Origin of the sequence: Clostridioides sp. ES-S-0049-02 (genome assembly GCF_020658465.1) — a bacterium.
Lineage (GTDB): Bacteria > Bacillota > Clostridia > Peptostreptococcales > Peptostreptococcaceae > Clostridioides.
In genome coordinates, this window is sequence record NZ_JACVWG010000006.1 from 1 (window position 1) to 57,671 (window position 57,671).

The 57,671-nt window shown below is 28.1% G+C and carries 58 protein-coding genes (1 of these 58 running past the window's edge); 49 read left to right on the plus strand and 9 right to left on the minus strand.

Features of this window, described 5'->3' with window-relative positions; genetic code table 11:
• Nucleotides 1-175 precede the first annotated feature (175 nt).
• On the minus strand, nucleotides 176-520 hold the full coding sequence (locus IC213_RS13445) for a hypothetical protein (RefSeq protein WP_227863165.1): 345 nt from the start codon (nucleotides 518-520) through the stop codon (nucleotides 176-178).
• A gap of 512 nt (nucleotides 521-1,032) precedes the next feature.
• Here IC213_RS13445 and IC213_RS13450 point away from each other — a divergent pair.
• The 13 genes from IC213_RS13450 (at nucleotide 1,033) to IC213_RS13505 (ending at nucleotide 12,050) form a co-directional block, all read left to right on the plus strand.
• On the plus strand, nucleotides 1,033-2,043 hold the full coding sequence (locus IC213_RS13450; protein WP_227433369.1) for a DUF4116 domain-containing protein: 1,011 nt from the start codon (nucleotides 1,033-1,035) through the stop codon (nucleotides 2,041-2,043).
• A gap of 114 nt (nucleotides 2,044-2,157) precedes the next feature.
• Nucleotides 2,158-2,646 carry a flavodoxin family protein gene (locus tag IC213_RS13455; RefSeq protein ID WP_227433368.1) on the plus strand — a complete coding sequence of 163 codons (489 nt, stop codon included), beginning with the start codon at nucleotides 2,158-2,160 and terminating at the stop codon, nucleotides 2,644-2,646.
• Between the two features lie 189 nt (nucleotides 2,647-2,835).
• On the plus strand, nucleotides 2,836-4,764 hold the full coding sequence (locus IC213_RS13460; protein WP_227863166.1) for an EAL domain-containing protein: 1,929 nt from the start codon (nucleotides 2,836-2,838) through the stop codon (nucleotides 4,762-4,764).
• A 205-nt stretch (nucleotides 4,765-4,969) separates the two neighbouring features.
• Nucleotides 4,970-5,380, plus strand: coding sequence for a universal stress protein (locus IC213_RS13465; RefSeq protein WP_227433366.1), 411 nt, complete (start codon nucleotides 4,970-4,972; stop codon nucleotides 5,378-5,380).
• Between the two features lie 21 nt (nucleotides 5,381-5,401).
• Nucleotides 5,402-5,704 carry a PTS sugar transporter subunit IIBC gene (locus IC213_RS13470; RefSeq protein ID WP_227433365.1) on the plus strand — a complete coding sequence of 101 codons (303 nt, stop codon included), beginning with the start codon at nucleotides 5,402-5,404 and terminating at the stop codon, nucleotides 5,702-5,704.
• A gap of 183 nt (nucleotides 5,705-5,887) precedes the next feature.
• Nucleotides 5,888-6,052 carry a [Fe-Fe] hydrogenase large subunit C-terminal domain-containing protein gene (locus tag IC213_RS13475; protein WP_413926625.1) on the plus strand — a complete coding sequence of 55 codons (165 nt, stop codon included), beginning with the start codon at nucleotides 5,888-5,890 and terminating at the stop codon, nucleotides 6,050-6,052.
• A complete protein-coding gene (locus IC213_RS21350; protein WP_413926630.1) occupies nucleotides 6,007-6,147 on the plus strand; it encodes a [Fe-Fe] hydrogenase large subunit C-terminal domain-containing protein in 141 nt (46 codons plus the stop codon). Before IC213_RS13475 ends, IC213_RS21350 begins: the two co-directional genes overlap by 46 nt.
• A gap of 106 nt (nucleotides 6,148-6,253) precedes the next feature.
• Entirely contained in the window at nucleotides 6,254-6,790 is a 537-nt protein-coding gene (rbr, locus tag IC213_RS13480) for a rubrerythrin (RefSeq protein ID WP_227433364.1), read from the plus strand.
• Between the two features lie 31 nt (nucleotides 6,791-6,821).
• Complete coding sequence (locus IC213_RS13485; protein ID WP_227433363.1) at nucleotides 6,822-7,211, plus strand: Fur family transcriptional regulator; 390 nt, start codon at nucleotides 6,822-6,824, stop codon at nucleotides 7,209-7,211.
• A gap of 37 nt (nucleotides 7,212-7,248) precedes the next feature.
• Nucleotides 7,249-7,635: a desulfoferrodoxin family protein gene (locus IC213_RS13490; RefSeq protein ID WP_227433362.1), complete on the plus strand. Its 387-nt coding sequence runs from the start codon at nucleotides 7,249-7,251 to the stop codon at nucleotides 7,633-7,635.
• 133 nt (nucleotides 7,636-7,768) lie between these two features.
• Entirely contained in the window at nucleotides 7,769-9,220 is a 1,452-nt protein-coding gene (locus IC213_RS13495; RefSeq protein WP_227433361.1) for a glutamate synthase-related protein, read from the plus strand.
• Nucleotides 9,221-9,397: 177 nt separating this feature from the next.
• The gene (locus IC213_RS13500; RefSeq protein WP_227824745.1) at nucleotides 9,398-10,213 is read left to right on the plus strand and encodes an MBL fold metallo-hydrolase; all 816 of its coding nucleotides are present in this window, start codon (nucleotides 9,398-9,400) and stop codon (nucleotides 10,211-10,213) included.
• Between the two features lie 646 nt (nucleotides 10,214-10,859).
• Nucleotides 10,860-12,050 (plus strand): hypothetical protein, encoded by a 1,191-nt coding sequence (locus IC213_RS13505; protein ID WP_227863167.1) that lies wholly within the window; start codon nucleotides 10,860-10,862, stop codon nucleotides 12,048-12,050.
• Nucleotides 12,051-12,342: 292 nt separating this feature from the next.
• Here the strand turns inward: IC213_RS13505 and IC213_RS13510 are convergent, their stop codons facing one another.
• Entirely contained in the window at nucleotides 12,343-13,470 is a 1,128-nt protein-coding gene (locus tag IC213_RS13510) for a DEAD/DEAH box helicase (protein ID WP_227863168.1), read from the minus strand.
• A 445-nt stretch (nucleotides 13,471-13,915) separates the two neighbouring features.
• On the opposite strand from IC213_RS13510, the gene nifV reads away from it, so the two are divergent.
• From nifV to treR, 9 genes are all read left to right on the plus strand, one after another.
• Nucleotides 13,916-15,109 carry a homocitrate synthase gene (gene nifV, locus IC213_RS13515; RefSeq protein WP_227433357.1) on the plus strand — a complete coding sequence of 398 codons (1,194 nt, stop codon included), beginning with the start codon at nucleotides 13,916-13,918 and terminating at the stop codon, nucleotides 15,107-15,109.
• Between the two features lie 24 nt (nucleotides 15,110-15,133).
• Nucleotides 15,134-17,059, plus strand: coding sequence for an aconitate hydratase (locus tag IC213_RS13520; protein ID WP_227855408.1), 1,926 nt, complete (start codon nucleotides 15,134-15,136; stop codon nucleotides 17,057-17,059).
• 20 nt (nucleotides 17,060-17,079) lie between these two features.
• Nucleotides 17,080-18,072 carry an isocitrate/isopropylmalate dehydrogenase family protein gene (locus tag IC213_RS13525; protein ID WP_227482972.1) on the plus strand — a complete coding sequence of 331 codons (993 nt, stop codon included), beginning with the start codon at nucleotides 17,080-17,082 and terminating at the stop codon, nucleotides 18,070-18,072.
• A 242-nt stretch (nucleotides 18,073-18,314) separates the two neighbouring features.
• Nucleotides 18,315-18,764, plus strand: a complete 450-nt coding sequence (locus tag IC213_RS13530; RefSeq protein WP_227482971.1) for a MarR family winged helix-turn-helix transcriptional regulator — start codon at nucleotides 18,315-18,317, stop codon at nucleotides 18,762-18,764.
• Between the two features lie 33 nt (nucleotides 18,765-18,797).
• Nucleotides 18,798-19,292, plus strand: a complete 495-nt coding sequence (locus IC213_RS13535) for a GNAT family N-acetyltransferase (RefSeq protein WP_227482970.1) — start codon at nucleotides 18,798-18,800, stop codon at nucleotides 19,290-19,292.
• A gap of 97 nt (nucleotides 19,293-19,389) precedes the next feature.
• A complete protein-coding gene (locus IC213_RS13540; RefSeq protein ID WP_227863169.1) occupies nucleotides 19,390-19,860 on the plus strand; it encodes a nitroreductase family protein in 471 nt (156 codons plus the stop codon).
• A 240-nt stretch (nucleotides 19,861-20,100) separates the two neighbouring features.
• Entirely contained in the window at nucleotides 20,101-20,412 is a 312-nt protein-coding gene (locus IC213_RS13545) for a helix-turn-helix domain-containing protein (protein WP_227433351.1), read from the plus strand.
• 28 nt (nucleotides 20,413-20,440) lie between these two features.
• Nucleotides 20,441-21,136, plus strand: a complete 696-nt coding sequence (locus IC213_RS13550; RefSeq protein ID WP_227433658.1) for a CPBP family intramembrane glutamic endopeptidase — start codon at nucleotides 20,441-20,443, stop codon at nucleotides 21,134-21,136.
• Between the two features lie 314 nt (nucleotides 21,137-21,450).
• Complete coding sequence (gene treR, locus IC213_RS13555; RefSeq protein WP_413927240.1) at nucleotides 21,451-22,173, plus strand: trehalose operon repressor; 723 nt, start codon at nucleotides 21,451-21,453, stop codon at nucleotides 22,171-22,173.
• A gap of 112 nt (nucleotides 22,174-22,285) precedes the next feature.
• Here the strand turns inward: treR and treB are convergent, their stop codons facing one another.
• A complete protein-coding gene (gene treB / locus IC213_RS13560) occupies nucleotides 22,286-23,725 on the minus strand; it encodes a PTS trehalose transporter subunit IIBC (RefSeq protein WP_227863170.1) in 1,440 nt (479 codons plus the stop codon).
• A 281-nt stretch (nucleotides 23,726-24,006) separates the two neighbouring features.
• Here treB and treC point away from each other — a divergent pair, with 281 nt between their 5' ends.
• The 10 genes from treC (at nucleotide 24,007) to IC213_RS13610 (ending at nucleotide 35,482) form a co-directional block, all read left to right on the plus strand.
• A complete protein-coding gene (gene treC / locus IC213_RS13565; protein WP_227863171.1) occupies nucleotides 24,007-25,665 on the plus strand; it encodes an alpha,alpha-phosphotrehalase in 1,659 nt (552 codons plus the stop codon).
• 18 nt (nucleotides 25,666-25,683) lie between these two features.
• Nucleotides 25,684-27,048 carry a sulfatase gene (locus IC213_RS13570; RefSeq protein WP_227863172.1) on the plus strand — a complete coding sequence of 455 codons (1,365 nt, stop codon included), beginning with the start codon at nucleotides 25,684-25,686 and terminating at the stop codon, nucleotides 27,046-27,048.
• Nucleotides 27,049-27,095: 47 nt separating this feature from the next.
• Entirely contained in the window at nucleotides 27,096-28,217 is a 1,122-nt protein-coding gene (locus IC213_RS13575; protein ID WP_227863173.1) for a radical SAM/SPASM domain-containing protein, read from the plus strand.
• Between the two features lie 92 nt (nucleotides 28,218-28,309).
• Entirely contained in the window at nucleotides 28,310-29,092 is a 783-nt protein-coding gene (locus tag IC213_RS13580; RefSeq protein WP_227433345.1) for a sulfite exporter TauE/SafE family protein, read from the plus strand.
• A 60-nt stretch (nucleotides 29,093-29,152) separates the two neighbouring features.
• A complete protein-coding gene (locus tag IC213_RS13585) occupies nucleotides 29,153-29,665 on the plus strand; it encodes a PTS glucose transporter subunit IIA (RefSeq protein ID WP_227433344.1) in 513 nt (170 codons plus the stop codon).
• A 354-nt stretch (nucleotides 29,666-30,019) separates the two neighbouring features.
• A complete protein-coding gene (locus IC213_RS13590) occupies nucleotides 30,020-30,904 on the plus strand; it encodes a fumarylacetoacetate hydrolase family protein (protein WP_227433343.1) in 885 nt (294 codons plus the stop codon).
• A 98-nt stretch (nucleotides 30,905-31,002) separates the two neighbouring features.
• Entirely contained in the window at nucleotides 31,003-32,178 is a 1,176-nt protein-coding gene (locus IC213_RS13595; RefSeq protein ID WP_227433342.1) for a phosphoribosylaminoimidazolecarboxamide formyltransferase, read from the plus strand.
• A gap of 128 nt (nucleotides 32,179-32,306) precedes the next feature.
• Nucleotides 32,307-33,161, plus strand: a complete 855-nt coding sequence (locus IC213_RS13600) for a hypothetical protein (protein WP_227433341.1) — start codon at nucleotides 32,307-32,309, stop codon at nucleotides 33,159-33,161.
• A gap of 44 nt (nucleotides 33,162-33,205) precedes the next feature.
• Nucleotides 33,206-34,441: a glycosyltransferase family 4 protein gene (locus IC213_RS13605; protein WP_227824754.1), complete on the plus strand. Its 1,236-nt coding sequence runs from the start codon at nucleotides 33,206-33,208 to the stop codon at nucleotides 34,439-34,441.
• Between the two features lie 102 nt (nucleotides 34,442-34,543).
• Nucleotides 34,544-35,482 (plus strand): cell wall-binding repeat-containing protein, encoded by a 939-nt coding sequence (locus IC213_RS13610; protein ID WP_227433339.1) that lies wholly within the window; start codon nucleotides 34,544-34,546, stop codon nucleotides 35,480-35,482.
• A gap of 334 nt (nucleotides 35,483-35,816) precedes the next feature.
• Here IC213_RS13610 and IC213_RS13615 read toward each other — a convergent pair whose 3' ends face one another.
• Nucleotides 35,817-36,170 (minus strand): GIY-YIG nuclease family protein, encoded by a 354-nt coding sequence (locus IC213_RS13615; protein WP_227482965.1) that lies wholly within the window; start codon nucleotides 36,168-36,170, stop codon nucleotides 35,817-35,819.
• Between the two features lie 280 nt (nucleotides 36,171-36,450).
• On the opposite strand from IC213_RS13615, the gene IC213_RS13620 reads away from it, so the two are divergent.
• The 5 genes from IC213_RS13620 (at nucleotide 36,451) to IC213_RS13640 (ending at nucleotide 41,297) form a co-directional block, all read left to right on the plus strand.
• The gene (locus tag IC213_RS13620) at nucleotides 36,451-37,362 is read left to right on the plus strand and encodes a recombination protein NinG (protein ID WP_227863174.1); all 912 of its coding nucleotides are present in this window, start codon (nucleotides 36,451-36,453) and stop codon (nucleotides 37,360-37,362) included.
• A 252-nt stretch (nucleotides 37,363-37,614) separates the two neighbouring features.
• Complete coding sequence (locus IC213_RS13625) at nucleotides 37,615-38,049, plus strand: DUF6323 family protein (protein WP_227433336.1); 435 nt, start codon at nucleotides 37,615-37,617, stop codon at nucleotides 38,047-38,049.
• 23 nt (nucleotides 38,050-38,072) lie between these two features.
• Nucleotides 38,073-39,587 carry a DUF6179 domain-containing protein gene (locus tag IC213_RS13630; protein ID WP_227863175.1) on the plus strand — a complete coding sequence of 505 codons (1,515 nt, stop codon included), beginning with the start codon at nucleotides 38,073-38,075 and terminating at the stop codon, nucleotides 39,585-39,587.
• Nucleotides 39,588-39,669: 82 nt separating this feature from the next.
• A complete protein-coding gene (locus tag IC213_RS13635; protein ID WP_227433334.1) occupies nucleotides 39,670-41,037 on the plus strand; it encodes a M20 family metallopeptidase in 1,368 nt (455 codons plus the stop codon).
• A gap of 35 nt (nucleotides 41,038-41,072) precedes the next feature.
• Nucleotides 41,073-41,297 (plus strand): NifU family protein, encoded by a 225-nt coding sequence (locus IC213_RS13640; protein ID WP_227433333.1) that lies wholly within the window; start codon nucleotides 41,073-41,075, stop codon nucleotides 41,295-41,297.
• A 121-nt stretch (nucleotides 41,298-41,418) separates the two neighbouring features.
• Here the strand turns inward: IC213_RS13640 and IC213_RS13645 are convergent, their stop codons facing one another.
• Both IC213_RS13645 and IC213_RS13650 read right to left on the minus strand, forming a co-directional pair.
• The gene (locus IC213_RS13645; RefSeq protein WP_227433332.1) at nucleotides 41,419-41,817 is read right to left on the minus strand and encodes an HsmA family protein; all 399 of its coding nucleotides are present in this window, start codon (nucleotides 41,815-41,817) and stop codon (nucleotides 41,419-41,421) included.
• A 2-nt stretch (nucleotides 41,818-41,819) separates the two neighbouring features.
• The gene (locus tag IC213_RS13650; RefSeq protein WP_255605859.1) at nucleotides 41,820-42,254 is read right to left on the minus strand and encodes a MarR family winged helix-turn-helix transcriptional regulator; all 435 of its coding nucleotides are present in this window, start codon (nucleotides 42,252-42,254) and stop codon (nucleotides 41,820-41,822) included.
• 329 nt (nucleotides 42,255-42,583) lie between these two features.
• On the opposite strand from IC213_RS13650, the gene IC213_RS13655 reads away from it, so the two are divergent.
• The 8 genes from IC213_RS13655 (at nucleotide 42,584) to IC213_RS13690 (ending at nucleotide 51,164) form a co-directional block, all read left to right on the plus strand.
• Nucleotides 42,584-43,570, plus strand: a complete 987-nt coding sequence (locus tag IC213_RS13655) for an ABC transporter permease (protein ID WP_227433331.1) — start codon at nucleotides 42,584-42,586, stop codon at nucleotides 43,568-43,570.
• Nucleotides 43,554-44,465: an ABC transporter permease gene (locus IC213_RS13660; protein ID WP_227433330.1), complete on the plus strand. Its 912-nt coding sequence runs from the start codon at nucleotides 43,554-43,556 to the stop codon at nucleotides 44,463-44,465. Before IC213_RS13655 ends, IC213_RS13660 begins: the two co-directional genes overlap by 17 nt.
• A 115-nt stretch (nucleotides 44,466-44,580) precedes the next feature.
• A complete protein-coding gene (locus IC213_RS13665) occupies nucleotides 44,581-46,149 on the plus strand; it encodes an ABC transporter substrate-binding protein (protein ID WP_227863176.1) in 1,569 nt (522 codons plus the stop codon).
• A 73-nt stretch (nucleotides 46,150-46,222) separates the two neighbouring features.
• Entirely contained in the window at nucleotides 46,223-47,248 is a 1,026-nt protein-coding gene (locus tag IC213_RS13670; protein ID WP_227863177.1) for an ABC transporter ATP-binding protein, read from the plus strand.
• Complete coding sequence (locus tag IC213_RS13675) at nucleotides 47,241-48,185, plus strand: ABC transporter ATP-binding protein (RefSeq protein ID WP_227433327.1); 945 nt, start codon at nucleotides 47,241-47,243, stop codon at nucleotides 48,183-48,185. The genes IC213_RS13670 and IC213_RS13675 overlap by 8 nt, the downstream gene beginning before the upstream one ends.
• A gap of 313 nt (nucleotides 48,186-48,498) precedes the next feature.
• Entirely contained in the window at nucleotides 48,499-49,353 is an 855-nt protein-coding gene (locus IC213_RS13680) for a protein-ADP-ribose hydrolase (protein ID WP_227433326.1), read from the plus strand.
• A gap of 189 nt (nucleotides 49,354-49,542) precedes the next feature.
• Nucleotides 49,543-50,514, plus strand: a complete 972-nt coding sequence (locus IC213_RS13685) for an alpha/beta hydrolase (RefSeq protein ID WP_227433325.1) — start codon at nucleotides 49,543-49,545, stop codon at nucleotides 50,512-50,514.
• 200 nt (nucleotides 50,515-50,714) lie between these two features.
• On the plus strand, nucleotides 50,715-51,164 hold the full coding sequence (locus tag IC213_RS13690) for a hypothetical protein (RefSeq protein WP_227433324.1): 450 nt from the start codon (nucleotides 50,715-50,717) through the stop codon (nucleotides 51,162-51,164).
• A 171-nt stretch (nucleotides 51,165-51,335) separates the two neighbouring features.
• Here IC213_RS13690 and IC213_RS13695 read toward each other — a convergent pair whose 3' ends face one another.
• Nucleotides 51,336-52,265: a helix-turn-helix transcriptional regulator gene (locus tag IC213_RS13695; protein WP_227482962.1), complete on the minus strand. Its 930-nt coding sequence runs from the start codon at nucleotides 52,263-52,265 to the stop codon at nucleotides 51,336-51,338.
• A gap of 192 nt (nucleotides 52,266-52,457) precedes the next feature.
• Between IC213_RS13695 and modA the strand changes: the two genes are divergently transcribed.
• The 4 genes from modA (at nucleotide 52,458) to IC213_RS13715 (ending at nucleotide 55,742) form a co-directional block, all read left to right on the plus strand.
• A complete protein-coding gene (gene modA, locus IC213_RS13700; protein WP_227824759.1) occupies nucleotides 52,458-53,270 on the plus strand; it encodes a molybdate ABC transporter substrate-binding protein in 813 nt (270 codons plus the stop codon).
• Nucleotides 53,271-53,418: 148 nt separating this feature from the next.
• A complete protein-coding gene (gene modB / locus IC213_RS13705; protein WP_227433321.1) occupies nucleotides 53,419-54,102 on the plus strand; it encodes a molybdate ABC transporter permease subunit in 684 nt (227 codons plus the stop codon).
• Nucleotides 54,103-55,179 carry a sulfate/molybdate ABC transporter ATP-binding protein gene (locus tag IC213_RS13710; protein ID WP_227433320.1) on the plus strand — a complete coding sequence of 359 codons (1,077 nt, stop codon included), beginning with the start codon at nucleotides 54,103-54,105 and terminating at the stop codon, nucleotides 55,177-55,179. It abuts the gene before it with no gap.
• Between the two features lie 5 nt (nucleotides 55,180-55,184).
• On the plus strand, nucleotides 55,185-55,742 hold the full coding sequence (locus IC213_RS13715) for a sugar O-acetyltransferase (protein ID WP_227863178.1): 558 nt from the start codon (nucleotides 55,185-55,187) through the stop codon (nucleotides 55,740-55,742).
• 213 nt (nucleotides 55,743-55,955) lie between these two features.
• Here the strand turns inward: IC213_RS13715 and IC213_RS13720 are convergent, their stop codons facing one another.
• Together IC213_RS13720 and IC213_RS13725 are read right to left on the minus strand one after the other, a co-directional pair.
• Entirely contained in the window at nucleotides 55,956-56,972 is a 1,017-nt protein-coding gene (locus IC213_RS13720) for an ABC transporter substrate-binding protein (RefSeq protein WP_227863179.1), read from the minus strand.
• Nucleotides 56,973-57,004: 32 nt separating this feature from the next.
• Nucleotides 57,005-57,671 carry the 3' portion of a CD0873 family tyrosine ABC transporter substrate-binding lipoprotein gene (locus IC213_RS13725; RefSeq protein WP_227863180.1) on the minus strand. 356 nt of this gene lie beyond the right edge of the window, so only the last 667 of its 1,023 coding nucleotides appear in the window; its start codon lies beyond the right edge, outside the window — the gene reads right to left on this strand; the stop codon is at nucleotides 57,005-57,007.

The following is a 57,671-nucleotide window of genomic DNA, read 5'->3' on the forward strand; positions in this document are numbered from 1 at the left end:
CCCAGTATATATTTTTTACAATTTATTAGAATAAAATTCATATATTGGGAAATATTAATAGTAAATAAATAATTGTTGCTATAAAGTAGAAATTATCTTTAAAAGCACAAATTAATTTACAGTCTCACTTTATTTAATATTTATAAAAAATGTTTTAAAATATTTATCTTATTATTTAATCATAATTTTCAACTTCTTTATCAAGTTCTTTTCCACAAGAATCACATTTATATATAGCATTATATCCGTAATCATATTCATCAACTATTTTCTTTTGTCTAAATACACCACCACAATCACATAAAAAACCGTTTTTTATAAGAGTAACAATAAATTGTGATTTTATAAATTTTATATCATTACATTTATCATTAGTGTAAAAATTATAAATATAAGAGTTGTCACATTCATCTCTCAATTCAAATTTTTCAATATATTTGTTGTTTTTTAACTCCTCAAATTCTTCTTTAGTTAAGTATGACTTTTGTTGCAATTCGTGTAAGCGCTTAATTTGGTCCATAATTTATATCCTCCTAATAATTTTAGTATTTTAAGCTTAGATAAGGACTCTAAGTTTTATTAAATTTATCTCAAGGAATTATTTAAATTATATTTAGTTTTATTTAATTACAACATAAATAAATTAGCTATAAATAAAAACTAATTTTAAAAATAATTTCCTATGAAAATCTAAATTACTAACCCCTTACTAACCCGAAAAACTAAAAAAGAAAATAAAAAATATATCCAATCTAAATGATATATAAATAAAGATGATATATAAATAAAGGTATTTTATATAAATTTAACTTTAAATATCTCAACTGTAATATATAAAAATATATTATAGTTAAAATATACCACATATTTTGGGTATTGTATACTGGAATTAAAGCAATTAATTTATTTTTTAACACACAAATGATTTTATAAAAAAAAACAAGACTGAAAAATTCTTATATTATTTGATAAAATAAAAATGATAGTAAATTTATTGAATTTTATAAAATTTATAAGGAGTGAACTTAAAATATGCAAGAGAATAAAAATGATATATTTGAATCAATAGATAATGATGACTTTGACAATAAAACAGAAGATGAGTATTTAGAAATAGTAAAGCAAAATGGATTAAATTTAATATACATAAAAAATCAAACAGAAAAGATATGTCTGGAGGCTGTTAAACAAAATTGTAATGCAATAAAGTGTGTTGATAATCAAACAGAAAAAATATGTATAGAAGCAGTCAAGCAAGATTGGAGAATGTTAGAATTTGTTGAAGATCCAACAGAAGAAATATGTATGTTAGCACTTAGTCAAGATGGAACAGCATTAAAATATATAGAAAATCAGACAGAAGAATTATGTTTAAGAGCTGTTGAAAAAAATGGTACAGCTTTAGCATTTGTAAAAGAGCAAACAGAAGAAATATGTATAGAAGCAGTTAGAAATAGTGAATTTGGATTAGCAAGGGTAAAAAATCAAACAGATAAAATATGTATGGAAGCAGTTAAACAATGTAGTTATAACCTAAAATGGGTGGAAAATCAGACAGAAGAAATATGTATGGAAGCAGTAAGACAAAATGGGCTTGATTTGAAGTTTGTAAAAAATCAGACAGAAACAATATGTCTAAGAGCTGTAAGACAAAACGGTATGGCTTTAGAATTTGTAAAGGAACAGACTGTTGGAATATGCTTGAAAGCAGTTAGACAATATGGAATGGCTCTAAAATTTGTGAAAGAACAAACAGAAGAAATTTGCACAGAGGCTGTTAAACAAGATAAAAGAGCTCTTAGTTTTGTCAAAGGAGATAAAGAAAAATATAAAGTTTTATGCGATGGCAATGAGCCATTTGCAAAAAGATACGTTAGAAATGTAATAGAAAAAGAAAATAGAGCTTTGATTAAAAAAGGAGAAGAAAATGCAAAAATCAAAATTGCAGGAAAACTTCATGATAGAGGCATGTCTTTTGAAGATATATCAGATATAGTTGAGATTGAAATAAATAAGTTAAAGGTGAGTTTGGGGATTTTTTAATATAAAATAGTTAATTAAATAATAATTGGATAGTTCTTTGTAGGATAGTAAAATAAGTGCTATAATTTGACATATAATAAATTATTTTTATTACACATTAAGGAGGGATTGAAATTGAAAATTACAATATTGTATCAAACAAGAAGTGGAAACACAGAAAGGGTAGCTAAGTTAATAGAAGATGGTGCTAAAAAGGTAGACGGAATAGAAGTTAGACTTATGAGATTAGATAGTATTGATACAGAGTATTTAAATGAAAGTAAAGCAGTAATATTTGGAACACCAACATATTTAGCTAATACAACTTGGGAAGTAAAAAAATGGTTTGATGAGGATTCAAAAAAGATAAATCTAGCTGGCAAGTTGGGAGCAGTTTTTGCTACATGTGACTATGTCTGTGGAGGTCCTGATGTAGCAATTCTTACTATAGTAGGGCATTTAATGGTTAAGGGAATGCTTGTGTACTCTGGAGGTGGCTCTTTAGGAAAACCATTTATACATTTAGGACATGTACATTCAATTGAAGGACCAGAAATACAAGACGAAAAAGCTGTAATATTTGGAGAAAGAATTGCTACAAAAGCAAAAGAATTATTTGCTTAATTTCTATATACATAACAATGCTTGAAATAAGTTTAATGTTTTAATGGGGATTTAAGGTAAAAATTGTATACAAATAAAAATTTTCCATAAAATTACTCAATATGCTATCAATATGAATTATAATATGATTGTAAACATATTATATTAAATAAAATAGATAAAATTAAACGATAATAGTGAGGTAAGTTTATGGTATGGCATATAGAATATGAAATTTTTTCTGCAATTATAGTTATTTTTTTGATGGTATACTTTTTTAAAAGTAAATTTATACCTACTTTACAAAATAAAATATATTGTGCACTTTTAATTTGTTCATTTTTATTCATAATTTCAAATGTTTTAGGCTCACTTTGTCTAAATAATATAGACAAACTTCCAATTTTTTTAACTGCTTCATTGAATCAAATATATTTATTTTTATTGCCAATACCAGCGGCTCTTGTATTATTTTATGTCATGGCTATTATTTATCAAGATATTAGATATATGAAAAAAAAGCTTTTATTTTTATCTATACCACTTATAATTTGTATGATTCTATCTATAACTAATCCTTTTACACACATTTTATTTGGACTGTCAAAAGAAACAGGTTATGTACGTGGTTATGGATATGCTGCAACTTTTTTATCATTTTTCTTTTATGCAATATATTCGGCATTTTTATCTTTTAAATACAAAAAAGCAATGCATGAATCTAAAATATGGGCTATTAGAGGTTTTCTCATAGTTTCAATTATAGCAATTATTTTGCAGGCAATTTTTTTACAGTATCTTCTTACAGGAACAGCATGTGCATGTAGTTTGCTCTTGACATATCTCTCCATGCAGAATAGAGGTCTTATCATTGATGACCTTACTGGTGTACTTAATAGACAATCCTTTATTCAAGAACTAGATTTAAATATAAATACTGAACAATCAGGATTTATCATTACAATTGCTCTTGATGATTTCAAATTTATGAATGAAACCTTTGGAACTAAAAATGGAGATATTGCATTAAAAGAGGTTGGTAAATATTTGATTCATATTCATGATGTAAATCATGTGTATAGAATAGGAGGAGATATATTTTCTATTGTTGTTAATAGCCAGTTAGGTATATCTCAAGAGAAAATTACTAAACAGATAGAAGAAAGATTTAAAAAAGCATGGCTAATAGAAGAGATAAGTTTTAACTTATCAACTAGTATTGCAGTTGTTTCTTTTCCAGAAAATGCTGAAACGACAGAAGATGTTATAGTTGCAATTGATTTCTCTATACATGAAGCAAAACGCTCTGAATCAAGACAAGTTATTTATGCAGATGCATCTATAAGTGAAAAGATAAAGAAAAAACATATAATAAAAAATTGTTTGAAAGAAGCTCTAGAAAATGATGGCTTTGATGTATATTATCAGCCTATATTTTCTACTAGTAAAGATAGATTTGCTTTAGCAGAGGCTTTGATTAGGCTAGAACATAAAGAGTTAGGGTTTATACCACCAGATGAATTTATACCAATTGCAGAGCAGACAGGTCTTATTAATTCAATTGGGTTAGTGGTTTTTGAGAAGGTATGTAAATTTATAGCTAGTGATGATTTTGAAGATTTAAAGTTAGATACCATAGCTGTCAATCTTTCTGTAGTACAATGCATGCAAAAGAATTTGGCTGATGATTTGTTTGATATTATGAAAAAATACAAAGTGTCACCAAATAAATTTAAACTTGAAATTACAGAAACTGTGGCATCAGGTTCATTTAATATAATTAGAGAGACAATGGAAAAATTAATTACTTTAGGGGTTAAATTTGCACTTGACGATTTTGGGATAGGTTATTCTGGAGTTACTAATATGCTTTCCTTACCATTTTCAGTAATTAAGTTAGATAAGAGTCTGATTTGGTCTATGAATGAAGATAGTAAGCATAAACTCACAGTTGAAACTATTATATCTCTTATAAATAAATTAAATATGAAAGCTGTAGCAGAAGGTGTTGAAACCATTGAATACGCTAAAGATTTAAAGTCTATGAATTGTGAATATTTACAAGGGTATTATTTTTCTAAACCTGTTCCAGAGGAAATTTTAAGGGATTTGTTGAGAGAAAATGCTTTTACAGTTTAATACCCTTTATTTTTTTAATTACAATTTTGTTCATTGACACTATTAGCTAAATATTATAAAATTAACACAATAATAAATATTAAAATTATTATATATATTATTAATATTTATTATTAATTCCTAGAGTAAAGATTTATTATATATTTTTATAGCTTAAAATATATATTTTACTTAATTATTCTAACGTAAGAAAGGAAGATGTGACATGAATAAAAAGAAAATATTAGTACCAATTGATGGAACAGAAAGAAGTATGCATTCTTTGGAATTTATACAAGGAATATTCAAAAAAGATGAAGTCGAAGTGGAAATAATGAATGTAAAAGAACTAGTATTTATTGATGGCATATCCCTAGCTGAAGAGATAAAGAATTCTGAGAACTTAGGAAGACGAATCCTGGACAGAGCAGCAGAGATAATGGGAGAGTATGATGTTAAAGTTCATTTTACTTTTGGTTATCCAGGAGATGAAATAATTAGAAAAGCAAAAGAAGATAATGTAGATATTATAGTTATGACAAAATCTACTAAAAAAGGTCTAACAAGAATGATAGGTTCAGTAACAGCAAGTGTAGTTAAACAAGCAAAGTGTATAGTAATGATTGTACCGGAGTAGAATTAGTGAGGTATCTGAAATATGAATAAAAAAATAGCAGCAGTTTGTGAAAGTGAAAAAAGTTCAAATTCTCTTAAAGAAGCTGCAAATATTTTAGGGTTTGACTTAGTTTATGAAATTCAAAACGATGGAAGTATAAAAAATGAACTTTCTATGTATGATATAGAAGATGCATCTATAGTGTTATTTGTTACAAGTGATTCTATAGAGGGTATAGAAAAGATTGATAGATTTATAGATAGGGAGTTTTATGAGGTCGAACCAAAATATATAATAAGTGATGCAAAATCTATAGTAAATGAAATTTTAATAGATTTAAATTAATCTTAAAAATATAGGAAAAGCTTCAAGTAAATAGTATTTACTTGAAGCTTTTTTAATATTGAGGATTAAATTATATTTGTTATTAGACAATATTTAGATGAAACACTCATTTACTGAAGTTAGAATTCCTATTGAAAAGGACAATCCTGCAATACTTAGGGATGAATATATGTTGAAGAAAAGATGGTTTCTGCTTTAAGAAAATTAGGGGCAGATTATGTATTTGATACTACATTTTCAGCTGATTTAACCATTATGGAAGAAGCATCTGAATTAATAGAGCTTATAACAAAGAATGATAAATCACTAAATTTACAAGTTGCTGTCCAGTTTGGGTTAAGTTTGTAGAAACATTTTATCCAGAACTGATACCAAATTTATATACAGAATATAATTCTAAAAATTATATGTTAAATAATATATTAGAAAATGAGAATATTTAAATAAAAAAAATAATATTATATATAGTTGACAAAATGTGGAAATTAATATACTATATAAATATAGAAATAGTAATCATTACTATTATTAAAAAGGGAGGAATTAATTATGAACTTAAAAGGAACTAAAACAGAAAAGAATTTAATGGCAGGATTTGCAGGGGAATCAGAAGCAAGAAATAAATATACATACTATGCATCAAAAGCTAAAAAAGAAGGTTACAATCAAATAGCTGCTATATTTGAGGAAACTGCTAACAATGAAAAAGAACATGCAAAACTATGGTTTAAACTTTTACATGATGGAATGCCTTCAACAGAAGAAAATTTAAAAGATGCAGCAGCAGGTGAAAATTATGAGTGGACTGACATGTATGCAACATTTGCTAAAGAAGCTAGAGAAGAAGGATTTGACAAAATAGCTTATTTATTTGAAGCTGTTGGAAGAATAGAAAAAGAACATGAAGAAAGATACTTAAAACTTTTAGAAAACCTAAATGAAGGAAAAATATTTAAAAGAGAAGAAGAAGTTGTTTGGCAATGTCAAAACTGTGGTCATGTGTATGTAGGTACTGAAGCACCAGAAAAATGCCCTGTATGTGACCATCCAAAAGCTTATTTCAATATAAAAGCTGAAAACTATTAAAAATTATTATAATTAAAAAGGAATGTTAACTATGAAATTTTCTAAACAAAGAGAACTAATTTTAAATGAAATATTAAATAATCCAGTTCATCCTACTGCTGATTGTTTGTATGAAAGTCTAAAAAAAGATAATCCGAGTTTAAGCTTAGGGACTGTGTATAGAAATTTAGCTCAGCTAACAGAACATGGTTTTATAAAAAAAGTTAGTATTCCAGGAAATCCAGATAGATTTGATGGTAGAATAGAAAATCACTATCATATTATATGTGAAGTATGTGGAGAGGTGTACGATTTAGAATCTGAAATTCTTAGCAATTTAAAAGAATCAATATCAGAAGAAACAGACATAAAAATAACATCTTATAACATAAGTTTTAAAGGGATTTGTAATAATTGTAGAAAGTGTAGTCAAGTAGGTTAACTTTTCAAATTCTAAAAATAATTAATGAGGTGAGTTTATGTGTAGTGAAAAAAGATTTTTTATATGTGAGACTTGTGGTAATCTTATAGGGATGATACACAGTGCAGGTGTTCCTGTTTTCTGTTGTGGAAAGCCTATGAAAGAGCTTGTTCCTAATACAACAGATGCAGCAGTTGAAAAACATGTGCCTGTGATTGAAGTAGATGGAAATAATGTTACTGTTAAAGTGAGTAGTGTTGCTCATCCAATGACTAAAGAACATCATATAGCATGGGTGTATCTTATGACTGAACAAGGTGGTCAACGTAAATGTCTAGCAGTAGATGGAGAACCTGTAGTTAAATTTGCTTTGAATGATGACGATAAAGTAATATCTGCATATGCTTATTGTAATTTACATGGATTATGGAAAGCTGAATTGTAATATTTAAATAAACTGAATTAAAAAGGAGGCTAAAAAATAGAAATTTATTTCTATAAAAATAGCCTCCTATAAATTTATATAATCTCAAATCTTAATTTATTTTGAGATTAATAGCGTATAAGGAGAAAATAATATGTCAATTTATAAATGTAGTGTTTGTGGATATATTTATGATGAATCTAAAAATGATAAAACATGGGATGAGTTAAGTGAAGACTGGACATGTCCTGTATGTACAAAGGGTCGTAGTTATTTTGGAAAAATAAGTACAGTGTATTTTGAAGGTGAAGAAAAGAAAGAAAATAAAATAGAAGCATCTGTTCAAGAAAAATCTGATGTGAGTAGTGAAAAAACAGGCGATTTAAATTATTTAAATACATATTTAAGAAGAGATGATGAAGTTGAACAACATATGGATATAATTCATGAAATGGCTGTTACAGGAAAGTCTATAATAGAGCCTATGAAAACTAAACTACCAGTAATTTCTTGGGATGATATTTTAATTATGGGAGCTCAATTAAATCCATTACCGCTAAATGAACATGATGAAGTAAATACAACAACGATAATAGGAAAAAAAGCAAAAAAGCCTATGGTAATAGAAAATCCAGTTTATATTTCTCACATGTCATTTGGTGCTTTGTCTAAAGAGTTAAAAATAGCTTTAGCAAAAGGTGCAGCTAAAAATAAAACAGCTATGTGTAGTGGTGAAGGTGGTATATTACCAGAAGAAAAGGAAGCTTCATATAAGTATATTTTTGAATATGTACCAAATAAATATAGTGTAACTGAAGAAAATCTTAAAAATTCTGATGCTATAGAGATAAAAATTGGTCAGGGAACAAAGCCTGGAATGGGAGGTCATCTTCCTGGTGAAAAAGTAACTGAAGAAATTGCAAAAGTTAGAAATAAACCTGTGGGGCAAGATGTTATAAGTCCATCTTGTTTTGAAGAAATACAATCAAAAGAAGACTTAAAGAAACTTGTAGATGAACTTAGAGAAGTTTCAGAAGGACGTCCAATTGGTATTAAAATTTCAGCAGGGCACATTGAGAGAGATATGGAATTTATAGCTTATGCTAAACCTGATTTTATGACTATTGATGGACGTGGTGGAGCTACTGGAGCAAGTCCAAAGTTACTTAAGGATGCAACTTCAGTTCCAACAATATTTGCTCTTTATCGTGCTAGAAAATACATAGATACACATGGATTAGATATAGATTTAGTTATAACAGGTGGGCTTCGTATATCTACTGACTTTGCTAAGGCTATAGCTATGGGAGCTGATGCAATTGCTATTGCTAGTTCTGCACTTATGGCAGCAGCGTGTCAACAATATCGTATATGTGGTTCTGGTAAGTGTCCTGTAGGAGTAGCTACTCAAGATGAGGAGTTAAGAAAAAGATTACATATAGAAAATAGTGCAAATAGAGTGGCAAATTTCTTAAATGTTAGTCTAGAAGAACTTAAGACTTTTGCTAGAATTTCTGGTCATAAAGATATACATGATTTGAGCGTTGATGATTTATATACAGTTAACTCTGAAATATCAAATTATACGAATATACAACATGTATAAATTTTATAAAGAAAACTATTTAAAAATATGAGTTTATAAAAGAAAATAGATTTTATAAAAAGAGAATTTTATATTATAGAATTCTCTTTTTTAATGTGAAAATTGGAGAGATTAAATTGTAAAATACCTTGTAATATCGTACTATTAAACTAAACAACAATTTAAGGAGTGATTAGTATGGAAAAAATGCAGATACAAGTTCTCGTTGATAATAATACATATATTGATAGATACTTTGTTGGAGAACCAGCAGTTAGTTACTATATTGAAATTGATGGAAATAGAATTTTATTTGATGCAGGATATTCAGAAATATTTATATCAAATGCTGAAAAAATGGATATAGATTTAGGTGACTTGACTCATATTATTTTTTCTCATGGACATAATGACCATACAAGGGGTATTCAATTTTTAGAAAATAAATATGATTTATCTAAAGTTAAACTTATAGCACACCCTAATTGTTTTGAACCTAAAAAATGTGGGGAGGATAATATAGGAGCACCATTTTCTATTGAGAAAGTTAGAAATACTTTTATGTATGAACCAACTAACAAACCTTTTAAGATAAGTGAAAATTGTATATTCTTAGGAGAGATTCCATCTGTAAATAATTTTGAAAAAAGAGCTAAAATAGGAAAATATAAATCAGAAGATTTATGGGAGGATGATTATGTTTTAGATGATTCAGCTATAGCATGTAAGACCGATAAAGGTGTTTTTATTGTTACAGGATGTTCTCATAGTGGAATTTGTAATATAGTGGAGTATGCCAAAAAATTATGTGGTGATGATAGAATTGCTGGAATCTTGGGTGGTTTTCATCTTTTTGAATTGGATGATAGACTAGATAGTACTATTCAATATTTAAAAAAAGAAGAAATAAAAATGTTGTATCCTTGTCACTGTGTTTCTTTTAAGGTAAAAGCCAAGATGAATGAAATGTTAAATGTAAATGAAGTTGGAGTAGGATTAACCATAAATATATAGTATATTAATAATGAGTTTGGAAAAATAAATTTTATTTAAAAAAATTAAGGGAATTAACAACAACTACAGGTGTATAAATTAAAAGCAAAAAGATACTTTCTAAAAGAAAGTATCTTTTTTATATTATGTATTTATTTTAAGATAAATAGAAATGTATAGTATTAATTTGTTGAAAGAAGAGTTATTTTTAATTATTTAGTATTTTCATTAGTAGATAATTATATCATGTATTAATAATAATGATATAAGAGAAATCAATTAAATTAGTTTATCTAAATACAATATTATTTTAAATATAAATTTATTTATATATATAAATCTTAATGATTTCAATAAGAACGCAAATACAGTAATAAATAATTATGACCATTATAGGTATGTTAAGTATTTTCTAATTGTAGAAATTGATTTGTAAAAAATTTAACACTATAAAAACGATTTCATATAAAATAACAGGATATAAAAATATTATTAATTCATAATAATAAAATAAATATATAAAATTTACCTAATTAGAAATAAAAAAACTAAAATTGTAAATTTTTAGAAAAATTATGGTTGAATTAACTTGACAAAAATGTTATTCTTTTGTCAAATGTATGTTAAATTATAAATTTTTACTATTATTTCTAGAGAGGATGATTTTATGCAAAAAAATGTAAAAAAAGCAAAAGCAACAGGCTCTATTCTAGCTATATTTGGAGTTGCAAGTGTTCTTTTTAGTTCGCATGCAGGTGGAGGGTTTGCTACAGGTAATCAAGAAACACAGTATTATGTGCAATATGGATGGATTGCACCACTCATGGCAATTTTAGCAATGATTATACTTACTGCCACTATGAGAGAAGTTATTATAATGTATAATAATAATAATTGTAAGAATTATAAGGACTTATTTTGTGAACTTTGGAATCCATATCCAAAGCTTGAAATAATATGGGAGATATATTATTATTTAATGGTTTTAATAGCTGTAAGTGCTGTTATAGCAGGTGCAGCAGCAGTTTTCCAAAGTATAGGAATTAATTATTTTATAGCTGTCTTTATTATCGGAATTGTACTTCTTGTTTTTACTATATTTGGAGCTATGCTTGTATCTAAAGCAGCAACAGCAATGACAATAGCTATATTAGTATGTACTCTTACTATTTTCATAGTGGGTATAAAAGCTAAGGTACCAGAAATATCTGAAATATTTTCAAACAAAACGAGCTTCACACCTGGATACTTTAAGCCAATACTTAATACTCTTATTTATGCAGGATTCCAATCAGTTGTTATACCTACACTTGCAAGCTGTTCAAGACCACTTCTTAAAAATTCCAAAGAAGCTACTAAAGCAATGCTAGTTTCATTTGTTATGAATGCAGTTGCGTTGGGGCTTGCTGTAACTATGTTAATGGGATGGTATAGAGAATTTACTGCTGCTGGGCAAACAACTCTTCCTACTCTTTATGTTGCAGGTCAATCTGGAAATAACACTATATACATAATTTATAATGTAGCACTATTCCTTTGCTTGATGTCTACAGGAGTAACTACAATATTTGGTCTTGTAAATAGATTTGAAGACCATAAAGCACTTTCTTTCCTTTCTTCAAAAATGAAAAGAAGAGTATTTACAGCATGTGCAATAATGATAGTATCAATGCTTATATCTTTGACAGGGTTAAGTAACATAGTTAAGTATGGATATGGGTATTGTGGCTATCTTGGTCTATTCACTATAGTTATACCTTTTCTAACATTAGGTCAATATAAGAATAAGAAATTTGCAAAAGAACATCCAGAGGCTAAGTGGCCAGCTGATTTAGATGAGAATGTTGAGAATTTATAGTATAAATTAGTAGTTTAAGTATAAAAAGATGGTCTAGAAAAGATTCATTAATGATGATTTAAGTGAAAAATTAATATAATATTAATAGCAGAAAAAATTTAAAATGATGTTAACAATATTATTAAAATGAAATGATATGAAAATAAAGTAAAATATAAAAATGTATGTGAATTTATCTAGGATAAGTACGCATACATTTTTATTTATGACTTTATTCAATTTTTATTTATACTGTCTTTATTTATACAATAAATATTGAAAATATGTTTTATTATTTGATAGTTGCCTTATATTATAATTCTATAATTCTTCTATTAATTTTAGATTCTATAGCTGTTTCAATTTCACTTAACATTCTCTCATTTTTAGGGTCAATAAAAGCACAAGTATAACCCTGTTCTCCAGCTCTACCAGTTCTACCAATACGATGAATATAGTCTTCAGGCGTTTCTGGTAAATCGTAATTATATATGTGACTTACTCCAGATATATCAAGACCTCGAGAAGCTACATCTGTGGCTATTAAATATTGTATTTCTAAATTTCTAAATGATTTCATTATTCTTTCTCGCTTTGATTGTGCAATATCACTATGCAACTTTTGACAATTATATCCTCGTATAGCAAGAGCCTCTTCAAGGTTGTCAACTCTTCTTTTAGTTCTACAGAATATTATAGCCATAAAAGGATTGTCTTCATTTAAAACACTGCATAAAGCATCTAATTTCTTTCTATCTGTAGTTTCTACTACTTCCTGCTTTATATTAGTAAGAGTAATTTCTTCTTTTTCAATAGAAACAACAACAGGATTTTTTGTATATCTATAAGCTAATTTTTTAACTTGAGAATCCATAGTTGCAGAAAAGCATAATGTCTGTTTTTTATTTGAAGTTTCTTTTAAAATAGCTTCAACTTCATTTTTAAATCCCATAAGCAACATTTGGTCTGCTTCATCTAAAACAAAAGTTTTTAATTTGCTAAGGTCAATTGTTTTTCTATTTAAGTGGTCTAGAAGTCTACCTGGTGTAGCTATAATCATATGAATATTTCCTTTTAGTTTTTTTATCTGAGAACCAATGTCTTTTCCACCATAAGCTGCTAGAATATTTATATCCTTAGATTCTTTAAGTTTTATAGCTTCTTCTGTTATTTGAATAGCAAGTTCTCTAGTTGGAGACAGTACAAGTACTTGTATATCATCTACATCTAATGATATATTCTCAAATATCGGAAGCAGGAAAGCCAGTGTTTTACCTGTCCCAGTTTGCGCTTCGGCTATGACATCTTTTCCTGATTTTATTAAGGGGATACTTTCTTTTTGTATAGGTGTAGGTGTTGTTATTCCTGATGTTTTTATAATATTTATAGTATTTTCGCTAATTCCTAAGCTCTTAAAATCCATTATTATCTTACCTTTCATGAAAAATTTTCTATTTTATTAATCAATTAATAATATCATATTTGTAAGTATTTTTAGTAATTTTTTCGATTATTATTTATATAGTTTAAAAATATAGTGTATAACTCTTAAAATATAGTGTAGATTAAATTAGATTTTAGCTAGAATTTTAGAGGTTTATTTTAAAAGGTTTTTTGAAAATAAATCTATTTATAAATTAAATTAAAATGCAAGAAAAACATAATAACTTTCATTTTTAAGAAGTTTTCACAAAAAGGAAAAAATATAGTGCAATAATTAATATAAAGTAATATAATAGATTACAAGATATGAAAAGCTAAAAAAATAAATTGCAAATGAAATTAAAATGAATAAAAAATAAAAAAATAATCAAAAGTTAGAGACATCACTGAAAGATAAGACCTAATATTATTAAAACTAAATGTATACTAAGGGGGGCATTAATATGTGCATTATATCAAAAGATAGAGCAAAGGAAATCAAAATAGTAGATACTACTTTAAGAGATGGGGAACAAACAGCTGGGGTTGTATTTGCGAATAGAGAAAAAATAATGATTGCTGAAATGTTAAGTGATTTAGGTGTTGACCAAATTGAAGTTGGTATACCTACTATGGGTGGAGACGAAAAAAATGTAATAAAGCACATATGTAATAGAAATTTAAAAGCAGATATAATGGCTTGGAATAGAGCAGTGATAAAAGATGTTGAAGAATCTATTTCTTGTGGTGTTGATGCAGTAGCCATATCAATATCAGTATCTGATATTCATATAGAAAATAAACTTAGAACTTCTAGAGGTTGGGTTTTAGAGAATATGGCTAAGACAGTTGAATTTGCAAAGAAAAACGGATTATATGTTTCAGTAAATGGAGAAGATGCTTCAAGAGCGGATATCGACTTCTTAACTGAGTTTATAAATGTTGGAAAGCAAGCAGGAGCAGATAGATTTAGATATTGTGATACAGTAGGAGTTATGAATCCTTTTTCTATAAAAAATGCAATAGAAACTCTTTACGAAAGAACTAATTTTGACATAGAAATGCATACACATAATGATTTTGGTATGGCAACTGCAAATGCACTTGCAGGATTAGCAGCAGGAGCAAATTATGTTGGAGTTACAGTTAATGGCTTAGGCGAAAGAGCTGGAAATGCAGCATTAGAAGAAGTTTTAATGGCACTTAAATGCATCTATAAATGTGATTTAAATAACGTAGATACTAGAAAATTTAGAGGAATATGTGAATATGTGTCACAAGCATCAGGAAGAATACTTCCTACATGGAAACCAGTAGTTGGAGATAATATGTTTATACATGAATCTGGTATACATGCTGATGGAGCATTAAAAGACCCACATAACTATGAACCATTTGACCCAAGTGAAGTAAATCTTGAAAGAAAAATAGTAATAGGAAAGCATTCAGGAAGAGCAGCAGTAATAAATAAATTGAGTGAATATGAAATGTATATTTCTCCAGAAAACGCTACCAAATTATTAAATGCAATAAGAGCTACATCTATAAGATTGAAAAGAAGTTTGATGGATAAAGAGATTCTTCAATTATATTGTGATATACTAGCACATGAAAAAGGTACAACAGAAGAAGAAGCAGTTAGAGGTTCATATATTTAAGATATAATTGTTTAGGAGGAAAGTATGGGAGATAATATAGTTTATAAAATAATCAAAAAACATATAGTGGATGGAGAGGCTGTTGCTGGCAATTCAATTGGGATAAAAATAGACCAGACTTTAACACAAGATTCCACTGGAACAATGACATATCTTCAATTAGAAGCTATGGGCATAGATAAAGTAAAAACAAAAAGAAGTGTTGCATTTGTAGACCATAATATGTTACAACAAGGATTTGAAAATGCAGATGACCATAAATATATACAAACAGTAGCTGACAAATACGGTGTTTATTTTTCTAAACCAGGAAATGGTATCTGCCATCAAGTATTTTTAGAAAGATTTTCAACACCAGGAGATACACTTTTGGGTTCTGATAGTCACACGCCTACTGCTGGTGGTGTTGGCATGATGGCTATTGGTGCTGGGGGATTGGATGTTGCTCTAGCTATGGCAGGAGGAGCATACTATATAAAAGCACCAATCGTCTGTAAGGTAAACTTAGTTGGAAAATTAAATAATATGGTATCTTCAAAAGATATAATATTAGAAGTGTTGAGAAAACAAACTGTAAAAGGTGGCGTAGGTAAAGTCTACGAATATGGAGGAGAAGGAGTTAAAAATCTATCTGTTCCACAAAGAGCCACAATAACAAACATGGGAGCTGAACTTGGAGCAACTACTTCAATATTCCCAAGTGATGAAAAAACACTAGAGTTTTTTAAGAGTCAAGGAAGAGAAGATGCATGGATGGAACTAAAACCTGATTCAGATGCAGTTTATGATGAAGAGATTACTATAAACTTAGATGAATTAAAACCATTAGCTGCAAAGCCTCATAGTCCAGATAATGTAGATGAAGTTGAAAATATAGGAAAGATAAAAATAGACCAAGTTGCGATAGGAAGCTGTACAAATTCTTCCTATGAAGACTTAATGAAAGTAGCTCAAATCTTAAAAGGAAACAAAGTTCATAAGAATGTAAGTTTGGTAATAGCACCAGGCTCAAGACAGGTTATGGAAATGATAGCTAGAAATGGAGCTTTAGGAGATATAATAAGTGCTGGAGCTAGAATATTAGAAAACTCTTGTGGGCCATGTATAGGTATGGGGCAATCTCCAGGAACTGATTCTGTATCCTTAAGAACTTTCAATAGAAACTTCTATGGAAGAAGTGGAACTCTATCAGCACAAGTATATTTAGTGAGCCCAGAAGTAGCAGCAGTAAGTGCTATAAAAGGAGAACTTACAGACCCAAGAGAATTTGATGTTAAATTTGAAAACTTAGATGTAAGTGAATTTTTAATAGATGATAGTATGATAATAAAGCCTTCTGATGTAGGAAGTGATGTAGAAGTAGTTAGAGGTCCTAATATAAAACCTTTCCCTCTTAACACAGAACTAAGTGAGTCTATAAGTGGAAATGTAATATTAAAGACAGAAGATAATATAACTACTGACCATATAATGCCATCAAATGCCAAGTTACTTCCTTTTAGAAGTAACATACCATATCTTGCAAACTATTGTTTTAATACTGTGGATACAGAGTTTCCTCAAAGAGCAAAAGATAATAATGGTGGATTTATAATTGGTGGAGACAACTATGGACAAGGTTCAAGCAGAGAACACGCTGCTTTAGCACCATTATATCTTGGTGTTAAAGGAGTAATAGTAAAAAGTTTTGCAAGAATACACAAAGCCAATTTAATAAACAGTGGAATAATTCCAATGGAGTTTTGTGATGAAAAAGATTATGAAAATTTATCTCTTTTAGATAATCTGGAAATACCAAATATTTTAGATAATTTAGATAGCGGTGTTTTAGAGGTTAAGAATATAAGTAAAGGAACTTCTTTCAAAGTTAAAGTAGAATTATCAGCAAAAGAAGTTGATGTATTAAAAGCAGGTGGAAAATTAAATTACACTAAGAATCAAGCTAATTAATATGAAAAGAGGGAATATTGATGTATAAAGTGACACTTATACCAGGAGATGGAATAGGACCAGAAGTTGCGAAAGCTATGAAAAAGGTTGTAGAAGCTACTGGAGTAGAGATAGAATGGGAAGAAGTTAATGCAGGAGAAGCAGTTATTGAGGAATATGGAACTCCACTTCCTCAATATATTATAGATAGTATAAAAAAGAACAAAATAGCTATAAAAGGTCCAATCACTACTCCTGTGGGGAAAGGGTTTAGAAGTGTAAATGTAACTTTGAGACAAGCATTAGATTTATATGTTAATTTAAGACCAATTAAGAGTTTTAAAGGTATAAAGTCAAGATATGAAGATGTTGATTTAGTTGTAGTAAGGGAAAATACAGAAGACTTATATGCTGGTATAGAGCATAAGATAGGTGATTATGCAGCTGAAAGTATAAAGATAATAACAAGAGGAGCAAGTGAGAGAATTGTTGACTTTGCATGTAACTATGTTAAAGATAACAAGAGAAAAAAAGTCACTGCTATACATAAAGCGAATATAATGAAAATGTCTGATGGTTTGTTTTTAGATGTATTTAGAGAAGTAGCATCAAAACATGGTGTTGAGTATGATGATTTAATTGTAGATGCAGCAGCTATGAACTTAGTTTTAAATCCAGAAAATTATGATGTAATGGTAATGCCAAATCTTTATGGAGATATACTATCTGATTTAGGAGCTGGTCTTGTTGGAGGCTTGGGTATAATTCCAAGTGCAAACATTGGTAAAGATTGTGCTATATTTGAAGCTGTTCATGGAAGTGCTCCACAAATAGCTGGGCAAAATAAGGCTAATCCAACAGCGCTTATTCAATCATCAGTAATGATGCTTAGATATTTAGGAGAATATGAAAATGCACAAAAGATAGAAACAGCTCTAGAAAAAGTATTTCTTGATGGAAGCAAATTAACTGTAGATTTAGGTGGTTCAGCTTCAACTACCGAATTTGCAGATGAGGTATGTAAGTATATTTAGTTGTTGTTTATAATAATATGATGTAAGTTTTAAAAAGAGCTGTTAATTGTATATGGGACAATTAACAGCTCTTAATTTAGTTTTGTAATGATATATTTGTAAACATCCAGTCAAAAACAAAAATAAATGTAAAAAAGTTGTTTTTTTAGTTGAGTATTCAACCAATATATGGTAATATACAAATATAGTTGAAAGTTCAACTAAAAATATTTTGAATTTAGAGATATTGATTGGAGGTGCATTTGATTAAAACTTTAGACAGTAATATATTAAGAGAAGTTGGTACTTTATCTAGAGCAGTAAATTCAATAAATGATATGAAGTACAAAGAATTAAAGTTACAAAAAGGGCAATTTACTTTTTTAACACGAATTTGTGAAAATCCTGGAATAAACCTTGTAGAATTATCAAATGTGTTAAAAGTAGATAAGGCCACTACAACTAAAGCTATACAGAAGTTAATAAAAGCTGGATATGTAGATAAAAAGCAAGATGAGTTTGACAAAAGAGGATACAATTTAACTCCTACCAATAAATCTTTAGAAGTATATGAGCTAATAATTGAAGAAGAAAATAGAAGTATAGAAATATGTTTTAATAATCTTACAGATGAAGAGAAGCAAACAGCAAATAATATACTAGAGAAAATGAGAAAAAATATAGAAGAAGAATGGTTTAGAGTAAAAAGATAATAAATTAATGGATGAATATAAGGAGATATTTTTATGATTAGAAAAGCAAATATAAGTGACTTAGATAGTATTATGGGAATTATAAAATCAACAGTAGAAGAAATGAAAGGCTATAATAATACACAGTGGGATGAAAATTATCCATCAGATAAAGACTTTATTTCTGACATTGAGAAACAAGATTTATATGTAGAAGAAGTAGATGGAAAAATAGCAGGATTTATATGTATTAATTATGATGAACCTAAAGAATATATAGATTTAAATTGGTCATCTAATGATAAGGCTATGGTAGTACATAGAATGGCAGTAAATCCAAGTTTTAGAAAGATGGGAATTGCATCTAGACTAGTTAATTTTGCTGAAGAATTAGCTAAAGAAAACGATGTATCATATTTAAAGAGTGATACATATTCAATAAACTCAAAGATGAATTCATTGCTTATAAAATGTGGCTTTATTAAAATTGGTGAAATGAGTTTCCTAGGAAAAGAGAAATCTTTCTATTGTTATGATAAAATATTATAAAAAGTATTTATCATACAAAGGCTAAAGGATACATTTTTAGTACTAGTAGGGGAATAATGTAAGCCAAATGTATGCTATTATGAAAGGGTTGATTTAGATGATTGAATTTCTAAAAAAAAGAAGAAGTATTAGAAAGTATAAAAATGTTGAAGTAGAAAAAGAGAAGTTAGATAAGATATTAAAAGCGGCTCTTTTAGCACCATCATCAAAGGGACTTAGAACATGGGAATTTATCGTGGTAGACGATAAAGAAACATTGACTAATTTATCTCAGTGTAGGACTAAAGGTGGTGGGTTTTTCCTAAAAAATGCACCTTTAGCTATTGTAGTTATTGGAGATAAAGAAAAAAATGATGTTTGGATAGAAGATGCAAGTATTGCTGCTTCATATATACAGCTTCAATCTCATGAGCTTGGATTAGGTTCTTGTTGGATACAGGTAAGAAATAGGATGCATGATGATAGTATAGATGCTGATAAATATATTAGAGATGAACTGAACATACCTGATAAGTACAGTGTAGAATGTATAATTTCTATAGGCTACCCTGATGAAGAAAAAAAATAATACTGTGACTCTGATTTGGATTATGAAAAAGTCCATTTTAATAAATTTTAATGTATAATATATTATATTAAGACAGTATGTTTTTTTGATATTGTTAATATATATTTAAAATTGTAAAAATATATCTGAATTTTACTAACTTATATAAGGGTTATGTACAAGGATTTTAAAGATAAGTATAGAAATTAATGTTTATAATCGATACATAACTATAGTAACAAAATTTAAGGAGGTTCAAATATGGGTATATTTAAAACAAAAATTGATGAGGATTGGAAAGTAAATTACATCAAAGAATTTAATGAAATGAGAGACTCTTATGAGAGTAAGCTTCAAAAAAAACAATTTGAAGTAGATAGTTTGAAATCAGAATTAGATAGACTTAGAAGTTATAAAAATAGTCTTAAGCCAAAGGAAAAGCAAATTACTGATGATGATATAAATAATATAAAAAACTTGAGAAGAGATGGTTTAAGCTATAAAGAAATTTCAAGTGAAACAAGTTGGAGTAAAGCAACTGTGAGTAGAGTACTAAATGGACTTTACGATTAGTATACACATGGGGTGATTTAAATTGGGGATGAAGTATAGTTATAAAAAATGTATAATAGATTCTATTTCATTGATGTTCATAGTTCAGATAGTAAGAATGATTTTAAATTATATACTTCTAAGTCAATTTGAATTTACTCTTGAAAATTTTAATATTGTAAATTTAATTTCTTTTACACTAGTTGGATTATCATTAATTTTATTTTTGAAAAATAGTTCTTTGTATAATAAAATGAGAAATAGAAAGATTACAGAAGCTTTCAAGGAAAATAAAGATAGTGTACTTATAAAAAGGTGTAAGTTGATACTTTTTATAGTAGTCTTATCTCTAGCTGTAATCTCAATTTATTATAATAGAAGCTATATGTTTTTTAATGTAACTATGATGACTTTATCTGTATTAATAATTCCAGTATTTGAAGAATTATTTTTTAGAGAGTACATCTGGAATTATTTAAACAATTTTATAAAATCAAAGAGTAAAGTTGTATGTATAACATCTATCTTATCTGGTATTTATAATATAGGATATATAGATGTTATACGTAATTACATAATGTTATATAATAACTCTTACTATACATTTGAAGTTGTTATTTCAAAAATTATTATAGGTACTGTTTTTGGTATTATACTTGGTATTGTTAAGTCAAGATTTAAAGATGTAAGCTTTTGTATAATATTGAGAAGTCTGTTTACTATACTTACTAGACAGATAATATGATTATATATACTTAAATAATTGTAATAAGTGCATGAAGAGAATAAATGATAGCTACATATATAAAATAAACTCTAGTATCTGGAGTTTATTTTTTTGTATGAAGTTATTTTAATAAATTTATATAAGAACTGGATAAATTGCTACAATACAAATTGAATGTAAATATATTTTCTATCACAAGTAAGAAATAAATTGTATTACTTATACAATTTATTTTTTTAAATATTAAGAAGACTATTTGACAGGTTAGCCAATAATATGATATTTATATAAAATAAGATGAGTGTACAAACTAAAACTAATTATGAATGAGAGTGATTTACTTGAAGAAATTTTATGAAATATATTTAGATTTAGAGAAAGATATAAGAAATAATGTATATGAAGTAGGAGAGCTTTTACCAACAGAAGTAAAGCTTGCTCAAAAATATCGAGTATCAAGAGAAACTATTAGAAAAGCACAGTCGCTTTTACTAGAGAAGGGGTTTATACAAAAAAAACAAGGTAAAGGGGCTATTGTTTTAGATATAAATAAATTTGAAATAGAAGGGTCAGGGTTGATTAGTTTCAATGAATTACAAAAGAATAAAAATTTAGATACAGAAATAAGTGTACTAAAAAATAAAAAGGAGATTATGCCTTTAGAAATTTGTAAAAAACTAGATATAGATACAAAAACTAAGATTATAGCAGTTGAAAGGCTTAGAAAAATTAATGGAGAAGCTGTTATTTTAGATAAAGATTACTTTATATCTGAAATAATACCAGAAATACCATTAACAGCGGTTCAAAGTTCAATATTTAATTATATAGAGAAAAATTTAGAACTAAAAATAGGTTATGCAAATAAAGAAGTAACAGTAGCTCCTGTTACAGAAGAAGATAAAATATTGCTAGATGTTGGAACAGACACACATGTTGTAGTGATACGAAGTGAAGTTTATTTAGAAGATACAAGATTATTTCAGTATCATGAATCTAGACATAGAGTTGATACATTTAGATTTGTAGATTTTGCAAGAAGAAGAAATCTTTAATTATATAAAAAGAGTGTCTTTTTTGTACTGTACCCTCAATTGTTAAATCAAAATTCTAATGATTGAGTTTCAGTATATTTAGACACTCTTTTTTTATTAGACCATATATTATTTAATTTTCTATAAATTCTTTATTAAAGTATTTGCTCTTTGAGAATATGTATGTAAGGATACAAGTAATGGCTATAGAAAGTCCCATTGCCAAGAAGTAAACACCCCATTGGTCTGTAAATATAGATAAAAACGCTGGTAACCCTGATATACCTATAGAACTTGCTTTAACATTAAAGTAAGATACAACCCCTCCAGCTATACCTGCACCTATCATAGATGCTATGAATGGGAAACGATAACGTAAGTTTATACCAAATATTGCAGGTTCAGTAATACCTAACCAAGCTGAAATTGAAGCTGTTAATGCAACACCCTTGATTTTTTTATTTTTTAATATAAAGAACATTGTCAAAGCTGCTGCACCTTGACCAAGGCTAGCTATAACTTGTATTGGCCATAATGTAGCAAATCCTAAAGTACCTATCATTTGTAAATTTATACCTAAGAATAAGTGATGCATTCCTGTTATAACCAATGGAGATAATATGAATCCAAAAAGTGCTCCTGCAAGGACTGCATTAATTTCAAATAATCCAAGAATTCCACTTGTAATTAAGTTTGCAAATGACATTGTTATAGGACCTATGATAGAGAATGTTAAGAAACCAGTTATTAATAATGTAAGAGGAGCAACAAAAATAAGTTGAACCATCTCAGGAATTTTTTTAGTTAAGAACTTTTCAATTGTTGCTAGAAGATAAGAAGAACATAAAACAGGGATTACTTGTCCTTGATAGCCTATTTTAGCAATATTAAAACCTAATATATTCCAGTAAGTAACAGCTTCAGGTGTTTTAGAGTATTGTGCACCAGGCATTAAATCTGGATTAATTAAAATAAGACCTAATACAATACCAAGTACAGGATTTCCTCCAAACTTTTTAACGGCTGACCAACCTATTAGTGCAGGTAAAAATGAAAAAGAAGTATTTGCTATAAGATTAATCATATTAGATATACCAGCCCAATTGCTATGAACTTCTAAAAAGGGTTGTTCATAGAAAATTCCTGGGTTAGCAAGTAGATTATTTATACCCATCAATAAACCAGAGGCAACTATAGCAGGTAATATAGGAATGAATATATCTGCCAACACCTTTATAGCTTTTTGAAGTGGATTTAATTTTTTATTAGAAATCTCTTTAACCTCAGATTTTGTTGCTTCCTTAAGCCCCGTAATTTCTATTAATGTAGCATAAACTTTATTCACAAGACCTGGACCTATAATAACTTGAAATTGACCATTTGAGGTAAAGCTTCCTTTCACTATATCTATTTGTTCTAATTGCTTTACATTAACTTTACTTTCTGAATTTAGAGCAAATCTTAATCTAGTAATACAGTGTGTTGCAGATATTATATTCTCTACTCCCCCAATTGCTTCAAGGATTTGTTCAACCTGCTCTTTATGATATGTATTTTCTTTTAATGTACTCATAAAATTACCTCCCCCTTAGAATGTGATGTTGTATAGACAAATCTTGAAAATAATATACCATAGAGAAATTTTTATGTCAACGTTATCCTAAATTTTTCTGAAATTTAATTACTAAAATATAAATTGTATATTATTGGAAAATCAGAAAAGTAAGAGAAAATTTGGAAGGAGTATAGGGAATATATTTTTTTATTTAGAGTAAATATTGATTTTAACAAAAAAAAGGTTTATTATAAAAATATAAAAATTGTCTAGACAAAAATGAAAGGAAAAATTTGCGTATGGATTTCAAGAAGAAAGTTATTTATCAAATATATCCAAAATCATTTAATGATTCTAATAATGATGGGATAGGAGATTTAAAAGGAATTATAGAGAAATTACCTTATTTATATAAATTAGGTGTAGATATAATTTGGATTAACCCATTTTTTGTTTCTCCACAAAGGGATAATGGATATGATATTGCTGACTATACATCAATAGATTCTATGTTTGGAACTATGGAGGATTTTGAAAAGTTAGTGGATGAAAGTAAAAAATATAATATAGAGTTGATGCTGGATATGGTGTTAAATCACACATCAACAGAACATAAATGGTTTAAAAAAGCTTTGGCAGGAGATAAAAAGTATCAAGATTTCTACTTCATTAGAGATGGCAAAGAAAATAATCAACTACCAACAAATTGGAAATCTAAATTTGGTGGAGATGCTTGGGGAAAATTTGGGGATACAGATAAGTACTACTTACACTTATATGATGTTACACAAGCCGACCTCAACTGGCGTAATCCTGAGGTTAGGGAAGAATTATATAAAGTTGTAAATTTTTGGATAGATAGAGGAGTTAAGGGGTTTAGGTTTGATGTAATAAATGTAATTGGCAAAGATGAAGAATTGAAAGACTCTACAAATAATATAGGAAAAGAAATGTATACAGATAAACCTATTGTCCATGAATTTATTAAAGAAATGAATAAAGAAACTTTTGGAAGAGTTGAGGGCATAACAACTGTTGGAGAAATGTCTTCAACAACTATTGAAAATTGTATCTTATATTCTTCTCCAAAAGAAAAAGAGCTTTCAATGACATTTAATTTTTATCATCTAAAAGTAGATTATGAAAATGGAGAAAAGTGGAGCGATATGCCTTTTGACTTTATGATGTTGAAAAAACTCTTAAATGAATGGCAAGAAAAGATTGAAAGTGGCGGTGGCTGGAATGCACTATTTTGGAATAATCATGACCAACCAAGAGCTATTAGTAGATTTTGTAATGAAGAGTACAGAGTTGAAGCATCAAAAATGTTAGCTGCTACAATACATCTATTAAGAGGAACACCATATATATATCAAGGTGAAGAAATAGGTATGACAAATCCAAATTTTGAAAGAATAGATGATTATTTAGATGTTGAAACTCATAATGCGTATAGTGAATTTTTAAAAAATAAAATTGAAAAAGAAACAATAATGAATATTATAAAGTCCAAATCCAGAGATAATAGTCGTACACCTATGCAGTGGTCAGATAAATTAAATGCAGGTTTTACAAATGGGAAGCCATGGATTAAAATAGCTGAAAATTATAAAGAGATAAATGTTGAAAAGGAACTTAAAGAAGGGTCAATTTTTAACTTCTATCAAAAGTTAATATCTTTAAGAAAGCAATTAAATATTATATCTGAAGGTTCTTATAAGGGAATTTTACTAGATAATGATAAGGTTTATGCTTATGTTAGAGGCTTAGAAAATGAAAGATTAATAGTATTTAACAACTTCTTTGATTGTGAAGTTGAAGTTGAGATTAGTGAGGAATTTTTAGGAAAATCATTTACATATTTGATAGGGAACTATGAAAAGCGAGATTTAGAACCTAAGTTAAAGTTAAAACCTTATGAAACAGTAGCATTTTATAGTAAGGATATAAAAAAATAATGGAAAGAGGTAGTATTAATGAAACCAAATATTTTACTTATGATTTCTCATGATAGTGGTAGAAAATTCAGTAACTATGGATATAATGTGGAAACTCCATGTATAAATAAACTAGCTCAAGAAGGAATTCAATTTGATAATTATTTTTGTGCAGCACCTCAATGCAGTCCAAGTAGAGGAAGTATACTAACTGGATTATACCCTCATAATAATGGGTTAATGGGACTTGCACATCTAGGATTTTGTATAGATTCTAAACATACAACACTTCCTATGGAGTTACAAAAAAACGGATATGAAACAACATTAATAGGACTAAGCCATGAAACAATAAATGAAGCACCACCAATAAAAGATAGAGTATTTTCTTCAACTTATGACTTAGGATATGATAATTTTATAGCAGTTCCAGGGGATAGAGCTCCTAAGGTTGCTAAAGAGGCAGTTAAATTTTTAGAGGAATATAAAGAAAATCAGGAAAAACCATTTTATTTAAATATAGGATTTTTTGAAACACATAGAGATTTTGATGAATATAAACCTTATGCAGATAAATTGGATGAAGTAGAGGTATTTAAGTTTTTACCCGATACAGAAGATGTAAGAAAAGATATAGCTTTATATAATGGTTCAGCAAAAGTATTGGATGAGGCAATAGGCAAAATATATAATAAATTACAAGAAACAGGATTAGATAAAAATACAATTGTTATACTGACAACAGACCATGGAGTTGCTTTTCCAGGAGCTAAAGGAATGTTAAAGGAAGCAGGGTTAGAGACAGCACTTATAATTTTATTACCTAATTCCTCTCAAAAAAATGTAAAAAAAGAAGCATTATTATGTAATGTTGATTTATTGCCAACGATACTAGATTTAATTGAAGCTGAAATTCCTAAAAATATAGATGGAGAAAGTTTTGCCAATTTATTAAAAACTAATGAAGATATAGGTAGAGACTCATTCTTTACAGAAATGACATGGCATGACCAATATAGACCAATGAGAGGCATAAGGACTAATGAATATAACTATGTTAAAAATTTTGAAGATGGGCCTAAAATATATATTACAGTTGATTCACATTTGAGTTTATCAGGTAAAGCTGTTAGAGATAAATTTTATGTTCCTAATGATAAAGAAGAACTTTATGATTTAAGAAAGGACCCACTAGAAGAAAATAATCTAATAAATGATTCAGATTATCAAGATATAGCAGAGGAATTGAGAAAGAAAGTTGATAATTGGATGTTAGAAACGAATGACCCACTTTTAAAAGGACCTGTAAAAGGAACAGGCTCAAGTAGATGGAAAACAGAAATAGAAGAGGGTAGAGCTTATCCAGGAAGAGACGAATATTATAGACTATTATCTGATAAGTAGAAAATATTAAACAAGTAAAAAATATTTAATAAAGAAGGTCTTTTATAATGAAAAGTATATCAGTTTTAATTAAACCTGTTTCATCGTTATGTAATTTGAGATGTAGATATTGTTTTTATGGAAATGTGAGTGATTTAAGAGAAGTAAAATCCTATGGTATTATGCAGAAAGACACTATAAAAAACATAGTAAATAATACATTTGAAATTTTGGATAATGGAGATATAGTTACATTTGCTTTTCAAGGTGGAGAGCCTACTTTAGCTGGATTAAGATTTTTCCAATATTTTATTGAGTACGTTAGTAAAATAAAAAAAAATATAACAGTAAACTACTCTATTCAAACGAATGGAACTCTTATTGATAATCAATGGTGTGAGTTCTTAAAGAAAAATAATTTTTTAGTAGGATTATCATTAGATTTACTAGAAGACTTGCATGATAAAAATCGTGTATATTCAGATAATAAGGGAAGTTATATAGATGTAATAAATACAAAAAAACTACTGGAAACACACAAGATAAACTTTAACATACTGTGTGTTTTGACAAAACAGATTGCACTTAATCCAAAAGAGGTTTTTAATTTTATAAAATTAAACAATGTGAAGTATATACAATTTATACCTTGTTTAGATGATTTAGACTGTAAAACTAAGTCAGAGTACTCTTTAGAACCTAAATATTTTGCATACTTTTATAAAATAATATTTAAGCTTTGGAAAAATGAGTTTGATAAAGGAAATTATATAAGTATTAATTTGTTCGATAATCTTATATCCGTTTTAATTACAGGAATTCCTAGTACCTGTGGGATAATTGGGAAATGCCAACCGCAATTTGTAATAGAGGCTGATGGAAGTGTATATCCATGTGATTTTTATGTACTAGATAACTTTAATTTAGGTAATATAAAAGATAACACTTTATTGGATATTTTAAGAAAATCTAAAATGCAAGAATTTTTGCATAAAGATATAAACAAAGAAAGTATTTGTTTAAAGTGTAATTTTCACAAAATATGTGGTGGTGGATGCAAAAGAATGAAAAATTCTATGTATATTGATTCTAGTAATAATTACTGTGGATATAAAGAATTTTTAATGTCTACTTTTGGTGATTTAGAAAAAATATCAGTATTAGTATATAAAAATCAAATACCAAAATAATTTTAGTATTTAGCATTCTAAGTTAAAGTGATTAAAAATTATGTATAATTAAAGGGTTTTGAGCAGAGTAAATTTAGTTAGGATGGTTTTAAATGAATGTAATTTTATTTGCAATAGCTGTACTTTCAACAACTATAGGAGCTATAACAGGTATTGGTGGAGGTGTAATAATAAAGCCAGTACTAGATTTGATTGGAATATTTGATGTTTCAACTATAAGTGTGTTATCATCTTTTACTGTGTTATCGATGGCAATTGTTTCTGTATATAAACAAATTAAATCAAAACTTTTTAAAATAAACTTTAGACTTATTTTAATTGGTGTAGCATCAGTATTAGGAGGTACTATAGGTCAAAGGTTATTAGATTTATCTATTTCATATGTAAATAATCCTTCTATAATAAAAATAACTCAAAATATTATGATGATTATTTTGTTAGTAATGGTTTATTTATATAGAGATAAAAGTTTAAATGTTAAGTTTAATACTAACATTACATATTTTATTGTTGGCATTTTTTTAGGGGTTACATCTTCATTTTTAGGAATAGGTGGAGGTCCTATAAATGTGGCCGTGTTTACAATATTATTTGGATTATCAGTTAAAGAAGCTGCGTTTAATTCCATTATAACTATTTTATTTTCTAATATTTCAAAGTTAGTTACAGTTTTCATAAATACAGGGTTTGGTATATATGATTTATCTGGATTACCTTTTATGATAATAGGAGCAGTGTTGGGAGGAATTATAGGTTCCTCTATTAGTAAAAATATGGATGACAAAAGAGTTAAATATATGTTCTCGTATATGACTATAATTATTACTGGAATAAATATATATAGTATATTTCAGGTAATATATTTTATGAATTAAAGTGTATAATGTAGATAATACGAGAAGTTAATTTAAATTATTGGAATGAGGAGATTTAATATGTTCAAAAAGTTATTCTCAAAAAATAAAAATGAAGAAGTAAAAAGTAATTATATAAAAGGAATATTACAATCGCCACTTACAGGGAAAGTATTAAGTATAACTGATGTTCCTGATGATGCTTTTTCTAGTAAAATGCTAGGTGATGGGATTGCTATAGAGCCACAAGAAGGAGTCGTATCTTCTCCTGTTGATGGTGAGGTGATTCAAGTGTTTTTGCCATCTAAACATGCTATATGCATAAAGAGTGAAGATGGTTTGGAGATACTAATACATATCGGATTAGATACTGTAAAGATGAATGGAGATGGATTTGAAGTATTAGTAAATGCAGGAGATAAAGTTTACTGTGGGCAAAAACTTATAAGATTTAATTTAGAAAAAATTAAAAAAAGCGTTAAATCTGTTATAACTCCTATAGTTATAACCAATTCTTATGACATAGATAGAGTTGAAATTTTAAGAACTGGAGATATATGTATTGGAGAAGATTTAATGAAAGTTTATAAGTAAATAGGTTTTACCAAGAGGTTTTGTCTAAATAAAAAATATTATAACTATAAAATGGCTGTATATAATAATATTGAAAGAGTGTAGGTATGCTTATTTTATTAAGGATACCTTTTTTTTATTGTGTTTTATAGAAAATTTATCTGCATAAATAAAGTTTTTAAAACTCCATTCTTATAATTATTTTACTTTTACTAATTATATTACTTATAATAATTTCTGATATTTATGAATTGTTATACTTTTTAGAACTCTATTTTTAAATATATATTGACATATATATATTATCTATTACAATTGATATAAACTAATAAAAATAAAATATTATTAATCAAATTATTGAATGGAGGAATAGAAATGAAATTTGTAACTTTCTGTACTGGCAATGAAGAAAATATAGGTGTATTTAACTCAGAAGCAAATAGTATATATGAAATTAATAGTTTGGGATTAAGTAAATTATATACAGATATGAATGATTTTATTGAAAATGTATCTACAGGTGATTTAGAAAAAATAAAAAACAATTCATTTGAAAATGCAAAGTGTTATAAGTTAGAAGAAGTGAAATTATGTTCCCCAATTGTAAGACCTAAAAAAGATATTATATGTTTAGGTCTAAACTATAAAGACCATGTCAATGAAATTCCAGATGGTGTTATAAAAAATGTAGTTATGCCAGACTATCCAATTTATTTCTCTAAAAGAGCAGATAAGGCAATTGGAGTAGATGATAAGATAAGTTTGCATGGAGATTTAGTAGAAAAGCTGGATTATGAATCAGAGCTGGCAGTAATTATAGGAAAAGAAGGTATAAATATATCAAAAGAAGATGCCTATGAATATATATTTGGATATACAATAATGAATGATATAAGTGAAAGAGCACTTCAAGACAAACATGTGCAGTGGTATAGAGGAAAAAGTTTAGATACACATACCTCTATGGGCCCTTGCATAGTACATAAAGAAGAATTTGAGCATCCTTTAAAACTGGATATAAGTAGTGTGGTAAATGGAGAAGTAAGACAAGATTCTAATACAAAATATTTTATATTTGATATACCTACTGTAATAAGTGATTTATCAAGAGGAATGACTCTAAAACCAGGAGATATAATTTCAACTGGAACTCCAGCAGGTGTTGCTATGGGAATGAATCCTCAAGTATATTTAAAACATGGTGATGTGGTTGAATGTAAAGTCGAAGGAATAGGAGTTTTAAAAAATATAGTTGATTAATGGATAAATATGCCATATAATTTTATTAGTACGAATAATTTAATTAATATGGAATTAGTCAAATTTAAGATTAATTTACTATAGAGAGGGATGAGTATATGGCAAAAGAACTAGAACTAAAGTATGGCTGTAATCCAAACCAAAAACCATCAAAGATTTATATGAAAAATGGAGAACTTCCTATAGAAGTATTAAATGGAAAGCCTGGATACATAAATTTTTTGGATGCATTTAATAGTTGGCAACTTGTAAAAGAATTAAAAGAGGCTACTGGTCTTCCAGCAGCAACTTCATTTAAACATGTAAGTCCAGCAGGTGCAGCAGTAGGTATACCTTTATCAGATACTTTAAAGCAAATATACTTTGTTGATGATTTAGAGCTTTCTCCATTAGCTTGTGCTTATGCAATGGCAAGAGGGGCAGATAGAATGTCTTCTTATGGAGATTTTATAGCACTTTCAGATGTGTGTGATAAAGAAACTGCAACTATTATAGCGAGAGAGGTTTCTGATGGTGTAATAGCCCCAGGATATACAGATGAGGCTCTTGAAATATTAAAAGGAAAGCGTAAAGGTAATTACAATATTGTAAAAATTGATGAAAATTATACTCCTGAACCTATTGAAACAAAGGATGTTTATGGAATTACTTTTGAACAAGGCAGAAATGAAATATTAATAAATGAAGACCTGTTAAAAGATATCCCAACTGATAATAAAATCTTTACAGATAACGCAAAGCGTGATTTAATTATAGCTCTTATCACATTAAAATATACACAATCAAACTCAGTTTGTTATGTTAAAGATGGACAAGTAATAGGAGTAGGTGCAGGACAACAATCACGTATTCACTGTACTAGACTTGCAGGTAATAAAGCTGATATTTGGTATCTTCGCCAACATCCTAAAGTATTAAATTTAAAATTTAAAAAAGATATAGGTCGTCCAGATAGAGATAATACTATTGATGTATATCTTTCTGATGATTATATGGATGTACTTGCTGATGGTATATGGCAAAATTTCTTTGAAGAAAAACCAGAACCTCTTACTGGAGAAGGTAAAAGAGCATGGCTTAAAACTCTAACAGGAGTAGCTCTTGGTTCTGATGCATTTTTCCCATTTGGAGATAATATAGAACGTGCTAAAAGAAGTGGAGTAAGTTTTATAGCACAACCAGGTGGCTCTATTCGTGATGATAATGTTATATTAACTTGCAATAAGTACAATATAGTTATGGCATTTACTAAAAATAGATTGTTCCATCATTAAAGTGTAAAGAATATAAATTAAATACTGATTAAATTAAAAATCTACAACAAGTTTTGTTGTAGATTTTTTTATTTGCTGTATAATTTTAAATAGAACTTTATTTTTAGATATTCAATTTGGAGGATGATATGGCTTTAAATATAAGAGACTATAGCCTATTGTGTAGTCAGGGTACAGCTAAATTTAATGAAGATGTAGTTGGTATAAGCCCATTTGGTGCGTGGATTTTGGATGGTGCGACAGGGCTCAATGGAAAAAACTTAGTATCAAATGAAAGCGATGCAAGATGGTATGTTCAGTGGTGGAATAAGTATTTATATAAAAATATGAATAGAGAAGAATCATTAAAGAGTATTATCAGTAGTGGGATAAAAGAAGTTAAAAAAGAGTATGAGATGAAATTAAATGGAATAAAGGTCGAAAAATTAGATTTGCCATCAAGTTCTATAGTCATTGTTAAGTTTCATGAAAATAAAGTAGAGTATTTTTTATTAGGAGATTGTGCTTTGTTTATTAAAAATGGAGATTCTAAAGTCATAAAAGATAGAACTATCTGTAAATTTGATAATGCTGTGTTTGATGAAATGAGTAAGTTTTCTAATTTAAAAGAAATGACTTTTGATGAGATAAAGTCAAGTGTCATGGATACAATAGTAAGCAATAGATTGAAAAAGAATACCAAAGATGGATACTGGATATTGGATTTTGATGAGGATGCTGTGGAAAATTCAATATATGGATACTTAGAAATAAAAAAAGATTTTCAATTGATGTTAACAAGTGATGGCTTTACAAGTGCATGTGATAGGTATAACCTCATAAAAGAAGAAGAATTGATACGTATAGCAGAAAAATTTGGTATAGGATATATACATAATAAAGTTAGAGACTTTGAGGATAACGACTATAAAGCAATTAAGGTTCCAAGATTTAAAGTAAAAGATGATTCATCCTGTTTGTATCTAGATATATATAATGATTAGATTATATGAAATTGTTTAATTTTAGAGGGGCGGTAAGTAAAAAAGTGAAAATTCTTCATATAATAACACAAAAACCAAATAGTACGGGTAGTGGAATATACATGTGTGGTATGATAAAAGGGTTTGAAAAAATAGGTCATGAGCAAGCTGTAATTGCAGGTATAGATGTTAATGACAATGTAAACTGTTTTTCAAGTGATATAAGTTTTTATCCAGTAAAGTATAATTGTGGAGAACTAAATTTTCCTGTTGTAGGAATGAGTGATTCTATGCCATATGAAAGTACTAGATATAGAGATTTAAATGTAGAAATGATAGATAGATTAAAACATCAATTTAAAATAAATATAGACAGAGCTATGGAAGATTTTAAGCCAGATATTATAATATGTCATCATTTATATCTTTTAACAGCATTTGTCAGAGAGATTGTGAAAGATATTAAAGTTATGTCTGTTTGTCATGGGACTTGTTTAAGACAGTTAAATACTATAGATTTAGAAAAAGAATATATAATATCAAATATAAAAAAATTGGATTTAATATTTGCTCTTCATAAAAAGCAAAAAGATGATATTGTAAAAAGTTTTGGAGTAAGTGAAAGTAAAGTAGTTGTGATTGGCAGTGGATACAATGATAGTGTATTTTATGATAAAAATTATAAAATGCAAGGTGATAAGATAAGGATAGTGTTTGCAGGGAAGATATGTAAGTCAAAAGGGTTGATTCCATTTATAAAAGCTATATCTGAACTAATATATCGTAAAGATTTAATAGAAGTCAATTTTGCAGGTACAGGAAGTGATATTGAATCTTATAATGAGATTGTTAAGCTTGCAAATCAATCTCCATTTAAAATGAATTTCCTAGGAAAATTAGACCAAAGTGACTTAGCGGAGTTATTTAATAAGTCACATATATTTGTATTACCATCGTTTTATGAAGGGTTACCAGTTGTAGTTTTAGAGGCTTTATCATGTGGGTTAGATGTAATTACCACTGATATTCCTGGTGTTAGAGAGTGGATTGGTAGCCAAATTAATGATTCTGGCAAGATAGAATATGTAACTCTACCTTCTATGCATGGAGAAGGTATTCCAAATGAAGAAGAGTTATCTATATTTGAGAAGAATTTATATAATGCAATGGACTCTAAAATACAGTATCTATTATCCAATTTAGAGAAAAGGTCATTTGCAGATATGTCAAAAAAAACATGGGACGCTTTAGCTTATAGGATGAATGAAGTTATTTTAATGGATGAGATGTGTGTAATTTAGAGTGATTTAAATTATAAAAAAAGTGTAACTATTTCTACACTACTTTTAAGCGAATTTATATTATACTAATACTAAATATATTTATTTTGAGGGAGGTAATTTATGAAGTTTAGTAAAAGAATATTAGCATTAGGTATTTCAGCATTATTATTAAGTGTTAGTTTTCCAACATCAGCAAATGCACTAGATAAAATCGAAAATATCAAGGGAACGGATAAATATGAAACAGCTGGTATTATTTCTGATAAGCAAGATTATACAACAGCTGTACTTATCAACTCGGATTCTACGATGGTCGATGGTATTTCTGCTAGTGGTCTTGCAGGGGTAAATAATGCAGCAATTTTATTAACTAATAAGAATGATATACCAGAAGCCACTTTACAAAGGCTTAATAGAGTTACTAAGATATATATAATAGGTGGCGAAAATACTATAAGTAAAGATGTAGAAAAAATGCTACTTATGAGAAGAATGCAGGTTATAAGAATTGATGGAGTAGATAGAGTAGATACAAGTTATAAAATTGCAGCTGAAATAGAAAAGATAAAGAGTAGTGATAAGACGTTTTTAGTAAATGGATTTAAAGACGAGGCTGATGCAGTGAGTGTTGCGTCTGTTGCATACAGAGATGGTGCTCCTATTTTATTGACAAAGGATATAGCTTCAGCAGAAGAAGATACAGATTTAGACCCATGGTTTGGTGTTTCACCTGTTCCAGTATATGCTATTGGAGGAAAATCTACACTAAGTGATTATATAGTAAGTAGATATAGAGCAACTAGAATTGATGGTAGTGATAGATATGAAACTAATAAGAATGTAATTAAGAAGTTTTATAATGAAACAAAAGAGTTTTATGTGGCAAGTGGAGATGATTTAGTTTATGCTTTAGTTGCTTCACCAATGGCTAAAAACGCTCCTGTTGTTTTAGTTTCAGACAAAAGCGATAAGAGTATATTAAATAATGCTAATAAAGTTACTGCAATAGGTATAAATGATAATAAGGTTATAGAGCAATGTTTAGAAGCTACAAAATAATAAAATGTTGTTAGTAAAATGAATACATAATATATAGTAAAAGTCAGTATAATGCTTATATTTTAGTGATATATAGTATATAAATGTTAAACTATATGAATCTTCTAGTTGATTTTATGATAAAAATCAATTAGAAGGTTTTTTTTATTAAAATTATGTATCAAAATTATATACTAAATTGAATTGTATATGTTAAAAAAGAGTACGTGAGCTATTCATATATACGAATCAATTATCCTCATAAGTGAAAATGTGAATGGAGTCATACACAAAATTGTATGACAATTCCATCCTATCACGTTTACATCAAAAAAGAAGATATGATGCCTATTTTTTATAAAGAATAAATCTCATAAGAGTTATCTTCTTTTAGCTTTTCTAACCAAACCATTTCTAAAATATCTAATTCTTCTAAGTAGTCTTTTTTAGTTTTGTTATCATCGTGTTTTATAAGTTCTAAAATTTCAAATGTAAATGTTTTTTCTCCATATTTTTTCCAATCATTGTTTAAATCTCTTACCATACATGACCCAGCACCAAGTTGAAATTTGAGGGAGTTAAACTTGCTTTTTATGTCATTGCTCTTTCCAAGATAAATCTTTTTAGTAGTATCACTTTTTATCATAAATACACCAATGTCAAATTTCATTTCCTTATATAGTTGTTTTAATTCACGTTTTCTATCCATTTTCTTAGTACCTCTCTTTATAATTAATATGTAATATGTAAAATTATTTATATATTACATATTATTATAAAGAGATTAATTTCAAATGTAAATAGATTTTGATAAAATTAATTATAAGTTTACTATTACTTAGTATCAATATCTAGGCTAATTAGAGTTATTATATGACTTAATATTATATAAAATTAAAAGAAGAGTTGACATGATGAAAATTATAGAATAAACTAAAAATGTAATAGTTAATGAATATTAACTATTACATTCAAAGGAGGCTGTTATTATGAATAAAAATATAGAATTAATTGGAAACTTTGCAAGTGATTGGATTCGCTATAGTGATTATGAATATAAAATTACTGAAGAAGATGAACTGTATATAGTACCAACAGAAGATGCTGTATTTACTATGTACAATCCATTTGATGTTGCAGATGAAATTATAGTAGATATAATTCGCATAGGACAAGAAGCATTACAAGAGATATCAAAAGAAACTAAAGAAATGAGATTAAAAAAAGAAGTACTTGAATTTGTAAAGAAATATGGGTTGTTAGGATTAATTTATTCAAGTGTATATAATAGAGATATTGTTGGTGAAGAAAGAGTACTGATGATTGAAAAGAATTATATTACAAAAGAGAATATATTGAATACTGATGAGTATGTAAATATGTTCATCCCATTTGCAAGTGATGAAGATGTATACTTTAAAAAATATAAACGAGGTATAGATGTATCAAAACGAGAGGAATCACCCAAGTTTTTTGGAAAAAGACCATTGATTTTAGATTTAGTATTTTCAAGGTTTTATACAGAACAATTGGATTGGATTGTAAATTTTGCTAAGGATATGTGTAGACATTTTAATCAAATTTGTGTCTATAAAAACATGTCTAACCTACTAACTGAAAGTGTGACTATTATGTATGGAGGGTTTAACCCTCAAAAGATTGGATTTTCTATAAGTCAATTAGATAAACCCACAATTGCATGGGAATTTAATTCTTTAAAAACAGCTATTGAAACTATATATGCATTTGCAATTACAAGTGAACCTGCATCTTTAAATAAATGTAAGTATTGTGGAAAGATTTATATACCTACAAATTCTAAATCTCAATACTGTTCACCTTCCTGTAGAAATTGCTCAAATGTAAAGAAAAGCAGAAGTAGAGCTAAAAAAGATAAGTAAATTAATATATCATTCTTTAGATTTTAATTATAAATAACTATTAAATTGATGAATAGTTATAAAAAATATATCTGAGTAATGATATATTTTTTTTATTGAAAAATTTAATTAAAATAGTAATTTTGAGTTGACAAAAACTACTTATAATAATATTATTATAAGTAGTTCTATAAGTTAATAAATATACTAATTTAAATATAACATAAAATGAATTAAAAGTCAATAGAAAAAATAAAAAAGGAGAATTTTAAAATGATATCACCTATTATTTTGAGTTCTATGCATCAAAATTTAAAGGAAATAGAAAGAAATGAATTGCTTGAAACTAATAAAGAATCTAAGTGTTATGGTCTAGTACTTTCCGAAGCGGATGTAAAAGATATAATAACTTCAAGAAATGATACTTTAAAGGGATATGGAAGAATAGAATTAGATATAAAAGTTACAAAACAATTAATAGAAAACATATATACATCACAGTTTACGAATATGGATGATTATTTAGAAATTATTAATGATATGCAAGAAATCTTTTATTACTTAAAAAATGAAACAGATGATAAAATTTGTGATGATGAAATTATAGAAATACTTGATGAACTTTATGAAAAATTTACAGGGAATATGGATAATGTAAGGGGAGAAGCAGAGGAATTTGCAAAAAAGTTTAAATTTGGAGAAGTTTAATCTAATGAGAGGGGAAACTTACTATGTCAAATAATAATCTAACCAACATCAATATAAATGAAAATAATCTAATAAAAAATCAATATGCAATATCTCTACTTAAAGAATGTATGGATTGTAAAGTAATAAATGAGAGAGAAGTATATAACATACAACAGGAAATATCCTTAATTCTTATAGATTTAATTAAAAAATATACAAATGGTCAAAGTACATCAGTAAAGACTGAAGTTGCTGAAAAATTATTGCTTTCAATTTGGTATTCTATTGATGCATATGTAAGTAAACTTGAAAATATAGAAAAAAGAGTTGCAGAATTGACGTCTAAAAATATTAAGTATGTATACTTAGAAGGCATTAAAATTCTTGAATATGATTTACTTGAGTTAGAAAAATTTTATGAAGTAATGAAAATTAGAAAATTAGACACTAATTTAATGGCGTATAATGATACTTTAATGGAACTGTCTGGTTTCTTTAAAAACTATAGTATAAAATTTGAAGCATATGATATTCCAGTGAGTATAGATTATCCATTGGCATTAGATGATATGGATATTCAAGGAATTTATTATGTGAAAAATTATATTGAGAGTATGGATATAGAAAATAGATTTTGTAATTTATTTAGAAAGAAAGATAGAGAAAAATTATTTTATGATTATGGAATAACTTATAAAATAGATTGTGATGTTATACTTATAAATTTATTTGAACTTATTATAAATAACTCTATTTTCTCTACAATTTTAGGTAATGAATCAACTAATTTGAAGATTTCAGAATATGAATATGAATTTTTAGAAAAACAATTTAAAAACATATACAATCATACTTTTGAAGATGAAATTAAGCAATATGAGGAAAATAATGTAGTTGAATTTATTGAAGAAAGTAATAGTTTTGATTTTAATAATTCTGAAGAGCTAAATAAAGAAAGTATAATAAATGAAAAAATAGTTTTATTGCTTGAAGAAGCAATTGCTGTTTTGATAGAAAGATTAAATATAGAAGATGAAGCCATGATAAAATACATAAAAGCATATGAGAAGATATTTATTGAGTCTGTACTAAGTTCAATAAAAAGTGGCACTTTTAAAAGTATGATAACTGTAAGTAAGAATGAAAGTGAACCTTTAGAAAAGTATATTGTTGATGATGAAAATAAATTAGATGATGAGTCATTTAGAGCGATATTCAATGCTGTACTAGAGAGTACTTCTATAATTGAAAAAATAAAAATAATAAAGGAAAATATCAATGCAAAAAAAGACTTTATTGATATTCTTGAATCTGAATGCTTATTTGGGGATGATTATCTAATGCTATTTGCTTCATTAAGTGAATTTGAATTGGCAATACTGGGAAGTGTAGTATTTTATGAAGATATGAGAATGGAAGAAATTAATTTATTAGAACTATTACTAAACAAAAATAATAAAACTACACTATGGAAAAGAGAGTACATTGAATTTATGAAGAAAAAAAATAAGGAAAAAATACATTGTATAGAAGAATATATAAATCAAATTAATTAACAAAAAATTGTGAATAAATAGAATGTTAGTATATAATATAATTTGTAAAGCATATCAAAAATACATATCTGTGGAGGAGACTATGAAAGAATATATTATAAATAATATTGAGGAGATAAGAGAAGAATTAATTGATTTATCTAAAAAAATATGGGAAAATCCAGAATTAGCTTTTGAAGAAAAGTATGCAAGCAGTATTCAAAAGGAATATCTAAAGTCAAAAGGATTTGAAATTGAAGAAGTAGACAATTTACCCACTGGATTTATAGCGAGTTTTGGAGAAGGTAAGCCAGTAATTGGAATACTTGGCGAATATGATGCTTTGCCAGAACTATCACAATCTGTGAGTACAGAAAAAAATCCATTGGTAGAGGGAGAATCTGGACATGGATGTGGTCATAATTTATTGGGTGTAGCAGGTGTAGGAGCAGTCGTTTCTATCAAAGAACTTATGGAAAAAAATAAATTTAATGGAACAATAAAATATTTTGGTTGTCCTGCTGAAGAAGAAGGTGGAGGAAAGACTGTAATGTGTGTAAATGGATGTTTTGATAATGTAGATTGCGCATTTACATGGCATCCTTTTGATATAAATGGAACATGGAGAGGTGGAAGTCTGGCAAATTTATCTGCTAGATTTAAGTTTAAGGGAATAACAGCACATGCAGCTCAAGCCCCTCATAATGGTAGAAGCGCATTAGATGCTGTTGAACTTATGAATGTAGGAGCAAATTATTTAAGAGAACATGTAATTGACTCTATAAGAATGCATTATGTTATAACTAATGGTGGAGGAAGACCTAATGTAGTTCCTGGTTTTGCGGAAAGTTGGTATTTTATAAGAGGTAAAAAAGCAAAGGATGCAGAGAATGTTCTTGATAGGCTAATAAAAGTGGCACAAGGAGCAGCTATGATGACAGAGACTGAAATGGAGTATGTAATTACTGATGGGATTTATGATTATATACCAAATCAGTGTTTAACTGATTTAGTATACGATAATATGATTCTTGTTGGAACTCCTAAAACTACTCCTGAAGAAGAAGAATTTGCAAAAAAATTATGTGCTACTCTTACTAAGGATGAGAGACTAGGTGTAGCTACAGCATTCCAAGACGATAAATCTATTGTGGACAGTTATATACATCATGGTATAGCTGATGGAGCAGAAGATAAGGGATTAGCTGGTTCTACTGATGTTGGAGATGTAAGTTATGTGATACCAGTAGCTCAATTTGCAATGGCAGCATGGCCTGTTGGTGTGGCAAGCCACACATGGCAGTCATGTGCATCAGCTGGTTCAAGTATAGGATTTTCAGCTATGATAAATTCAGCTAAGGTATTGGCTTGTAGTGCTTATGATGTATTTATGAATACTAAGATTATTGATGAGGCAAATATAGAGTTTGAAAAATCATTAGATGGACAAAAATTTAAACCATTGGTATAATCTTGGTAATAAAAATATTTCTGGGGGGAATAACTATGAGAGAACAAGTTGAAAAAGTACTTGAACAAAAGATAAAACCTGTATTACAAAGAGATGGTGGAGATGTAGAGCTTATAGATGTAAATGAGAATGGTGTAGTTTTAGTTAGACTACAAGGTGCTTGTAGTGGATGTCCAGGAGCAACTATGACAATAAAAGCTGTTATTGAAAATGTTTTGGTAAGCGAAGTTCCAGGAGTAACTCAAGTGTTAGGTGTTTAATAAATTTAAATTATACATAAGGATTTATTAAGCTGTGTAAAAGAGTAAGTAAAACATTATAGATATATATGAAAAAGTGTGTAAGTGTATATTCATTTTCCTACACACTTTTTTTTATTTATTATCCAGCCATACCAATAAACATACCTATAAAGTATGGAATTAACCAGATAGTCCATACAACTATACTAAACTTATGGAAGAATTTTTTCTTATCTTCATCGTCCTTATACAAAACAAAAGTAGCCCAGCCTGCATGAAAAAGCATAAGCACAATTGCTAGGAGACCAGTTATACTATGAAGATTTTGGGACAATACAGACTTCACTTCAAAAGCGTGGCTATTAGCTATATTACTCATTGTAAATGTTCCTAAAGTATCAAATATTAAACCAAGCCAAAATATAATTACATGTTTCTTTTTTAAAATTTTAGCTTTTCTTTCTCCAAATACACCTATAGTGTAAAAAATTAAAGCTGATGTTATAAACACTATTGCAAGTATTAATTTAGAACTCATAATTATCTCTCCTTTATTTTTGCTAATATATTTCTAAGATTTTTTACTAATTCATTTAATTCTTTTTCATCACAATTTTTAAAAATACCATCAAAGCTTTCTTGCATTTTACTTTTAAAATTTGTGGCGAATTCAAGTCCATCCTCTGTAAATTTAACATATGTATTTCTCTTATCATCATATTTTTTGAACTTTTCTACATATCCAAATTGCTCTAATCTACTGATTATACCTGATACCGTTCCTTTAGCTAAAGACATCTCATCGCATAGTTGTGAAATTGTTAGTTCTTGATTATGAGCTATTAGCTTTATAACTATAATCTGTTGATGTGTTAATCCATTTTCCTTAAAATTTTCCTCTACTGTGTACATTGTTTTAGAATAGAGTTCTTTTAGAAGCATAGCTATTCTAAAACAATCATAATTAGTTTTCAATAAAATCACCTCTTAGATAGTTTGCATAGAAACTAATATAATATAGTTTCAGTAAATAGTCAATATAAAATTTAATAATTATGTAATAAATAAGAGATTAGTAATATCATAAAAATTTAATTTTAGGTAAAAATAAAACAATTTGATGAAATTTTAACAATTTTTCAAAAGTTTGTTTACACACAACATAAATGATGCTAAAATTGGTTTATAGATAAATATTTAAAATTTAATTTTTATTTAATGATAATAAAACCACGAAGGTTTAAACGTCGATTGACGCTTGCTTTTGGTGGTTTTTTTTATTGCAACAAAGGGGGAATAGGGGTTTGTTAAAGGATATAGTTAAAAAGTTGTTGCAGTTTATTTTAGTAATGTTTTTATTATCTTTTGTGGTTTTTTATATGGCAAGACTTGCTCCAGGAGACCCATTAATTTCTTACTATGGAGATGGTGTAGAAAGAATGAGTACTCAAGAAAAAGAAAATGCTATGAAAAAACTTGGTCTAAACGAACCAATATACAGTCAATATATAAAATGGATTTCAGATGCATCAAAAGGAGAATTTGGGATTTCATTTAAATATAAGCAAAATGTTACTTCTGTTATAAATGATGTTTATATAAATACTATCATATTAGGTGGTTCAGGATACATACTTACCTTTGTTCTAGCATTACTTTTAGGAATTTTTTGTACATTGCATGAAGATAAGCTTATAGATAGGGTTATATGTAAACTAGGTACGATAACCAATTGTATTCCATCATTCTGGGTTGCTTTAGTACTTATACTTATATTCAGTATAAATCTAAGTATACTTCCAAGTAGTGGAGCTTATTCAATGGGAGAGGAATATAGTATATCAAGTAGGATATCTCATTTAATATTACCTCTTACAGTACTTATATTGAGCCATTTATGGTATTACACATATATGATAAGAAATAAATTGCTAGAAGAAATAAGAGAAGATTATGTATTGCTATGTAAAGCAAAAGGTTTAAACAATAGAACCATTGTTTTTAAGCATTGCCTGAGAAATATAATGCCATCATATATAAGTATCATGGCTATTTCAATACCTCATATATTAGGAGGAACTTATGTAGTTGAAAAGGTTTTTTCTTATCCAGGGTTAGGAACTCTTTGTTTTGAGAGTGCAAAGTATCACGATTATAATATGTTATTAGTTTTATGTCTAATAACAGGAGCTTTAGTGGTATTTGGAAATATGCTAGCTCAAATTATAAACAATAAAATAGACCCTAGAATGAAGTACGATAGAGGTGATAACAATGAAGCCGCAATGTAGTGATTTTGAGATTGTAGGAGAAAATTATATTTCAGTAGTAAAAGATGAACAAATAGAAATAAAAAAAACTCTGTTTGAAAAATTTAAACAGTTACCATATATATCAATCATAATTTTATCCATTATAGTTATTGGAAGTGTATTTTCATCTTTGATAATGACACATGAGCCAACATATATGGATTTAGTAAGTTCTAATTTAGCTCCAAGTAAAGATTTTTTCTTTGGAACAGATTCAATGGGAAGAGATATATATTCTATGATATGGTATGGAGGAAAAATATCTTTATTTATAGGAATATTTTCGACAATAATATCAACTATTATAGGAATTGTTTATGGTAGCATAAGCGGTTCAGCATCTGAGCTTGTAGATGATGCAATGATGAGATTTACAGAAATCATACTTAGTATACCATCAATATTAATTATAATATTTGTACAAGCGATACTTGGGAATTCAAATCCAATATCTATGTCCATAGTAATAGGGATAACAAGTTGGATGAATATATCTAAGATTGTAAGGACTGAAGTTAGACAAATAAGAAATAGTGAGTACATACTAGCAGCTAAAAGTATGGGTGGAGGATTTTTATATATATTAAAACAGCACTTACTTCCAAACTTTGTCGCATCAATAATGTTTATGGTAGTAACAAATATAGGTGCAGCTATTGGAACTGAGTCAACACTAAGTTTTTTAGGAATTGGTTTGCCAATAGAAATTGTTTCTTGGGGAAGTATGCTATCTTTATCAGAAGAAGCACTTCTTTCAAATAGATGGTGGATTATCCTAATTCCAGGTATATTTTTAGTTACTACATTGGTCTGTATAACTAATATTGGTAATTATATAAGAAAGAGCAATAATAAAAAATCAAGTAATTTATAAATCAGCGTTTTAAGTGTTAAATAAGCAAATACTAAGGTATTTGAAATATCTATTTAAATAAATGGGGTCAAAGCTTTAAAAAATATTTATTATTAAAAGCAAAAGGGGGAGCATCATGAAATTAAAAAAATTAAAAGTTTTAAGTCTAGTAATGATACTTAGTCTAATGGCAGGCTGTTCGAGTGCAGGAAATGGGGACAAAAAAACAGATAAACCTAAAGATGGTAAAGTACTTGTTTATGGAAGTAATGACTATACAAGTATAAATCCAGCACTATATGAACATGGCGAAATAAATTCATTGATATTTAATGGATTAACAGCTCATGATGAAAATAATAAAGTAGTTCCTTGTCTAGCAAAAGATTGGAAATTTGATGAAGCAACAAATACATATACTTTTAATTTAAGAGATGATGTTAAGTGGCATGATGGAGAGAAATTTACAGCAAATGATGTTAAATTCACAATGGAAACTATAATGAATCCAGACAATGCTTCTGAAATAGCATCAAATTATGAAGATATAACAAAAATTGATGTAATTAATGATACTACTATAAAAATTGCTTTAAAAGCACCAAATACAGCAATGCTTGATTATTTAACAGTTGGAATATTACCAAAACATGCATTAGAAGGTAAAGATATAACTACTGATGGATTTAATCAAAAACCAATAGGTACTGGACCATTCAAACTTGAAAAATGGGATAAAGGGCAAAGTATAACACTTGTTAAAAATAGTGATTATTTTGTAAAAGAGCCAGGACTGGATAAAGTAGTATTTAAGATTGTACCAGATGACAAAGCTAAAGCAATGCAATTAAAATCAGGTGAATTAGATTTAGCACAAGTAACTCCTAAAGATATGTCTAATTTTGAGAAAGACGAAAAGAATTTTAAAGTAAATATAATGAAAACTGCAGATTATAGAGGTATACTATATAACTTCAATTCTAAATTCTTTAAAGATGAAGAGACTAAAGGATTACCAAATGCTTTAAGTTATGCAATAGATAGAAAAGCAATAGTGGATAGTGTATTATTGGGTCATGGTGTAGCCGCATATTCACCTTTACAAATGGGACCATATAATAATCCTGATATAGAGAAATTTGAATATAATCCAGAAAAGGCTAAGCAAGAAATTGAAAAATTAGGTTGGAAGTTAGGTTCTGATGGAATATATGAAAAAGAAGGTACTAAATTAGCTTTTGAAATAACAGCTGGCGAAAGTGACCAAGTTAGAGTTGATATGGCTAAAATATGTGCACAACAGCTAAAAGAAATAGGTGTTGATGCTAAAGCTGTAGTTGTAACTGAAACAGATTGGGCTAATCAAGATGCGCACTTAATCGGTTGGGGAAGTCCATTTGACCCAGATGACCATACATATAAAGTATTTGGAACAGATAAAGGTGCAAACTACAGTGCTTATTCTAATCCTACTATAGACAAAATACTTCAACAAGCAAGAGAAACAGAAAATAAAGATGAAAAATTAAAGTTATATAAACAATTCCAAGTAGAGATGACTAAAGATATGCCATATACATTTATTGCTTATATAGATGCTATATATGTTGGAAAACCAAATATAAAAGGTTTAACACCTGATACAGTTTTAGGTCATCATGGTGTAGGGATATTCTGGAACATAGCTGATTGGACAATAGAATAATAGTTAGATTAATTAGAAACCTTAGGGATGAAATATATCCCTAAGGTTTGAATAGCACAGGGGTTGATGGTTTTTGGAACATTTATTGGAGGTTAATAATCTATCTGTAAGTTTTAAAATAGAAGAAGGCGAAGTACAGGCTGTGAGAGATGTGTCCTTTACCCTAAAGAGGGGTGAAACACTAGCTATAGTTGGAGAATCTGGTTGTGGAAAATCTGTATTATGCAAAAGTTTGATAAAGATACTTCCATATAATGGATATATCAAAAGTGGAGAGGTTCTATTTAAATCAAAGGACTTAGTTAAAAAATCTGAGAAAGAAATGGAAGATATTAGAGGAAGAGATATATCAATGATATTTCAAGACCCTATGACATCTTTGAATCCAACCATATCAATAGGAAAGCAAATAACTGAAGCTATAGTAATCCATCAAGGCATAAGTAAAAGTGAAGCTAAGAAAAGAGCTATAGAGCTTATTGAATTAGTTGGGATAGATAATCCTGAAAAAAGATTTAAACAATTTCCGCATCATTTTTCAGGAGGAATGAGGCAACGTATAGTAATTGCTATAGCACTAGCTTGTAATCCAGAAGTATTAATTGCTGATGAGCCTACAACAGCTTTGGATGTGACTATACAAGCTCAAATAATTGACTTAATAAAAGAACTGCAAAATAAAATAGGTTTATCAATAATATTTATAACTCATGATTTAGGTGTAGTTGCAACTATGGCTGATAGGATAGCAGTTATGTATGCGGGTAAGATTGTAGAAATAGGAACAGTAGAAGATATATTTTATGACCCTAGACATCCATATACTTGGGGATTATTAGGTTCATTACCTACTTTAGATTCACAAGAAGATTATTTGTATAATATACCTGGAATGCCTCCAAATTTATTAAATCCTCCAAAGGGGGATGCATTTGCAGTAAGAAATAAAAATGCTCTTAGGATAGATTATGAAAAGGAGCCACCAATGTTTAAAATTAATGATACACACAGTGCAGCAACTTGGTTATTGCATCCAGATGCACCTAAAATAAAAATACCAGTTAGGGTAAATGGTGGAAGGGTGATTTTTAATGAATAAAGAAAAAATACTAGAAATAAAAAATTTAAAACAATATTTTCATTTGGATAAAAGTACTATTGTAAAAGCAGTTGATGATATAAGTTTTGATATATATAAAGGAGAGATATTTGGTTTAGTAGGAGAATCTGGTTCAGGAAAATCTACAACTGGTAAAACTATAATAAAGTTACATGAGCCTACTGGTGGAGACGTAATTTACAAGGGAAATTGTATCTCAGATAAAAAATCATATAAATTTGTAAAAAAAGATGTAAATAAAAGTATGCAGATTATTTTTCAAGATTCTACCTCATCATTAAATCCTCGTATGACAATTGGAGATATAATTTCAGAGCCACTTAAAATTCAGGGTGTCTGTAAAAATAAAGCAGAAAGACTGGATAAAGTCTATGAGATGTTAAATTTAGTGGGACTTGATAGAAGCTATGCAAATAAATATCCTTCTGACTTTTCAGGTGGGCAAAGACAACGTATTGGTATAGCTCGAGCTCTTTCAGTAGACCCAGAGTTTATAATAGCTGATGAACCGATAGCCTCTTTAGATGTGTCTATACAAGCACAAATAGTAAATTTATTTAAAAAATTACAGAAAGAAAAGAATTTAACTTGTTTGTTTATAGCGCATGATTTATCTATGGTGAGACATATTAGTGACCGTATAGGAGTTATGCATAATGGAAAATTAGTAGAATTAGCGAATTCAGAAGAGTTGTATAATAATCCTATACATCCATATACAAAGTCTTTACTTTCTGCAATTCCTATTCCTGACCCAAGATATGCTAAGGTAAGAAATAGAGTGGAATATAATTATAGTATGTATAATTGTTCAAGTGATGAGTTATCAAGTTGGATTGAGGTTTCAGATGGTCATTTTGTATATGCTTCTAAATCAGATATAAATAAATACCAACAAAATTTAAAAGTTGTTTAGTGTAAAAACCATTCTAGGTAAGAGTTGCTTATTTAGAGTGGTTTTTAGGTATAAAAGTGTAAGCTTTAGAACGTTACCTTTAATTATTATATTTAAAAATTTTATGATTAAAGTGTTAGCAAGTAGCATATTCTTTTATAAAGGTTTATATAAAGTACTTAAAATTGTTCTATATTTTGTCTTTAAATATATTAATATTAAAAAATTTACACTTTTAACAGGATTTATGTAAGTGTTTATAGAAATAAATAAGTATGTACATAATACATAATTATTTTTTATAATTCTAAAATAAAAGAATGGAGAGATAGCTATGAAGTGGAGAGATTATGCTGATGATGTAAACTTATTTGAGGATTTTGATAGAAGTATCAAACCTCTAACTGACGAACAAAGAAAGAAAAATATAAACACTTTAATTGCATATTTTTCAAAAGAAGTTCCTTCTAAAATATACAATTTATCAAATGATGAAATCAAGCCTAGAGATATACTTAGAGGACTTCTTAATGTATATCCACCAAAAGAAATTGCTCCAGAGATACTTAGTATGTTACATAACTTATTGTTAATTGAATGTGAAGAAAGAGAGTTAGTAGATGTAAATGATATAGAAGAAGTTGAGGAAGGCATTGCTATATGGAGAGGCAATATAACTAATTTAAAAGCAGATGCAATAGTAAATGCTGCAAACAATAAGCTATTAGGATGTTTACAACCATTACATTTATGTGTAGATAATGAGATACATTCATGCGCAGGTCCTAGACTTAGAGAAGATTGTGATAAAATAATAAAAAAACAAGGACATTTAGAATATACAGGAGATGCTAAAATAACTAGAGGTTATTGTCTACCTGCAAAATTTGTAGTACACACTGTTGGACCTATTGTATCTGGTGGTCAGCCAAGCAAAGAACAGGAAAAACAATTACTACATTGCTACAAATCATCTCTAAATACTATAAGAGAAATTGATGAAATAAAGAATATCGTTTTTTGTGGTATTTCTACAGGGGTATTTGGATATCCAAAAAAAGAAGCAGCTAATCTTGCTGTAAATAGAGTGAGATTATGGCTAAAAGAAAATCCTGAGAAAAATTTAAAAGTTGTATTTAATGTATTCACAGAAGAGGAAGAAGAAAAATATAGAAGAATATTTAGATAGCACTTGCCAATAAAGTATCTAGTAATATTTATTAGATAAGGCAATAGCTTATAAATATTAATGATTGATAAAATATAATTTGTAATTTTAGTAGATTAATAGGTATAATAGAAATCATAAGAGTAGTATAAGTAGCGATTGTATTACTTTTAAAAAACAAAATATAGGAAAATTAAATGGTAAATAAATATGAAAAATAGTTTTAAGAATTATATTAGTTTAAGAAATAAGGTAATAATTGTATCAGTTGTATTTCTGTTAATACCCTTAATCATATCGTATATATTTGGCAAATTGGTGTACGATAGCTCAGTTGGCTCAGAACAGTTAATAAAAAAAGAAGATGTATTAAAAGTATTTTCTAAGAGGAAAGATAAGCCCTTAGATAAATTGAAAAACTACAAGACAGATGAGCTGATGATACAAAGCTCTAATAATTACAAACTTGAAAGTCTTTTTATGAATTCAAATATAAAAACAAAAAATACTATTATAATTGTTCATGGAATGGGAAGTAATCACTATGAAATGCTAAAAATAGCATATGAATACTTAGATAAAGGTTATAATGTATTGATTTACAATCAAAGAAATACTGGTAATAGTGGAGGCGACAATTATACATTTGGTCTTTATGAGAGATATGATTTAGATAGTATAGTTAAGTTTGTAAAAAATAAATTCCCAGATGGTAAATTGGGAATCCATGGATTTTCTATGGGTGCAGGAACAGCTGCTATGCATACAGCTATAAACTCAGAAAGTCAAGAGGTCGATTTTTATATATTGGATTCTCCATATTCTGAAATGAAGGATGCCATTAGAATGGGAGTAATAGAAAAACATATACCAAATGTATTAGTAAATTATGTCGTAGCATGTGGGGATGTGTATAATAAATTTAAATCTGGATTTTGGTATAGTGATGTAGAACCATATAAGGCAATCGAAAAGAGTAATGTTCCTATACTATTTATACATGGAACAAAAGACACTGTTTGTAATTATCAAAATAGCCAAACCATGTATGACTTAGTCAAGCATAATAAAAAAGAGCTATGGCTCATAGAAGGTATTGAACATGTTGCTGGATATGACTCTGATAGTAGAGCATATTTCAATAGAATTTTTAGGTTTATAGATAGTAGTATTATCAATTAATAGAAATTAGTTGTATATTTTAATAGCTTATTTATTTTATTACAAAATAAATAAGCTATTTTTCATATTAAATATAAATATTTAATATGAATTAATTGATTATGAAAATGAAAATAACTACCAATTAAATTCACCTGTACCTCAAATAAAAGAGTTAGTATTATATACAATAAAATCTAACGAAAAGAGAGGTAGTATATATGAAAAACAAAAATAATAAAGAAAAAGGCATGTTGAATATGAGAGTATTAAGAGTTTTGGGATTACTATTAATATTTTTTGACTATACAGGAGATACTTTAAATTTTTATAACTTTTTTGCTAAACCCTTAGTATCAGGAAGTTTATATCAATCAGGAGGAGCTGATTATATAGTATTATTGTTATTTGTTACAGAATGTGTATACTTAGTTGGAAGATACATATTAAAAGTTAAAATAAATTGGAGTGAAGTTATTGAAAATGAAAAAGATAATTTTATTAATAATTTATTAGTTGAGAAGATACAAGAAGAAAGCAACTTTGTATATAACCTATTAAACTCATTTATTTTACCGCATGTATACAAGATAGGAAAATTATTCATATCAAAAACACATAATACGTTAATCTACATTAAGGAAAATTACTATTATGTAAATATATATTAATATATTTAACTATTTAGTATATTGAATTTTATATGTGGCTACCAAAATGAACAATATAGGTTTTTATGATAGACTGAGTTTTTTGATGTACGTTTTTGGCATACATAAAAATCGCAATTTACTTTACAATTAATTTATAAATCATGTAAAAATAGATTGCGATTTTTATTTTTAAACTTCTGCTATGATTTTGCCTGTGTCAATCAAATCATATCCACCAAGACCTTGAAGTTCGGCCTTAAATTCAGCTGAATTAATTATACTAATTATAGTTTGGTAGACAGGGTTTTTCAAGTCTTCTTTTTTAATAACCAAATCATAACGTTCCTTGTGAAGAGGAATAAAGTCAATATTGTTTACTTGTAGAGCAGCTTTTTCATTGCCTAATCCAACATCAGCTATACCACGAGAAACCTTGCTTGCTACACCTAAATGCGATAATTCTTCATTATAATAACCATTTATATCAGTGCCATTAAAATTTAAAAGTCTAAGTTTGCCATCAAGCAAAACTCTAGTTCCAGCCCCTTTTTCTCGATTTACAAGTGTTATATTTGGTCTGGTTAAATCATTCCAACCTTTTATTTCCTTAGGATTTCCTTTAGCAACATAAAAACCTTGCATTCTATATGCTAGATTTATAAGTACACATGGGATTCCTGGCAATAGTTTTTTAACAAAAGTACTATTATATTCGTCTGTTTCAAAATCCCATAGATGGGATGATGCTATAGAAACCCTGCCATTATATAATTCATATAAAGCATTATAACTTCCTATATAAGAGCGAAATGTATTTACTCTATCTAATCTTTTTTCAACAGACCTAGCTAAAATGTCTAATATTACATCTTGACCAGAAATAATAATTTTACAATTATTATCAATATCTATATTTTTATTGTTAAAATGTGTATCTTTAATTTTACCAGTTTTTTGATTGTTGATATATTCTTCGACATCTTTAATATCAACTCTTATTTTTTTACCTACTTTGTAAGAAGGAAGTTCACCTCTTTTGATTAATTCATATACAGTATTTTTTGTTATCTTTAATAATTCAGCTACTTCAACAGGTGTCAAAGATGATAATGAGTCCATAATCCACCTCCATATAAGGTTATTTTAACATTAAAAAAAGAAAAATGTAGAAAAATATTTAAAAGTAATATAAATAATTTACTTGAAAATTTATTAGCAGGTATATATAATTAAGTTATATATAACAAAACATGATAAAACATGATGAAACGAATTAAAATATGTATCAAATTTACAAAAAGGGAGAGTATTATGAAAAAAATATTGGGAATATTAGGATTAGTTGCATGTTTAACTTTGGGGACAGTTGGATGTAGTAGTAAAGAAAGTCCAAAAGATGATGGTAAAGAAGAAAAAACAAATAAAAGCAGTGAGACAGTAGAACTAAACATATCTGCTGCTGCAAGTTTAAAAGAAGCAATGGCAAAAATTGAAGAAGAATACAAAAAAGTTGATTCCAATGTAAAGCTTACAGTTAACTATGGAGCATCAGGTTCACTTCAACAGCAAATAGAACAAGGTGCACCATGTGATTTATTTATTTCAGCAGGTCAGAAACAAATGAAAGCTTTAGATGAAGAAAAGTTATTAGTTTCTGATACTATGAAAGATTTAGTTAAAAATGATTTAGTTCTTATTTCTTCAGCTGATAGTGATGTATCTAGTATGAAAGACTTAACTACAGATAAAGTAAAGAAAATTGCAGTTGGAGAAGCTGAAAGTGTTCCAGCAGGTAAATATGCAGATGAAGTATTAACTAATTTAAATTTAAAAGATACATTAAAAGATAAATTGGTGTTTGCGAAAGATGTAAAAGAGGTTTTAGCATGGGTGCAATCAGGTAATGCAGATGTTGGATTCGTTTATTTTAGTGACACTGTGAATAATGATAAAATAAAAGTAGTTGAGAAAACAGATGAAAAAACTCATTCACCTATTACATATCCAGTTGCAGTAATTGAAGCTAGTAAAAATGCAGATGCTGCTAAGAAATTTGAAGAATTCCTGTTGAGTGATGCAGGACAAAAGATTTTTGAGGAATTTGGATATAAAAAAGTAGAATAAGCTTACAAATAATTTATATGTAATTAAAAAGAAGTTGTATATAAATAAATGAAAATTGAAAATAATTGTATATTATAATAAAATGGAAATAGTGAAATTAATATATTTATTAATTTCACTATTTCCATTTAAATTAAGGAGGGAAAAAATGGGGACAGATTGGTCACCTTTATGGATATCACTTAAGACAGCTTTTTTGTCAACGATAATAACTTTTATAATAGGAATATTTGTGTCATATATTATGGCTAACTATAGAGGTAAGTGGAAAGGTATTATAGATGGTATCTTTACACTTCCATTAATTTTGCCACCCACAGTTGTTGGATTCTTTTTATTGTTGTTATGTGGGAAAAATGGCTTTGTAGGTAAATTTTTACTGAATTTTGATAAAACCTTAATATTTAGCTGGACAGCAACTGTAATCTCAGCAGTAGTAGTATCTTTTCCTATGATGTATAGAACTTCAAGGTCAGCTTTTGAACAAATTGATAGCAACATGTTGTCTGCTGCTAGAACCTTAGGTCTTAATGAATGGAAAGTTTTTTTAAAGATTGCAGTACCATTAGCTTGGCCTGGGATAATAGGTGGACTTGTGTTGTCGTTTGCTAGAGCACTTGGAGAATTTGGTGCTACACTTATGATAGCTGGAAATATACCTGGAAAAACTCAAACTATGCCAATCGCTATATTTTTTGCAGTTGAAGGTGGAGATATGAATAAAGCTATGATGTGGGTTATGATTATTGTAGCGATATCTATAGCAATGATTTTATTATTAAATTATTGGTCAGAATTCCAGCAGAAAATAATAGGAAAGAGGTGCAGATAGTTGAGTTTATATGTAGATATTGAAAAAGATTTATCCTCTTTTAAATTAAAAGTAAAAATTGAACAGGAAAAAGGAATTTTAGGATTTTTAGGTGAATCTGGTTCTGGAAAAAGTATGACATTAAAATGTATAGCAGGACTTGAAAAACCTACAAGAGGTAAGATTATATTAAATGAAAGAGTATTGTTTGATTCTGAAAAAAAGATAAATTTATCAACACAAGAAAGAAACATTGGTTTTTTATTTCAAAACTATGCATTATTTCCTCACATGACTGTAAGCCAAAATATCGAACTTGGTCTTTCAAAGTTAAGTAAAGATGAAAAAAAGGAAATAATAATGAAATATTTAGAAATACTTAAATTAAATGGATTTGAGGGTCGATACCCTTGGCAATTATCTGGTGGTCAGCAACAAAGAGTAGCACTAGCTAGAGCCTTAGCTACATCTCCAGATATACTACTTTTAGATGAACCTTTTTCTGCATTAGACCATCATTTGAGAAGTAATATGGAAAAAGAACTTATGAATATGTTAAAAGATTATAAGGGAGATATATTGTTTGTTACTCATGATATTGAAGAAGCTTACCGAGTTTGTGATGATATTATGGTTTATAATAAAGGAGAAGGTCTTCCAAAAAGACCTAAAAAAGAACTATTTGAGTCTCCAAAATATCTTATAGAAGCAAAAATAACAGGATGTAAAAATATATCTCGATTAAATAGAATAGATAACAATACTATTTATGCTACAGATTGGGGATGTAAGTTGACATTAACTGGAAACATAGGTGATAATATAGAATATGTGGGAATCAGAGAGCATCATATTAAGGTTTTAGATTCTAGTGAAAATTTAGATGGCAAGTTATGTTTTAGACTAATTAACATTATAGAAAATCCATTTACATACACTATATATGCTATAAACAATAATTTATCTAGCAAAAGTATGCCTATTCAGATAGAATTAGAAAAAAACAAAATGAAATTTGATAAGGGAGACAGCATTTATTTAGATTTTCCACAGGAATATTTATTTTGCTTTAAGTACAATTGCAAAGAAAAGGAGTAATTTATATGACTGAAAAAGAAAAAATGTTGTCAGGGAAAGGTTACTATGCAAATGATGAATTGCTAGTAAAAGAAAGAGAGTATTGTAAAAAATTAACTAGGTTGTTTAATAACTCTTTGGAAGATGAATATGAAAAAAGAGTGGATATTTTAAAAAAACTATTTGGTTCAGTTGGGAATCAAATAAATGTTGAACAAAATATAAGGTGTGACTATGGATATAATATACATGTAGGTGAAAATTTCTTTGCAAACTATGACTGTATTTTTTTAGATGTATGTAAAATTGAAATTGATGATAATGTAATGTTAGCTCCAAATGTTCAAATTTATACAGCTTATCATCCAATTGAGGCACAGCTTAGAATTTCAGGAATAGAGTATGGTTCACCTGTAAAGATAGGAGATAATGCATGGATAGGTGGAGGCGTGATTATAACTCCAGGAGTTACTATAGATGATAATGTGGTAATAGGTGCAGGAAGTGTAGTGACAAAAGATATACCATCAAATACTGTAGCCGTTGGAAATCCATGTAGAGTAATAAAACATATAGAAGAATAATTTTATTTATATAAATAAGTTAAGATTATTAATATATTATCTTTGGATAAGAAATATATCAATGTAAAATTGAATAGACAATATATTAAAATAAAAATATATGCCTGTTTTTATGTTTGGAAAGATTCATAGAAACAGGCATATTGATTGTATATAAAAATATCATTAAATTTTACTTTATTTTCATATTTTATATTAATTAGAGTGGTCAAATTATTTATTTTCAGTTTTAATATAAACTATGTTCTTGTCAGAAGGTTTATCTAGAGAAAGTGCCTTTAGAGTATCTTCATTAATAATTAAATTAGTTTCTTCTAAACTTGTTATAGGCATATCTGAAACTTTAGATTCTCCTTTTAGGACCTTAACAGCCATCTCACCAGTCTTATAACCTAATTTTTCATAATCTATACCTTGGCAAGCTAATGCTCCACCTTTTACCATACCTTCCTCTGCAGCTATTATAGGTATTTTATTTTTAGTAACAAGTTGAGAAACGATAGGCATAGAAGATGCAAGTAAATTATCTGTAGGAGCATAAATAACATCTACGCTACCCATTAAACTAGAAGCAGCTTGATTTATTTCACTAGAAGAACTAATTCCTTTTTCAACAACTTTAAGACCTTTATCATTTGCATATTTCTTCAAGTTATCAACTTGAACTTTAGAATTTACCTCACTAGTATTATATATAACACCTATAGTCTTTGCTTGTGGGATTAGTATATCAAGAGCCTTTAAACTCTTATCAATAGGTGTAAAATTAGAAGTTCCAGAAACATTTTTACCTGGTTTATCTAAAGAATCTGCAAATCCAGCTGAAACAGGGTCAGTTACAGCAGTTATAAGTATAGGTATATCTTTAGTAGCATTGTATGATGCCTGAGCAGATGGAGTAGATATAGCAAATATCAAATCTTTTTTATCAGAAACAAATTTACTAGCTATAGTTTGTGTAGTAGGCATATCATTTTGAGCATTTTGATAATCTATTTCTATATTTTTACCATCTTTAAATCCATTATCTTCTAGAGCTTTAATGAATCCTTCTCTGGATGCATCTAAAGCTTGATGCTCAACTAACTGAGTAATACCAATTTTTTTAATTTCATTATTTTTATCAGATGATTTATTTGACTCACCTTCATTATTTTTAGAACAACCTGTAATGGTAGATACACTAAGAACACCAATTAAAATTAAATTTATCAACTTACTGGACTTCATTTTGACCACTCCCTCATAAAAATCTATTATATTTATTCTTGTTTAGTTTTTACATAAGAAATATTTTCATTAGAAGGTTTTTCCATACCTAAAGCTTTTAGTATATCTTCATTAACAATGATATCTGTATCATCTGATGTAGCTACAGGCATATCAGAAACTGATTCACCATTTAAAATTTTAACAGCCATTTTACCTGTTTTGTAACCAAGTTTTTCATAGTTTATACCTTGACAAGCAAGAGCACCTTTTTCAACTGGACCAGATTCAGCTGCTATAACTGGAATCTTATTTTCAGTAGCTATTTTAGAAACTATTGGCATAGAAGAAGCTACTAAGTTGTCAGTAGGAACATATAAAACATCTATCTTACCAACTAAGCTAGAAATTCCCTGATTGACTTCATTTGAAGTAGTTATTCCTTTTTCAACAACTTTAAAACCATTTTTAGAAGCATATTCTTTTAAAGCATCAACTTGAACTTTTGAATTAACTTCACTAGTATTGTACATAACTCCTATAGTCTTTGCTTTAGGAGCAAATATTTTAAGTAGTTCTAATCCTTTTTCTACAGAAACAAAGTCTGATGTTCCAGATACATTTCCACCTGGTTTTTCAATTGATTTAACTAAGCCAGCAGCGACAGGGTCACTGACAGCAGTTATAAGTATAGGTATATCCTTAGTTGCATTATAAGCT

Bases quoted from the DNA above. Each gene is read 5' to 3' on its own strand.
- IC213_RS13445 (WP_227863165.1), bottom strand. From the start codon at position 520: ATGGACCAAATTAAGCGCTTACACGAATTGCAACAAAAGTCATACTTA.
- IC213_RS13450 (WP_227433369.1), top strand. From the start codon at position 1,033: ATGCAAGAGAATAAAAATGATATATTTGAATCAATAGATAATGATGAC.
- IC213_RS13460 (WP_227863166.1), top strand. From the start codon at position 2,836: ATGGTATGGCATATAGAATATGAAATTTTTTCTGCAATTATAGTTATT.
- IC213_RS13465 (WP_227433366.1), top strand. From the start codon at position 4,970: ATGAATAAAAAGAAAATATTAGTACCAATTGATGGAACAGAAAGAAGT.
- IC213_RS13470 (WP_227433365.1), top strand. From the start codon at position 5,402: ATGAATAAAAAAATAGCAGCAGTTTGTGAAAGTGAAAAAAGTTCAAAT.
- IC213_RS13475 (WP_413926625.1), top strand. From the start codon at position 5,888: ATGGTTTCTGCTTTAAGAAAATTAGGGGCAGATTATGTATTTGATACT.
- rbr (WP_227433364.1), top strand. From the start codon at position 6,254: ATGAACTTAAAAGGAACTAAAACAGAAAAGAATTTAATGGCAGGATTT.
- IC213_RS13485 (WP_227433363.1), top strand. From the start codon at position 6,822: ATGAAATTTTCTAAACAAAGAGAACTAATTTTAAATGAAATATTAAAT.
- IC213_RS13490 (WP_227433362.1), top strand. From the start codon at position 7,249: ATGTGTAGTGAAAAAAGATTTTTTATATGTGAGACTTGTGGTAATCTT.
- IC213_RS13495 (WP_227433361.1), top strand. From the start codon at position 7,769: ATGTCAATTTATAAATGTAGTGTTTGTGGATATATTTATGATGAATCT.
- IC213_RS13500 (WP_227824745.1), top strand. From the start codon at position 9,398: ATGGAAAAAATGCAGATACAAGTTCTCGTTGATAATAATACATATATT.
- IC213_RS13505 (WP_227863167.1), top strand. From the start codon at position 10,860: ATGCAAAAAAATGTAAAAAAAGCAAAAGCAACAGGCTCTATTCTAGCT.
- IC213_RS13510 (WP_227863168.1), bottom strand. From the start codon at position 13,470: ATGAAAGGTAAGATAATAATGGATTTTAAGAGCTTAGGAATTAGCGAA.
- nifV (WP_227433357.1), top strand. From the start codon at position 13,916: ATGTGCATTATATCAAAAGATAGAGCAAAGGAAATCAAAATAGTAGAT.
- IC213_RS13520 (WP_227855408.1), top strand. From the start codon at position 15,134: ATGGGAGATAATATAGTTTATAAAATAATCAAAAAACATATAGTGGAT.
- IC213_RS13525 (WP_227482972.1), top strand. From the start codon at position 17,080: ATGTATAAAGTGACACTTATACCAGGAGATGGAATAGGACCAGAAGTT.
- IC213_RS13535 (WP_227482970.1), top strand. From the start codon at position 18,798: ATGATTAGAAAAGCAAATATAAGTGACTTAGATAGTATTATGGGAATT.
- IC213_RS13540 (WP_227863169.1), top strand. From the start codon at position 19,390: ATGATTGAATTTCTAAAAAAAAGAAGAAGTATTAGAAAGTATAAAAAT.
- IC213_RS13545 (WP_227433351.1), top strand. From the start codon at position 20,101: ATGGGTATATTTAAAACAAAAATTGATGAGGATTGGAAAGTAAATTAC.
- IC213_RS13550 (WP_227433658.1), top strand. From the start codon at position 20,441: ATGAAGTATAGTTATAAAAAATGTATAATAGATTCTATTTCATTGATG.
- treB (WP_227863170.1), bottom strand. From the start codon at position 23,725: ATGAGTACATTAAAAGAAAATACATATCATAAAGAGCAGGTTGAACAA.
- treC (WP_227863171.1), top strand. From the start codon at position 24,007: ATGGATTTCAAGAAGAAAGTTATTTATCAAATATATCCAAAATCATTT.
- IC213_RS13570 (WP_227863172.1), top strand. From the start codon at position 25,684: ATGAAACCAAATATTTTACTTATGATTTCTCATGATAGTGGTAGAAAA.
- IC213_RS13575 (WP_227863173.1), top strand. From the start codon at position 27,096: ATGAAAAGTATATCAGTTTTAATTAAACCTGTTTCATCGTTATGTAAT.
- IC213_RS13580 (WP_227433345.1), top strand. From the start codon at position 28,310: ATGAATGTAATTTTATTTGCAATAGCTGTACTTTCAACAACTATAGGA.
- IC213_RS13585 (WP_227433344.1), top strand. From the start codon at position 29,153: ATGTTCAAAAAGTTATTCTCAAAAAATAAAAATGAAGAAGTAAAAAGT.
- IC213_RS13590 (WP_227433343.1), top strand. From the start codon at position 30,020: ATGAAATTTGTAACTTTCTGTACTGGCAATGAAGAAAATATAGGTGTA.
- IC213_RS13595 (WP_227433342.1), top strand. From the start codon at position 31,003: ATGGCAAAAGAACTAGAACTAAAGTATGGCTGTAATCCAAACCAAAAA.
- IC213_RS13600 (WP_227433341.1), top strand. From the start codon at position 32,307: ATGGCTTTAAATATAAGAGACTATAGCCTATTGTGTAGTCAGGGTACA.
- IC213_RS13610 (WP_227433339.1), top strand. From the start codon at position 34,544: ATGAAGTTTAGTAAAAGAATATTAGCATTAGGTATTTCAGCATTATTA.
- IC213_RS13615 (WP_227482965.1), bottom strand. From the start codon at position 36,170: ATGGATAGAAAACGTGAATTAAAACAACTATATAAGGAAATGAAATTT.
- IC213_RS13620 (WP_227863174.1), top strand. From the start codon at position 36,451: ATGAATAAAAATATAGAATTAATTGGAAACTTTGCAAGTGATTGGATT.
- IC213_RS13625 (WP_227433336.1), top strand. From the start codon at position 37,615: ATGATATCACCTATTATTTTGAGTTCTATGCATCAAAATTTAAAGGAA.
- IC213_RS13630 (WP_227863175.1), top strand. From the start codon at position 38,073: ATGTCAAATAATAATCTAACCAACATCAATATAAATGAAAATAATCTA.
- IC213_RS13635 (WP_227433334.1), top strand. From the start codon at position 39,670: ATGAAAGAATATATTATAAATAATATTGAGGAGATAAGAGAAGAATTA.
- IC213_RS13640 (WP_227433333.1), top strand. From the start codon at position 41,073: ATGAGAGAACAAGTTGAAAAAGTACTTGAACAAAAGATAAAACCTGTA.
- IC213_RS13645 (WP_227433332.1), bottom strand. From the start codon at position 41,817: ATGAGTTCTAAATTAATACTTGCAATAGTGTTTATAACATCAGCTTTA.
- IC213_RS13660 (WP_227433330.1), top strand. From the start codon at position 43,554: ATGAAGCCGCAATGTAGTGATTTTGAGATTGTAGGAGAAAATTATATT.
- IC213_RS13665 (WP_227863176.1), top strand. From the start codon at position 44,581: ATGAAATTAAAAAAATTAAAAGTTTTAAGTCTAGTAATGATACTTAGT.
- IC213_RS13675 (WP_227433327.1), top strand. From the start codon at position 47,241: ATGAATAAAGAAAAAATACTAGAAATAAAAAATTTAAAACAATATTTT.
- IC213_RS13680 (WP_227433326.1), top strand. From the start codon at position 48,499: ATGAAGTGGAGAGATTATGCTGATGATGTAAACTTATTTGAGGATTTT.
- IC213_RS13685 (WP_227433325.1), top strand. From the start codon at position 49,543: ATGAAAAATAGTTTTAAGAATTATATTAGTTTAAGAAATAAGGTAATA.
- IC213_RS13690 (WP_227433324.1), top strand. From the start codon at position 50,715: ATGAAAAACAAAAATAATAAAGAAAAAGGCATGTTGAATATGAGAGTA.
- IC213_RS13695 (WP_227482962.1), bottom strand. From the start codon at position 52,265: ATGGACTCATTATCATCTTTGACACCTGTTGAAGTAGCTGAATTATTA.
- modA (WP_227824759.1), top strand. From the start codon at position 52,458: ATGAAAAAAATATTGGGAATATTAGGATTAGTTGCATGTTTAACTTTG.
- modB (WP_227433321.1), top strand. From the start codon at position 53,419: ATGGGGACAGATTGGTCACCTTTATGGATATCACTTAAGACAGCTTTT.
- IC213_RS13715 (WP_227863178.1), top strand. From the start codon at position 55,185: ATGACTGAAAAAGAAAAAATGTTGTCAGGGAAAGGTTACTATGCAAAT.
- IC213_RS13720 (WP_227863179.1), bottom strand. From the start codon at position 56,972: ATGAAGTCCAGTAAGTTGATAAATTTAATTTTAATTGGTGTTCTTAGT.